This window comes from Musicola paradisiaca NCPPB 2511 (assembly GCF_000400505.1).
GTDB lineage: Bacteria > Pseudomonadota > Gammaproteobacteria > Enterobacterales > Enterobacteriaceae > Musicola > Musicola paradisiaca.
The window spans coordinates 267,809-325,479 of record NZ_CM001857.1 but is presented as its reverse complement, the minus strand read 5'-3'; the positions used below and the strand labels follow the sequence as shown (position 1 = coordinate 325,479).

The window sequence follows — 57,671 nt, the reverse complement described above, 5'->3', positions numbered from 1 at the left end:
AACACCCCGAATGGCTGCCTGCGGCGCTCTCTCCCTACTGGCTGTTGCAATTGCACGCGCTGCTGGCGGTGGTCAGCGTCTTTTTCATCGTGGGGCATCTCTATCTGTGCACCACCGGGCGCACCCCGACCCAGACATTTCGCAGCATGATCGACGGCTATCACCGCCACTGACGGCCCGGAGGCGCGCATGAATCCAATCACCCGACGCCACCTGCACCGGCTAAAGGTCAGCCCGCAGATTTACCGCTGGTTTCTGCGCCGTTTCCCTCAGGGCGCACATTACCCGCAGCTTCACGATGCGCTGCTGCATGACGGCTACCGCGAGTGGATGGAGAGTCTGGTGGACTACAGCTATGCCCAACATTTCAGCCAGCCGTTTTTTGTGCGTCAGGAACTGGCGGCCACCCGTTCTTTGCTGGCGCAGTTGCTGTCCACAACCGTAGCGGCGGCGCAAAACACGCCGGACATCACGGAGAACGGCCCGTACACGCTGGCCGTCAGCGCCTCAGACCAGCGCATCGGCAGCGCGTCGCCGCAGGGACGGCTCGCTTCCGCCGGAGACGGCAACCTCATCGGTTGTCAGGGGGAGCACCACCGTATCGCCAGCACCGGTTATGCCTGCCAACTGGTCAGCGCGGGATGTGCCGCCCATATCGGCAACACCGGCCCGAACAGCCGTATCGGCGCATTGGGCGAGCGCGCCCGTATCGCCAATAGCGGCAATGCCGTCAAAATCGTCAGCGACGGACATGGCAGCCACATCGCCAGTACCGGCTCGCGCACCTACATCAGCGGCACCGGCGACCGGGATCGGATCGTCAGCGCCGGAGATATGTGTTGCCTGCACAGTCTTGGCGATAGCGCCCATATCGCGGCAACCGGCGAGCAGCTTTCCGTCACCGCCTGCGGCGCCGATAGCGTTGTGGTGGTAGTCGGCAGCATGATGACCCTGCAGCTCGGTCAAGGCGGTTGCGCCGCCGTCACTTATCACGACGGCGTCCGCACCCGCTTTCGGGTCATTTACGAAGGGGAAGACGGCGTCAGGGCCGGTGTCCGCTACCGCCTGACGACGGCCGGCGAGCTGGAAGCGTGCGAATAAGCCCGGCAACAGCGACGACACACCAGAACGCCAAAAAAACAGGGGCCTTGCGGCCCCTTGTCGTTCACTTTGCCCGCTTACAGCCGGATCGGTTTAATATTCCAGATCTCGTCGGCGTATTCCTGAATGGTGCGATCCGCCGAAAAATACCCCATGTTGGCGATATTGTAGAGCGTGCGTCGCGTCCATTCGTCCTCGTCCCGATAGATGTCGTCTACCTTGTCATGGGTATCCACATAGCTACGGTAGTCTGCCAACAGCTGATAGTGATCGCCGAAGTTAACCAGTGAATCAAACAGGTCGGCATAACGATGCGGATCATCCGGGCTGAAGACGCCGGTGGCGATCTGCGTCAGCACCCGGTGCAGTTCATCATCCTGATTGTAGAAATCGCGCGGGTTGTAGCCATTGCGCCGCAGTTCCTCCACTTGCTCCGTCGTATTACCGAAAATGAAGATGTTGTCATCTCCCACCCGTTCGCGCATCTCGACATTGGCGCCATCCAGCGTGCCGATGGTCAGCGCGCCGTTGAGGGCGAATTTCATGTTGCTGGTGCCGGACGCCTCGGTGCCCGCCAGCGAGATCTGCTCGGACAAATCCGCCGCCGGAATGATGATCTGCGCCAGACTGACGCCGTAGTTGGGAATAAACACGATCTTCAGTTTGTCTTTTACCGCCGGATCGTTGTTCACCACTTTGGCCACATCGTTAATCAAGTGGATGATGTGCTTCGCCATGTAGTACGCCGATGCCGCTTTGCCGGCAAAGATCGCCACACGCGGCACGCGATCCAGGCTGGGGTCGTCCTTGATGCGGTTGTAGAGCGTGATCAAGTGCAACACGTTAAGCAGTTGACGCTTGTATTCGTGGATACGTTTGATCTGTACGTCGAACAGCGCATTGGGATCCACCACCACATCCAGATGCTGGGCAATATAGATAGCCAGGCGTTTTTTGTTCTCCCGTTTGGCGTTACGCACCTTTTGCAGGAATGCCGGAAAATCGATATTCGGTTTGAGATCCTCCAGTTGGCTCAGGTCGGTGCGCCAGTTATGGCCGATGGCGTCGTCCAGTACCTTCGACAACCAGGGATTGGCCAACGCCAGCCAACGCCGCGGCGTGACGCCGTTGGTTTTGTTGCAAAACCGTTCAGGATAAAGGCGGGCGAAATCCGCAAACAGCGACTGCACCATCAAGTCGGTATGCAGTTGCGAAACCCCGTTAACTTTGTGGCTGCAAATCACCGCCAGCCAGGCCATACGCACCTTGCGTCCATGGTCTTCATCAATGACCGACACCCGTTTCAACAGGTCGCGCTCATTAGGGAAACGCGCTTGTACCTCTTCGAGAAAACGTTCGTTGATCTCAAAAATCAGTTGCAGATGGCGGGGCAGAATATTACCCAACATCTCCACCGACCAGGTTTCCAGCGCTTCTCCCATCAGCGTGTGGTTGGTGTAGGAGAACACCTGAGTCACCACCTTCCAGGCCGCATCCCATTTGAACTTATGCTCGTCGATCAGCAACCGCATCAACTCCGGGATCGCCAGCACCGGATGGGTGTCGTTCAGATGGATAGCGAATTTCTCCGCCAGGTTGTCGTAAGTTTTGTGCATCATCCAATGGCGGCTCAGGATGTCCTGTACCGTAGCGGATACCAAAAAATACTCCTGGCGCAGACGCAACTCGCGGCCGGAATAGGTGGAATCATCCGGATAGAGCACACGGGATACGTTTTCCGAGTGGTTCTTATCCTGTACTGCGGCAAAGTAGTCGCCCTGATTGAACTTACCGAGGTTGATTTCGTTACTGGCCTGCGCCGCCCACAGCCGCAAGGTATTGGTAGCGTCGGTATCGAACCCGGGAATGATTTGATCGTAGGCGCAGGCCACGATCTCTTCGGTTTCCAGCCAGCGAGTCTTGCTGCCTTCCTGCTGAATACGCCCGCCAAACCGAATCTTGTAGCGGGTGCTGTGCCGCGCAAACTCCCAAGGGTTGCCGTATTCCAGCCAGTAATCCGGCGATTCCGCCTGCTTACCCTCAACGATGTTCTGCTTGAACATGCCGTATTCATAGCGGATACCGTAACCGCGTCCCGGCAACGCCATGGTCGCCAGCGAATCGAGAAAACAGGCCGCCAACCGCCCCAGGCCGCCATTGCCCAGACCGGGATCGTCCTCTTCCTCCAGTAGCTCGTTCAGATCCAGCCCCATGGCGTCCAGCGCCAGTTTCAGATCGTCGAACATGCCCATCGCCAGCAGCGCATTCGACAACGTTCGCCCCAGCAGAAACTCCATCGACAGGTAGTACACCTGCCGAACATCCTGGGACAACTGCGCGCGATTGGAACGCAACCAGCGTTCCACCATGCGATCCCGCACCGCCAGCACCGTCGCGTTCAGCCAGTCGTGCTTGCTGGCCACGCTGGGATCCTTGCCGACGGTGAACATCAGTTTGTAAGCGATGGAGTGCTTCAATGCATCCACGCTAAGCGTTGGTGAGTTGTAGATAAATGGAGAGTTCATAGTGTCATTCCCACTGATGCGTAACTACCACAGACGTTGATAAAGCGCACGATAAGCCTGAGCAGCAACCTGCCAGCTAAAATCCATTGCCATCGCCTGACGCTGTACATAGCGCCAGAGCGAAGGCCGGGACCACAACACAAACACCCGACGAATCGCCCGCGACAGCGACGCTACATTGCAATCGCTGAACACAAAACCGCTCGCCAGGCCATCGGCCAGATTTTCCAGCGAGCAGTCTGCTACCGTATCTGCCAGTCCGCCGGTGCGTCTGACCAGCGGTAGCGTGCCGTATTTCAGGCCGTACAACTGCGTCAAACCACAGGGTTCGAACCGACTAGGAACCATAATCACGTCCGCGCCGCCAATGATGCGGTGCGAAAAGGCCTCGTGATAACCAATCTGGACGCCGACGCGGCCATGATATTCGGCCGCCGCCGCCAAAAAACCTTCCTGCAGGACGGCGTCACCCGCCCCTAAAACCACCAGCTGACCGCCTTGTTCCAGCAGTTCCGGCACGGCCTGCAACGCGATATCCAACCCTTTCTGGTTGGTCAAGCGACTGACGATGGCGAATACCGGCACCCGGTCATCCACCTTCAACCCCATCGCCGTTTGCAGGTGCCGCTTGTTCTCCGCTTTCTTCGCCAGCTCGTCGCGGCTGTAGGTAGCGGTCAACAATGCGTCATGAGCCGGATTCCAGATGGACTCATCCACCCCGTTGAGGATACCGGACAAACGTCCCTCGTCCTCCCGCGCCTTCAGCAGCCCTTCCATGCCGTAACCGAACTCCGTCTGGGTTATCTCATGCGCATAGGTCGGGCTGACGGTGGTGACATGATCCGCGTAATACAACCCGGCCTTGAGATAGGAGATCTGTCCGTAGAACTCCAGCCCGTACATATGGAAAAACTCAGGCGGCAGACGCAGGTCTGCCATGTGACGCGCATCAAACAATCCCTGATAAGCCAGATTATGGACGGTAAATACCGATTTTGCCGGTCGACCTTTCGCCGCCAGGTAGGCACAGGCCAGCCCCGCGTGCCAGTCGTGGGCGTGCACGATATCGGGACGCCAGAACGGATCGATACCGCTGGCCATTTCCGCCCCGACCCATCCCAATAAACCGAAGCGCAAAAAGTTGTCGGTATAGGCGAACATCGAGGTGTCGTGATACGGACTGCCCGCCCGTTCAAACAGATGGGGGACATCGATCAGATACACCCCGACACCGTTGAAATGGCCGTAGCGAATGGTCACATGGCCGGCGAAAGTCTCCAGTTCGCGCACCACCTGCGTATCCGGTATCCCGCGCTTCACATCGGGAAACGCAGGCAACAGCACCCGCACATCCAGCCCCGTTTCTATCTGCGCGTTCGGCAACGCACCGACCACATCCGCCAGCCCGCCGGTTTTCAGCAGCGGAAAAAATTCAGAACAAACGTGTAGTACCCGCATGTTGTCTCCTGTCCGATCATCCGGCTGCAGGCCGGATGACCTTCACCCTCTGAATGGCGCCTCTACTTTATGCGGGCCAGCATGGCGCGCGTCACCAGCACGATCCCTTCCTCGGAACGATAGAAGCGACGGCTGTCATCCTCGGCGTTTTCGCCGATCACCATGCCTTCCGGCAATTCGCACGCCCGGTCGATGACACAGCGGTGCAGGCGGCAGGAACGCCCGACCTGTACATCCGGCAACAATACGGACGAGTCGATGCTGCAAAACGAATTCACCCGCACCCGCGGGAACAACACCGAATGCGTCACTACCGACCCGGAAACGATACAGCCGCCGGAGACCAGCGAGTTCATGGTCAACCCGTGGCTACCGGAGCGATCCTGCACGAACTTGGCGGGCGGCAACGCCTCCATCGCCGAGCGGATCGGCCAGTGGTGGTCGTACATATCCAGCTCCGGCATCACCGATGCCAGATCGAGATTGGCGCGCCAGTAAGCTTCCAACGTCCCCACATCACGCCAGTAAGGCGGCGCGTCTTCCGTGGAGGTCACGCAGGAGAGCGTAAAGGGATGGGCCCAGGCCTGGCCGCGTTCCACGATCTTCGGGATCAGATCCTTACCGAAGTCATGGCTGGAGTCTGATGTACAAACATCTTCTTCCAGTACGTGGTAGAGATACTCTGCGTTAAACACATAGATCCCCATACTCGCCAGCGCCATGTCCGGGTTGTCCGCCATCGCCGTTGGGTGGTCTGGTTTTTCGTCAAAGCTGAGGATACGGTTGTTGGCATCCACGCTCATGACGCCGAAGGCTTTTGCCTCGTCGATCGGCACTGGAATACAGGCCACCGAACACTCGGCGCCGTTCTCCACGTGATCCAGCAGCATGCGGGAATAGTCCATCTTATAGATATGATCGCCCGCCAGAATCACCACGTACTCGGCGCGATAACGGCGAATGATGTCCAGATTGTGGCACACGGCGTCGGCAGTGCCGCGATACCAGTGATCGTTCTCGTCATGGCGCTGTTGAGCCGGCAGCAGGTCGACGAATTCGTTCATTTCGGTGTTGAGGAACGACCAGCCGCGCTGAATGTGCTGTACCAGCGTATGCGACTGGTATTGGGTAATAACGCCGATGCGCCGAATACCTGAATTCAGACAATTAGAAAGCGCAAAGTCGATAATCCGGTATCTGCCGCCAAAATGAACGGCGGGTTTGGCCCGATGCGCAGTCAGGTCTTTCAATCGAGTGCCCCGACCGCCGGCCAGAATAAGCGCCACGGATTTGAGGGGTAGCTGTCTGGCAAGCATCAGAGGATCGTGTTTATCAGAACTAACCATGTCAGACTCCTTTTTTATTGTTTTACGAGTACACACACCGCATTCGCCTCTCCGCGCCAAACACGACCTTCAACCGGATTCGCTACTGCATCAAACGGAGGGGACACCCGCCACGCCCCGGCAGGCAACAGGAAATCGCATGCCTGCTCAGTCGCGTTGATCAACAGCAACCAGCATTCAGAAAGCGGGATCTGCAACCGGCGTTCCCCCTGTTCCCAGTCCTGCGGCGTCATCGGCGTTCCCTGCTCATTCAGCCACCGCACGTCACTTTCTCCATCACGCCACCATCCCCCGCCTTGCAACACGGGAATGGAGCGGCGCAAACGGATCAGCCCGGAAGTAAATGCGATTAACGTGTCATCTGCTTGGTCCCAGTGCAGCCATGCCAGCGCATTGTCCTGGCAATAGGCATTGTTATTGCCTTGCTGACTGTTCCCGAATTCATCACCTGCCAACAACATCGGCGTCCCCTGGGACAGCAACAGCGTGGTCAACAGAGCCCGCTGGCTAACATGCCGCCGGGCCTGGGTTTCTTGATCCGCCTGCTCGCCTTCGACGCCGTGGTTATTGCTGAAATTACTGTTGGTGCCATCGCGATTTTGTTCGCCATTCGCTTCGTTATGCTTATGGTTGAAACACACCAGATCGCGCAGGGTAAAGCCGTCGTGGGAAGTCAGCAGGTTGACCGAAGCCCAGGGGTGCCGGCCGTCGTGATCGAATACATCGCTGGAGGCAGCAAAACGACGGGCAAACACCCCGACGGGCACATCGCGGTGCAACCAGAAACGACGCATATCATCGCGGAAGCGATCGTTCCACTCGGCGAACGGGGCCGGGAAACGTCCTAATTGATACCCGCCGGGGCCGACATCCCAGGGTTCGGCGATCAGCTTGATATCACGCAGCGACGGGTGATTGCGTAACACCGCGAAGAATGGCGCACGGGAGGAAAAATCAGGAGAGCGCCCCAGAACAGTGGCCAGATCCAGCCGGAAACCGTCGACATGGCACACATCCCGCCAAAAGACCATACAACTCACCACCCAGTCTAATGTCGCCGGATAATCGAGCCGCAACACGTTGCCGCAACCGGTCCAGTTGTGATAATCGCCATCGTCCGTCAGCCAGTAGCTGGCATTATCCATACCGCGCAGCGTCAGTGTCGGCCCGTCCAGATCCAGCTCCGCGCTGTGATTGAACACCACGTCCAGAATCACTTCGATGCCCGCTTTATGCAGCACGCGCACCATATCGCGGAATTCATTGAGCGGATGTTCGCTCGCCGACAGCAGGTTGTCGGCGGCAAACGGCAGCAGCGTGTTGTACCCCCAGTAATTACGCAGCCCCATCGCCTGCAACCGGGGTTCGTCCGCATGCTGGTGAACCGGCATCAGCTCCAGCGCCGTCACCCCCAACCGGGCGAAATACGCCAGCATCACCGGATGCGCCAACGCGGCGTAGGTGCCGCGGATCGCCTGAGGGATATCCGGATGCCGTTTGGTCAGCCCGCGCACATGTGCTTCGTACAGCACGGTACGGGGCCAGGGCGTCATCGGAAAGCTGTCGTCCCGCCAGTCATAACGCTCGTCCACCACCACACAGCGCGGCATCACATCGGCGTCATCCCGCGGGTCAGGGCGATGATAGCCGCCATGCAGACGCTCATTATCCCGCACCGTCCCCATCATCATCCGCGCGCAGGGGTCAAGCAGCAGTTTATTGCGGTTAAAGCGCAAGCCGCGCGCCGGATCAAACGGCCCGTCGACGCGGAATCCGTACTGCAATCCGGGACGTGCGCCGGGCAGGTAGCCATGCCAGATAGCATCGGTACGGGCCGTCATCGGCACACGTTGTTCATAGGCGCCATCGAAAAGGCATAACTCAACGCCGACGGCGTCGGCGGAAGAGAGGGCGAAATTCACGCCTCTGCCATCGAAATGGGCACCCAGCGGATACGGATGACCGGCCTGCAGTACCGTCATTACGCCTCCCTGACCAGATACAGCGTCGCCAACGGCGGCAACGTCAATACCAGAGATTGCGGCCGGGAATGGCTGCCTACCGGTTCGCTGTTGACCGCCCCGGCGTTGCCGAGATTGCCGCCGTGATAATGCAGGGAGTCGGTATTAAGCACTTCCCGCCATCTACCCGGCTGATTAATACCGATGCGATACCCCTCGCGCGGCACCGGCGTGAAGTTGCTGACGACCAGCATTTCATTGCCATCGTTGTCGCGGCGGATAAAGGCAAATACCGAATTTTCCCGGTCGTCCACCACCACCCACTCAAACCCTTGGTGCAGGTAGTCGCATTGATACAGCGGCGGATGCTGGCAATAACAGTGATTGAGGTCGCGCACCAGGTTCTGAACCCCCGCGTGCCAGCCTTCCGGCTCATCCAGCAGGTGCCAGTCGAGGCTGATGTCGTGGTTCCACTCTTTTCCCTGCGCGAATTCGCCGCCCATGAACAGCAGCTTTTTACCGGGGTAAGCCCACATAAAGCCGTAGTAGGCGCGCAGGTTGGCGAATTTCTGCCACGGGTCGCCGGGCATCCGATCCAACAGAGAGCGTTTGCCGTGCACCACTTCGTCGTGGGACAGCGGCAACACGAAATTTTCGCTGTAGGCATACAGCATGCCGAAGGTCAGCAGGTCGTGATGGAATTTACGGTGCACCGGATCAAGCTGCATATACGCCAGCGTGTCGTGCATCCAGCCCATGTTCCACTTGTAGTGGAAGCCGAGCCCGTTATGCTCCGGCGGCAGCGTCACGCCCGCGTAGTCGGTAGACTCTTCGGCGATAGTGATCAGGCCGGGGCAATGCTGCCCCACCGTCTGGTTGGTATAACGCAGAAAAGAGATCGCCTCCAGGTTCTCCTTGCCGCCGTAATGATTGGGCACCCATTCGCCGTCGCGGCGGCTGTAATCGCGGTAAATCATCGATGCCACCGCATCAACGCGCAGCCCGTCGGCGCCGAAGCGCTCCGCCCAGTACACGGCGTTGCCGGTCAGGTAGTTGCGTACCTCATGACGGTCGAAGTTGTAAATCAGGGTGTTCCAGTCCTGATGGAACCCTTCCTTCGGATCAGCGTATTCATACAGAGCGGTGCCGTCGAAACGCGCCAGACCGTAGCTATCCGCCGGAAAGTGGCCCGGCACCCAATCCAGCAACACATTGATCCCGGCTTCATGAAAAGCGTCCACCAACTGGCGGAACTCTTCCGGTGAGCCGAAACGACGGGTCGGCGCGTACAACCCCAACGGCTGATAGCCCCAACTGCCGTCGAACGGGTGTTCATGCACCGGCATCAATTCGACATGGGTGAACCCCATCGATTTGACATACGGCACCAGTTGCTCCGCCAGTTCGCGGTAACTGAGCCAGAAATTGTCGTCGGTATGACGACGCCAGGAACCCAGATGCACTTCGTAAATAGAGATAGGCGATTGCAGATCGTTGGCCTGTTGCCGTTCCGGGCTTGCCGGCAGCGGCGCTGGAAGCCGAGTCACCAGCGAGGCATTGTCCGGCCGCATCTGGGATTCGAATGCATAAGGGTCGGACTTCAGCAACAGGTTGCCATAGCAGTCGATCAATTCGAATTTATAAAGGTCGCCGACACCGACGCCCGGCACAAACAGTTCCCAGATACCGCTTTCCCGCCGCAATCGCATCGGATGACGGCGGCCATCCCAGAAGTTGAAATCCCCAACGACGGAAACCCGCTGGGCATTCGGCGCCCAGACGGAAAAACAGGCTCCGTCCACCCCATCCAGCGTGCGGAGATGGGCGCCCATTTGCTCAAACGGCCGCAGATGCCGCCCTTCCGCCAACAGCCAGACGTCCAGCTCCTGCAGCAGAGTGCCGAAACGGTAAGGGTCGTCGATAATGCAGGTATCTCGCGGCCAGGTTACAGCCAGACGATAACTGAAGTGATGTTTGCGCCGGGGAATGACCGAGGCGAAAAAGCCGCGTTCATCCTGACGCTCCAGTTTGCCCACTTTGCGACCGTTGTGAGCATCCACAACATGGGCCTCCAACGCGCCCGGCAACAGCGCTCTTACCTCCAGGCCCGCGGGCGTATCGTGCATACCCAGCACGGCGAAAGGATCGGCATAATGACCGGAAAAAAGAAGATTAATGACACGCTGATCGGAAAAACCTGACATGGTATCCATCCTCTGATTAACCATCTAAATAAATGAAATATATTAAAGAAACAGGTCATTTCTTCTGCGTAAAATCGATGTGGAAATGTCCTGTATCAGTAACAGAAAAGGAAACCAGCCCTACCCCATAAAAAATATGGCCAACCTCATGATTCTGTGTTTAACGTTTTCTGCGGCATGATTTGAGCGAGCCCTCATATTTACCATTCCCCCGTAATAACCGGCTGTGCGAGCCGCTTCCTGCGCCGCAGACTGTGCTTTCGCTCTTGGCTAATGCGCTTCTCTATTCAGAAACATAGCCTCATTCCAGCTTAGTCAAGAAACCAGAAAATATTTGAGACAAGAACGATTTTTTTACGCAACTAATTGATAAGAAAAAATGATTACTTATTCCACCAACGACAACGCGGTAATATGAGCCCCGGTATCACGGGGCCAACGCATGCAGGAAGGTGTCAATAACCGGCCGAACCGGCTATGGTGGGAAACAAACGGCGTGGGATTGCCGCTCGTTCTGCCCCGGCGGAACAACAAGAAGAAGACAGGAGCATTAACATGGAGGTTCACCGCAGATGTTCGATCAATTGGATCTGATTTTATTATTATTGCAGCAGATGTGCGTCTATCTGGTCATTGCCTACCTGCTGAGTAAAACGCCGCTATTCATTCCCCTGATGCAGATTACCATCCAGCTGCCGCACAAGCTGGTGTGTTATCTGGTGTTCTCGCTGTTCTGCATTCTTGGTACTTATTTCGGCCTGCGCATCGACGACGCCATCGCCAATACCCGTGCTATCGGCGCGCTGCTGGGCGGCGTGCTGGGCGGCCCGGCGGTGGGGTTGCTGGTCGGGCTGACTGGCGGGCTGCACCGCTATTCGATGGGCGGTATGACGGCGTTCGCCTGCATGCTGTCGACCATGATGGAGGGCGCGATCGGCGGGTTGCTCAACCACTGTATGACCCGACGCAACCGGGTCGACCTGTTGTTCCAGCCGCAGGTAATCGCGGCGACCGCACTGTTGGCGGAAATTCTGCAGATGGGCATTCTGCTGGCGGTATCCCGCCCTTTCGACACCACATTCGCGTTGGTGAAAAACATTGCGCTGCCGATGATCATCGCCAATTCGATAGGCGCGGCGATGTTTATGCGCATCCTGCTCGACCGCCGGGCGATGTTCGAGAAGTACACCACCGCGTTTTCCACCAAGGCGCTGAAAATCGCAGCCAAGGCCGAGGGCATACTGCGGGAGGGGTTCACCCCACAAACCAGCATGCGCGTCGCCCGCATCCTGTATAAAGAACTGGGCGTCGGCGCCGTCGCGATTACCGACCGGGAAAAATTGCTGGCGTTTATCGGTATCGGCGAGGATCACCACATCGTCGGCTCGCTGATCTCTTCGCCCCACACCACCAAAGCCATCGAACTCAACCAGGTGGTCTACGCCGACGGCAGCGAGCAGCCGTTCCGCTGCCCGCACTCGCCCCGCTGCCGGTTAGGATCGACGCTGGTGATCCCGCTGCGGGGCGAAGCGCAACAGGTTTTAGGCACCATCAAATTGTATGAACCGAAAAACCGGCTGTTTTCCAGCATCAACCGCACACTGGGAGAAGGCATCGCGCATTTACTCTCCGCGCAGATCTTCGCCGGGCGTTTTGAGCAACAGAAGCTGTTGCTGATCCAGTCGGAAATCAAGCTGCTGCACGCGCAGGTCAACCCCCATTTTCTGTTCAACGCGCTCAACACGCTCTCGACGGTCATCCATCGGAATCCGGAGCACGCCCGCTCCCTGGTATTGTCGCTGGCGACCTTCTTTCGTAAAAACCTTAAACGCAGCGGCGATGAAGTATCGCTCGGCGACGAACTAGAGCACGTCAACGCCTATCTGGACATTGAACAGGCGCGCTTCGCCAACCATCTGACGGTGCAAATCAACATTCCCCGTGTCTTGATGATGGCGCGCCTGCCCGCCTTTTCACTCCAGCCGCTGGTGGAAAATGCCATCAGACACGGCATTTCCCACATGCTGGAGGACGGCGTATTGCGGATAGAAGCCCGGCCGCACGCGAACTGTCTGGAAGTCACCGTAGAAGACAACGCCGGCGCCTATCACCCGCGCAACGGCAGCGATGGGTTGGGCATGAATCTGGTGGATAGGCGCATCAAGGCGCATTACGGCTGCGGTTATGGCATTACGGTCAACAGCGAACCGGATCACTTCACCCAGGTGCGCATCCGGGTTCCGCTGCAATTGGGCTAAGACGATACCGAAGAACGACGTTCCGGCGGGCAAGCGCAAAGAAATCCCCGGCTTGCCGCTTTCCCCCCGACGCCCAGAACCGGCCATCGGGATCGTTCAGGCGTCGGCATTGCCGCCGGGAGCGCGAACGACATCCAACACGTCCCGGAAAAAATCCCCCAGATAGTTGAAGGCCGCCACCACCAGCATGACAGCGCATCCGGCGGGCAGCATCTGCCACGGGTAGGCCAGCATGACGTTGCGGGCATCCCCCAGCATCGCCCCCCACTCCGGCGTCGGCGGCTGCACGCCCAGCCCCAAAAACGACAGCGCCGACAACAGCAGGATGACCGCACCGCTGTCGGCCGTCGCCAGCAACACCAACTCCGCCGCCGCCACCGGCAGCAGATGCCGCAGGATCACGTAACGGGGCGTGGCGCCAATCAGCCGGGCATACTGCACATAGCCGCCGCCGCTGTACTGCATCACGATGCCGCGAACCATACGGGCGTACCAGGCCCACTTCGCCAGCAGCACCGCCAGCAGGATATTACCCAACCCCGGCCCCAGCATGCCCACCAGCGCGAAAATCATCACCTCTGCCGGAAACGCCAGCATCAGATCGCACAGCCGCATCAATAACGCATCCACCCGGCCGCGAAAAAAAGCCCGCCAGCACGCCGGCCATCGTTCCCACCAGCAACGTCAGCGACATCGCCAGCAGCGCCATCCCCACCGTGGTGCGAATACCGAACAGCAAACGGGAGAAAATACAGCGGCCGAGCGCATCGGCGCCGAGCGGGTAGCGCCATCCCGGAGGCTGAAATTTGTCGCGCCACGACACCAGCAGCGGGTCGTGCGGCGCCAGCCAGGGCGCCAGTATGCCGGCCGCCAGCACCAGGAGCAGAAACAGCAGACAGACGCAGGCCAACCGATCACCGCGCAGCGCCCGCCCGACACGCCGCATCATGAAATTACCCCCCGTCGCAAACGCGGGTCGAGCCACAGTTGCAGCGCGTCCACCAGAAAATTACCCAGTACGAACAGCAGCGCCATCAACAACACATAGGCTTGAATCACCGGGTAATCACGGTTGAAGATGGCGGTGACACATAACCGCCCCAGCCCCGGCCAGGCGAAAATATTCTCCACCACCAACGCCCCCGCCATCAGTTTGGGCAGGCTCATGCCCAGCGCGATCAGCGGCGAATACCCGGCGTTGGGCAGTACATGCCGCCACAGAATGCGGCGTTCAGACAGCCCACGGGCGCGGGCATAGGTCACATAAGGTTGGGCGAGGTGGTGCAGCATATTGTTGCGCAGCAGACGCACGTAGGTGCCGATGTAACCCAGCGCCAGCGTCAACGCGGGCAGCAACGTCGCGCCCGGCGCCGTGATACCGCCGGTCGGCAATTGCGGCCACGCGACCGCCGCCAACCACAGCAACAACAACCCCGCCCAGTAGCCGGGCATGGCGGTCAGCAGAAACAGCAGAACGCGCAGCAGCCTGTCCGGCCAGCGTCCGGCCTGCAACACGCACAGCGTCGCCAGCGACAGCGAGCTTGCCAGCACCATCAGCAGCGCCGCCCCCGCTAATTGCAAAGTTGCCGGCAACGCCTGCGCGAGCGCCTCCCGCACCGGCTGCCGGGTGACGAACGACATGCCGAAATCAAGCCGCAGCGCGCGCGACAGCCAGTCGAGATACTGCGCGCCGAACGGGCGATCCAGCCCCAGTTGCTGGCGCGTCAGGGCGATAGCGGCGTCGGTCGGCACCACCGCGTTGACCCGCAGCGCCACTTCCGCCGGATCGGACGGCGACAAACGAATCAAGGTAAAGGTCGCCAGCGATATCGCCAGCACCAGCGGCAACATCGTACCGAGCCGCCGCAGCAGATAACGCGCCATTCGCGTGCCGTTATCGCTGGAACGACATGTTTTCGAACGGAATTTCATACTGCGACGGATTAAAGGCAACGCCTTGCAGCGTCTGGTTGAACACCGCCCGGGTACGGGAATAGGTGAGCGGAATATATACCGCCTCCTGCGCCAGCCGGGTCAGGATCTGGCGATACAGTGCCCGCCGCGCGTTCTCATCGTGAGCAATCAATACGTCGCCGATCATACGGTCGATCTCCGCTTTATCCGGCAACCCTTTCTGCCCCTGATAATCGGCGTGCGCCGGAATGCGGAATGATGAAACGTAGGATTGCGGGTCATAGGGTTTGCCCCACGACAGCGAATACTGCAGGTCGAAATCGCCGGATTTTTGCCGATCCAGATACGCCTGTTTCTCCTCGCCCAGCAGCACCAGCTCGACGCCGACCTGCCGGAACTGGCTCTGGATCACTTCGGCGATCGCCCGTTCGTTGGCATTGTTGCTGTTGTAGGAAAACACCAGCCGCAGCGGCATCCCCTGTTTACTGCGAATGCCGTTGCCCTCGCGACGCCACCCCGCCTCATCGAGCAACGCCGCCGCTCGTGCCGGATCATAAGCGTAAACCGGCAAGTCAGGGATATCGGCGTAAGGCACCGAACGCGCCAGCAGCGTCTGCGCCACGCTTTCGCCGCCCGCCATCACGCCCTGGGCGATGGCTTCTTTATCTACCGCGTATTGCAATGCCTGGCGCAGGCGTTGATCCGCAACAATCGGACGACTGCTGTTCAGCACCAACGCCCGCGATGCTACCGGTTCACTGATGGCGGTGCGAAACTGGCCGGAAGCCTGCAATGCGGCAAAGTTATCGCCGTCCAACATGTCGCCGTCGGCGCCGAAAATCAGCTGGATATCGCCTTTACGCAGCGCCAGCAACAGGCTTTGTCCATCCGGGATCACCCGCCACTCCACGCCGGCCAGCGCCGGCTTCGCCCCCCAGTAATGCGGGTTGGCGTCAAAACGGGCGTATTGCTGTGTCACATGCTGCGCCAACAGCCAGGGGCCGGTGCCTGCATAACAGCGCACGCCGTCTTTGGTCTGACCGTGATTAAAGCAGCGCGGCGAGAGGAAACGGAACGGCCGCGTCAACCCCAACTCAATCAGCGTCGGGTAGTAGGGATTTTTCAGCGTGATATCCAGCGTCAATGCGTCCACCACGCTGACCTGGTCGATCTGTCGCGCCAGTTCCAGCCAGGCGTGGCGCGGCAAATTGGCCAGCACCGCGTCGATGTTGAGCTTAACCGCCTGCGCGTTGAACGGCTCGCCGTCGCTGAACGTCACCCCCGGACGCAGATAAAAACGGTAGTGCAGGCCGTCGGGCGAGATATCCCAACGCTGCGCCAGCCAGGGTTTCACCCCCTGATCGGTATTGATCACCAGCGGCTCGAACACCATGTTCTGCGCCGCCATTTCGCCGCCGTACAGGTGGGGATTGATATCGCGGATATCCTTGGTACTGGCGTAATTCAGTATATTGTCCGTCGGCGTCGCCAGCGCGCTGACGCCGTACAACGCCAACGCCGCCAACAGCAACACCAATAACCAGCGGGTCAATGTCATTGCCTGCTCCCTATTTTTCAGCACAAACCATAAACATCGGCGTCGAGGCGTAATTCACTTTCTCCGTTTCGTCCCACAGCGCGTCACCGACGTCAGTTTCCAGCCAAATCCGGCGAAAACCACATGCCAGCAGCGCGGCTGAATCCCATGCCGGGCGCTGTTCCCGGCTGAGCGGTAATTGCCGGGCGATCGCCTCCATCGCCTGGGTGTCGGTATTGACGTAGTGATCGTCCAGCCCCTGTTCGCGGGCATTGGCGCGATCCGCCAGATAACCGCGCCGGCTGGATGCATCGAACAGTTGCAGATACCAGTTAGCGTCAAAGTTGATCAGTCGCCCGCCCGGCGCCAATACTCGCCGCCACTCCTGATAAGCCCGTTGCGGGTCGGTCAGATTCCAGGTCACGTTGCGGGAAACCACCAGATCGAAACCGTTGTCCGCAAACGGCAATGCGTGCACGTCGCTGTGCACAAAATCGATCGTCGTCCGATAATGCGCGGCGTTAGCGCGAGCTTGATCGAGCATCGCTTGCGTGACGTCCACCGCCGTCACACGATGCCCCGCCAGCGCCAGCGTCACCGCGAAAAAACCCGGCCCGGTGCCGATATCCAACACCCGCAACACCGGTTTTTGCGGCGCCTGTTCAAGTATCTTCGCCAACCAGACGGCGCGTTTAGGCATAGCCAGCTCGCCAATATTGATCTGGCTGTAGTCGGCGGCGCGGCCGCGCCAGTAGCGTTGAACGTCATCCAGCAACGGCTGGTCATTCTCGATGGCAAGCTGACTCACACACATATCCTTTCTGTCGAATAGCGATACATTCAAGATCGCGGCAATCCGTCCGGGACAAGTGAAATCAGGGAACGGCAAACGGCGCGATCGCGCTGTGCCTGGTGCGGCACGAGCCTCTGCCCGCAGGAGAAAGATGCAACAAAATCTGAAGGAAGAGGGGAATTCCTGCCGACTTATAACAAATAGCCGGATACCGGTTAACCCTTTCGTATGAAGTTTTTGGAAAATTTCATACTTCCTTGATCTGAGGTAATAACAGGACGTGCATTCGTCACAAAACGTCTAACGATATTCTTCACGCTTCGGCTGGCCGGGCCCCGAGCCGACGCCTGGCGGCTTTGCCGTTCATCGTATGAAGTCGCCCCGCTGCGGCGCGGTTTATTCGAGGTATAGCGGGATCAGGTTCAACCTGCCGTGGCGCACGCCCGTCTCGGCGATCACCTGCTCGGCGAACTGTTCCACTTGCCAGGTTTGGCCGCGCAGAATCACCGTCTCCACGCATTCGTCATGGCTCAGATGGGTATGCATAGTGGAAACGGTCAGGCTGTGATGATCGTGCTGCATGCCCGCCAGCCGGCTGGACAATTGACGTTCGTGGTGGTCGTAGACATAGCTCAGTACCGCTACGCATTCGCCATTGCGATCCGACGCCACCGTCATTTCACCCAACTCGCGACGCAGCATATCGCGGAACGCTTCCGAACGGTTGGCGTACCCTTTGCGCGCCATCAGGTCATCAAAATCGGCGGCCAGTTGATCGTCCATGGAGATTGTCAGTCGTTGCATCACACCCCTCGCAAAAAAGAAACCCGCGCCCTTGTCTGGTTAGCACTCGCCCGACATTATGCCGCACCCCGTCCGGGCTGTCCTGAGAACAATTTCATCAACTTTCTGCCACTCGCTGCCGATAATCTGCGGAAGATGTTGGCCGATAGCGTCTCAAAACGACATATGATGCTGGTTTATTACCATGTTGCCCGCAGAAATACCGGATTCTGTCGGCTTTCTCACAGGTTAACATCGTTGCATCGCTGATTATCTTTCCTACACCGGGAGGCATCGCCGCACAGTGAACAAAACCGGACAACTGTCGACATCGGTACGCCCCTTGAGTGTTATTTTATTATTGACCGGCACACGCCAGGTGGAGTTATGCCATCGTGAAAGGAGACACATTATGCCAACCCTGATCGCCGTCAGCGGAGTAGGGGGAAAAAGTCCCGCCGCATTCATGGTAGAAGTCGACGGCTTCCGTTTAATGTTGGATCTGGGAGAGGGACCGCGGCCAGGGCAGCTTCCCGATATCGGTGAATTACCTCCGCCGGACGCCATCTGTCTGAGCCATGCGCATATCGATCACTGCGGCGGCCTGATACTGCGCGAAGCGTGGGGTTATCCGCCGGTGTACGCCACCGAGCGGGTCTGGCGGCAAATTCCAGCGACATGGGTAGCCGAGGAGGATCGCCGTATCCTGCCGGAACACGGCCGCTGTGAAATCGGGCCGGTGTTGATGATCACCGGGCGTAGCGGTCACTCCCCCGGCGGTATCTGGATGCATGTCGTCGCGGGCGGCGGCCTGACCTACACCGGCGACTGGAGCACCGAATCCTCGCTGTTTCCGTTCGACCTGCCGCCGGAAGCCGCATTGCTGATTACGGATGCCTCCTACGGCGACCGCGCCCAGTCACTGGCGGAACAAAAAGCCATCATGCTACAGGCATGCCGCGACGGCGCGCTGATCGGCGTTCCCGGCTGGGGACGCGCGCCGGATATGGCGCTCTACCTGATGGAATACGGCGTCGTGCCGCGTCTGTGTTCACAGGTTCAGCAGGAAATCAAACTGCTCATCGACAGCCAAATCCCCTACCTGCGACAGTACCTTCATCACCTGCTGTCGCACCAAAGCGCCCGGCCCTACCGCCCGGACGACGTGATCATCTGTAGCGACGGCACCGCCAGCAGCGGGCTATCCGCCGCGCTACGCTCCCAGGCTGATCGCTTCCATTTCATCTTCAGCGGGCAAATTCCCTATAGCTCGCCCGCCATGATGATGCTACAAGCCGGGCGAGCGCGCTGGCTACCGTGGAATGTGCATCCCCGTTTGTCGGATCAGTTGATGCTGGCGAATCTGACCCATGCGCAAACCGTCATCCCGGCATTTATCGAACCCCATAATGCATCGCAAATCGAAGAACAACTGGCAGGTAGGGTCAGCTGGCAAACCGAACATGTATTTTGATCCGCAACGGCGATGACGGCATTGCGATAAAAAAATGGCGCCGCCCTTAGGGGCGGCGCCATCAGCGACACACAATATCCGTTACAACACATCCGTTACAACAGGATGCGCAACATACGGCGCAGCGGTTCAGCCGCGCCCCACAGCAACTGGTCGCCCACGGTGAACGCCGACAGATACTGCGGCCCCATATTCAGTTTACGCAGACGGCCCACCGGGGTAGACAGCGTGCCAGTCACCGCAGCCGGAGTCAGTTCGCGCATGGTGATTTCACGGTCATTCGGCACCACTTTCACCCAGTCATTGTGGGTCGCCAGCATCTGCTCGATTTCCGGAATCGACACGTCTTTCTTCAATTTCAGCGTAAACGCCTGGCTGTGGCAGCGCAGCGCGCCGATACGAACACACAGACCGTCGACGGGAATGGTGCTGGCGGTGTTCAGAATCTTGTTGGTTTCCGCCTGGCCTTTCCACTCTTCGCGGCTCTGGCCGTTTTCCAGTTGTTTGTCGATCCAGGGGATCAGGCTGCCCGCCAGCGGAACGCCGAAGTTTTCCACCGCCAGACCGCCGCGTGATAGCGCCGTCACCTTACGTTCGATATCCAGAATCGCGGAAGCCGGATCGCTGAGCTCGCTCGCGACCTCGGCATTCAACTGCCCCATCTGTACCAGCAGTTCGCGCATGTTGCGCGCACCGGCACCGGAAGCCGCCTGATAGGTAGCGACGGACGCCCACTCCACCAGATCGTTGGCGAACAGACCGCCCAACGACATCAGCATCAGGCTGACGGTGCAGTTGCCGCCGACAAAGGTTTTGATGCCGTTATCCAGACCTGACTTGATCACGCCGAGGTTCACCGGGTCGAGGATGATAATCGCGTCATCCTTCATACGCAGAGACGATGCTGCGTCGATCCAGTACCCCTGCCAGCCACTTTCACGCAGCTTCGGGTAAATTTCGTTGGTATAATCGCCACCCTGACAGGTAATGATGATATCCAGCGCGCGTAACGCCTCAAGATTGTAGGCATCATGCAGCACGCCCTGGTGCCCGCCCAGCGTCGGCGCTGGCTGACCGTGCTGAGAGGTGGAGAAAAATACCGGGCGAATGAGATCGAAATCGCGCTCTTCCACCATACGCTGCATGAGCACTGAACCGACCATACCGCGCCAGCCGATAAAACCAACATTTTTCATGGTAACTGTCCTGCCTGGAGGTGACGAAAATGAAGCCTGACTGCCGTTGCCGACAGTAAACATACTTTAAAGTGATGACGTTCAACCTTACAAAATGTATCAGAAGTCGCAAGTGAATTTATTCGATGCCACGGGCCTTTTCAGCAGTAAGCCTAATAGGAGCGCACCCCCATCATGACGGAAATGATCTCGGCAACCGTACTGTTGCTACTGATTATGGATCCTCTCGGCAACCTGCCGATATTCATGTCCGTGCTGAAGCACCTGGATCCCAAACGGCGACGTAAGGTGCTGATTCGCGAGATGATTATCGCATTGGCCGTGATGCTGGTATTTCTGTTCGCGGGGGAAAAGATCCTGGCGTTCCTGAACCTGCGCACGGAGACCGTCTCCATCTCCGGCGGCATCGTACTGTTCCTGATCGCCATTCGCATGATTTTCCCTTCGCAGGAAGGCTTTACCAGCGGTTTGCCCGCCGGGGACGAACCCTTTCTGGTGCCGCTGGCGATCCCGATGGTGGCCGGGCCGTCGATTCTGGCGGCGTTGATGCTACTCTCCCACCAGTATCCCAATCAGTTGCCGCACCTGACGCTGGCGCTGTTCATCGCCTGGGCGATTACGATCACGGTATTGCTGTTGTCGAACCTGTTTCTGCGACTGCTGGGAGACAAAGGCGTCAACGCGCTGGAACGTCTGATGGGGCTGGTACTGGTGATGATTTCCACCCAAATGTTTCTGGACGGCATTCGGGCCTATCTGAAGTTATAGCGCTTCCCCGCCGAGTGCGGGGATGATGCTGACGGCCCGGAAGATGTGGACATCAACGCCGCCTTCATTGAGAAGGCGGCGTGTCACTTCAGGCCATGCCCGATTACACCACCATGCCTAACAGCAAACAGCCGACCAGGCCGCACACGGCGATGATGGTTTCCAGCGCCGACCAGGATTTCAGCGTTTCGCCGATGGTCAGGTTGAAATACTCCTTGAACAGCCAGAAACCGGGGTCGTTAACGTGAGAGAAGATCACGCTGCCGGAGCCGACCGCGATCACCATCAGTTCCGGGCTGACACCGCTGGTGGCGATGATCGGCGCGACGATGCCGCCGGCGGTCAGCGCCGCCACGGTGGCGGAACCCAGCGCCAGACGCAGCACGGCGGCAATCAGCCAGCCCAACAGCAGCGGTGAAACGCCGCTGTCGTGCATCATCCCGGCGATGTATTTATCCACGCCACTGTCCACCAGCACCTGTTTAAAGGCGCCGCCGCCGCCGAGGATCAGCAGCATCATGGCGATGATTTTGATGGAGTCGGTAATGGTGGACATCACTTCATCCATCGAGCGGCCGCGGTTCAACCCGAAGGTGAAAATGGCGATCAGTACCGCGATCAGGGTAGCCATCACCGGGTCGCCGAAGAATTCGGCGTAAGCCAGGAAGGCATGGCCTTTCGGCAACACCATTTCCGCCACGGCGCGCAACGCCATCAGCAGTACCGGTACCAGCGCGGTGAACACGCTGATGCTAAAACTCGGCATTTCCTCTTCGGTGAACTGTTTCGGGTTATACAAACCTTCCGGTACCGGCTTGTCGATCTTCTTCAGAAAACGGGCATAAACCGGGCCGGCCAGAATCACCGTCGGGATCCCCAGCAGCGTACCGTACAGCAGGGTTTTACCCATATCGGCATGGAACAGGGAAGCGATGGCGGTCGGCCCTGGGTGCGGCGGCAGGAAACCGTGGGTGACGGACAGCGCGGCGGCCATCGGTACCCCGGCGTACAGCAGTGGAATACGGGCGGAAGCCACGATGCTGAACACCAGCGGCAGCAGCAGTACGAACCCCACTTCGTAGAACAGGGCGAAACCGACGGTGAACCCGGTCAGTACAATCGCCCACTGAATATGTTTACGACCGAAACGGTCGATCAACGTGGTGGCGATACGCTGGGCGCCGCCGCAGTCGGCCAGCATTTTCCCCAGCATGGCGCCGAACCCCATGATCAGCGCCAGGCTACCCAGGGTGCCGCCGACACCGCTCTTGATGGAGGCAATAACCTTGTTGACCGGCATCCCCTGCATGACGCCGACCGCCAGCGCGACCAGAATCAGGGCGATAAACCCGTTCAGTTTGAAGCGAATCATCAGCACCAGCAGCAATGCGACGCCCACTGCGACAATAACCAATGGCATAACGTTCTCCGGTAATGCCTCACCGCCCGCTGTTGGGAAACAGAGGTCGGATGAGGAGCTTATTGCTGTTCTTTCACGAGCGATCCCGGTCTTATGGGAAACGTCCCGCTACAGATCGTTATAGACGTGGCGTTCAGGGAAAGTTCCTTGTGATAAGCGTCACGACTCATGATGTTACGGGTATCATGATACCGGTAACATGTTAAAATTCGATACCAGTAAGACGCACTTAATTTACACTTTGCGATAGAGATCAAATTATGTCAGGACAGAGCATTATTCTGATGGGCGTATCCGGCAGCGGAAAATCTAGCGTGGGCGCGGGGTTAGCCAAGAGAATCGGCGCGAAATTCATTGACGGGGACGACCTGCACCCACGCGCCAATATCCAGAAAATGGCCGGCGGCCAGCCATTGAACGACGACGATCGCGCCCCCTGGCTGCAACGCCTGAACGACGCCGCTTACAGCCTGTACCACAAGAACGAAACCGGCATTATCGTCTGTTCCGCATTGAAAAAACGCTATCGCGACCTGCTGCGCGCCGATAACGAAGGCATGGTATTCATCCACCTGAATGGCAGCTTCGAGCTGGTGCTGCAACGTCATCAGGCACGAGCCGGGCACTTCATGCCGACCGAACTGCTGAAAAGCCAGTTCGACGCGCTGGAAGAACCGGGAACCGATGAAGCCGACGTGCTCAGCGTCAGTATCGACGGCTCACTGGATCAGGTGGTGGAACACTGCGTGGCCGCACTGCAGGCGTATCAGGCGCGCCAGTCGGCATAACCCTGTGCTCCGCGCCGTCACGAAACGGGAGCGCCTGAACGCCATGACCGGCCCCAAAAACAGCGGGGCGCTTCCCTGAGGAACGCCCCGCTGTTTATTGATGTTCCACCGCCCGGCATCAAACTGGACGGGAACTGCCGCTTACAGGCTTTCGCCCTGCTGAATGGAGAACCCCACATCCACGATCGGGTGTTCCACCGTTTCACCGTTCAAGCGCGCCAGTAGCTGGGTCGCCCCGGTTTCGCCGATGCGCTCGCGCGGCGTCAGTATGCTGGTCAATCGCGGAACCGTCACCTGGCCGATATCGTGGCCATGGAAACCGGCGATACCGATCTCCTCCGGCACCCGGATCCCCTGACGTTGACACTCGAACATCGCGCCGATCGCCAAATCGTCATTGGTACAAAACACGCTGTCCATCGCTGGATATTCCACTCTGGCGCGACGGAACAGATCGCCCCCGATGGTATAAGACGACGGGTTTTCGATCATCACGCTATGGCAGCGCAGCCCCGCCGCCTGCATCGCCTGCTCGTAGCCTTGCTGCTTCATCAGCGTGCGCTCGTCCAATCGCGCGCCCAGATACACCACATGGCGGCGGCCGCTGGCGATCATGTGTTCCGTCATATGCCGGGCGGCGGCGACGTTGTCAAACCCCACCGCCATATCCAGGCAGGGCGATACCGAGTCCATCAGCTCCACCACCGGGATGCCCGCCACGGCGATCATCTGGCGGGTACGCGCCGTATGCCGACGCTCCGCCAAAATCAGACCGTCAATATGGAAGGATAGCAATGACATCAGACGCTTTTCTTCCATTTCCGGCAGATAACCGTAGTGCGCCAGCATGGTCTGATACCCGCGCGCTTCCGTCACCCGTTCGATGCCGCGCAACACTTCGGCGAACACCTGGTTGGTCAGCGACGGCAACAAAATACCGATGGCCCGGCTGGTATCATTGGCCAGAATATGCGGCGCTCGGTTGGGGATATAACCCAGCTCGTCCAGCGCAGCGGCAATTTTGCCTTGCAACGCCGCCGACACCAGCGCAGGGTCACGCAGATAACGGCTGACCGTCATCTTGGTGACGCCCACACGGTCGGCGACGTCTTGCAGTACGGGTCTCTTCTTTTTCATCTTCCGTTGATCTTCCTGTCTTTCCCAAAGGGGTCATGTTAACCAAAAAAACGACCGGCTCAGCCGGCCCTATCCCCATTCCGAGAAATGGATCAACAAATCCGAGGCCGAATGGCCGCCATGGGCACAACCGATTCAGCCTGAACAGCTACTCAGCCACATAATCTCCCGTCAGCCAACGGGGATCGCCGACGGTTTTGCCCACCTGCCTGGCGGCCTGGCTGACCAATTCAGCCAGGTTGGCGATCTCCTGCTCATCGGCAATGGAAGAGGGGAATGTCAGGCAAAACGCCAGGGTTTCACCGCTATGTGGGTCGCTGACCGCACAACTGACCGACGCCGCACCCGGCACCGATTCATCCACCGCCGACGCCCACTGACGCTGGGCGATCACTCTCACCTTCTCTTCCAGCGCGGCGAACGACATGGCCGCCGCTTTTTCCGGCGCCAGCACCGGGCGATACTGGCGCGCCAGCTCGCTCTCGGGCAGATACGCCAACAGCGCGCGTCCGGTAGAGGTTCCCCAGGCGGGCGATCGGGTGCCCGGATGGGTAATCACCCGCAGCGCATGTACGCCGGGCACCACCCGCAACACCAGCACATCGTGGCCGCTGAGCATAGAAATATAGCCGGTGTGCCCGGTCTGCTGACACAGACGCTGCAACACCTGCTCGATGTGATCACTCAGGTTGGAGTTGTGGCGCACCAGATAGGTCACTTCCAGCAGCAGCAGGCTGGGCTGATACGCCAGCGTGCGGCTATCACGATCCAGAAAACCGGTTTCCGACAACTGTTTGAGTAACCGGGATGCCGTACTTTTCGGATAGCCGAGGTGTTCCACCACATCGCTGACCGTCACGCTACGCTTCAGACGGCTCATCAACTGCAATACGGCCGCCGCGCTATTTAGTATGCTCATGCATGTCTCATCAATAAGAACCTGAAGCCAGGCGATGTCCCTTGAGCCGGTGACAAGGAAAACTGGCGGGGAAATACCAGGAACGCCAGGGGAAAATGCCCCTACCGGGGATCACGTTCGCTCCCCCACATCACACCTGACACCGGCGTTTTCAGTGATCGCAGGTTATATCACGTAATCGGTTCCGATAGGAAAACACGCCATCGTGATTTGCTCCCCGGCGCTCGATTTTCTGTTACCGCGATCACACCCTGCGCTGTCGTGACCCCTCGCGCACAGCAATGGTGCAAAAAACGCCACAATACAGTGCAACCACTTGAATAGTAATAAAATAGTTACTGAAGCCGGTAAAAATGTCTTGACGCATTTTTATTCGCGGCCTTATGTTTATCTACATAAAAAATAGAACAAGGTTCCATTAAATGGAACACGCGGGAATGGAGCCCAGTATCTGCAAACAGGTCATGATACACCGGCGCACTGCACCATTACCGGCTCGTGTCGCGCCCCTGTCGGCACATACCGCTGTTCATTTCCCGCTATCGCTACTGCCGCATCGTCGGCAACCGACACGACATTCACTACCTTAACCACACGGGAGGTTAAATGAACAAACGTCTTTTGATGTTGATCGCCGGGGTTGCTTCCACCACGTTGTTGACTCTGGGCAACACCAGCTATGCCGCCAGCCAGAACCTGAACATCGGTCTGGAAGCGGTGCCCAGAACGCTGGATCCGGTCAAATACACCGGTACCTATGAATCCGACGTGATGATGAACATTTTCAACACGCTGGTGTATTACGACAAAGACCTCAAGAGCATCATTCCCGGCCTGGCGACCCAGTGGCAGGTCAGTCCGGATTTGAAAGAGTACACCTTCACGCTGCGTGACGATGTTTACTTCCAGCCGGGCAAATTCCAGCCGGGCCGCAAAATGACGGCGGAAGACGTGCGTTACAGCCTGCTGCGCTCCGCCAAAGAGTCGGTGATGAAACGCGCCCGCATGGTTCAGGACGTACAGGTGCTCTCCCCTACACAGGTAAAAGTCACCCTCAGCCAGCCGAATGCAGCCTTCCTGGCGGTACTGACCGACATCGGCAACGCCATCGTGCCGCAGGAAGAAGTCACCGGTCAGGGTGACGGCTTCGGCCTGCATCCGGTCGGCACCGGGCCGTTCTTACTGAAAGAATGGAATAAGGACGAGAAAATCTCGCTGGCCCGCTTCGACAAGTATTTCGATCACGACGTCAAGCTCAACAAGGTGGTGTGGAAATTCATTCCCGACCTCAACATGATGACCAACGCGCTGCTGACCGGTGAAATCGACATCGCCAGCAACATCGACGGCCCGAACCGCAAAACCGTGCAGGACAATGACAAAACCCGCCTGTTGTCGGTGCCCGGCATGAACATCACCTTCAGCGCCATGAACCTGAAAGACGGCCCGACCAAGGATGTGCGCGTGCGCCAGGCGATCCTCAAAGCCGTCAACGTGAACGATATCGTCAGCGGCATCTTCCAATGGGGAGGCGGCACGCGCTCCTACTCGCCGTTGCCGAAAAGCTCCTGGGGTTACTGGGACGATGCAAACAGCACGGCGATGGCGCAGGATCTGGAAGGGGCGAAAAAACTGATGGCGGAAGCCGGTTACGCCAACGGCTTCCAGGCCACGCTGGTGACGCCGCAGGATCCGGATCGCATCAAGGCCGCCACCATCATGCAGCAGCAGCTCAAGAGCATCGGCATTGATTTGTCGATCAAAAGTATGGAATGGGGTTCATTCAGCGAGTCCGTCACCAAAGGCCAGCCGACCTTCTACAACCTGAGCTGGTCCTGGTACCCGGATCCGGATTTCTTCCTGTACCAGATGTTCAGCAGCAAGCAAATCGGTTCGCTCGGCAACGGCCAGGGCTACAGCAATCCTGATGTAGACACCCTGTTGACGGCGGCGGTGGGTAAAAGCAGCGATCAACAGGAACGCCGCGCCCTTTACCAGCAGGTTCAACAGAAAGTGCTGGCGGACTCTCCGCGCGTCGAACTGTGGACGAAAGACTTCGTGAACGGCGTCAGCCGCAAGGTGCAAGGGTATCAGGTTTCGCCCGACGGCCTGCTGCGCATCGCCACCCCTGACACCCATGTCACGGTAAACAAGTAAGGATGGAACAGACACTATGATCCGTTTTCTGGCCAATCGCATACTGCAGACGATCGTAGTGCTGTTTCTGGTGGCGACGGTCGTGTTCCTGATCACCCGGATTATTCCGGGCGATCCGGCGACCATCATGCTCGGGCCGCAGGCCAGCGTGGAGGCGGTGCACGAGCTGCGGGTCAAACTGGGGCTCGACCGTTCGCTGCTGACGCAATATCTGCTGTTCCTGCGCGACCTGCTGCGCGGCGACCTGGGGTATTCCATCTACTACGGCGACAGCGTGATCAACCTGATCCTGGAACGCCTGCCCAATACCTTGCTGCTCGGCGGTTTTGCATTAACGCTGGCGCTGCTGGTCGCTATCCCGGCGGGCATTATTTCCGCCGTGCGCCAGCACAGCCTGTTCGACTACGCTAGCGTACTGTTTGCGCTGATCGGCGTATCCATGCCGGTGTTCTGGCTGGGGCTGCTGTTGGTACTGTTGTTCTCCGTGCGGCTGGCCTGGTTGCCCGCCACCGGCATGGGCGACTGGGACGACGGTTTTATGGATGTGCTGGGTCACCTGATCCTGCCCGGCGTGGCGCTTTCCACCGTGCCGATGGCGACATTCGTGCGCATCACCCGCACCGCCATGCTGGAAGTGATCAACGCCCCTTACATCCGTACCGCGCGCGCCAAGGGGCTGTCCGAGTTTTCCGTCATCGGCAAGCACGCATTTCGCAACGCCTTCAACCCGATCCTCACCGTGTTGGGCATCCAGATTTCTACCCTGCTCAGCGGTGCGGTACTGACGGAAACCATCTTCGCCTGGCCGGGCATGGGGCGGCTTATCATCAGTTCGATTGAAAAACGCGACTTCATGGTGGTGCAGGGCACCATTATGTTCACCGCGCTGATCTTCGTGGTGGTCAATACCTGCGTCGATCTGCTGTACGTGGTGGTGAACCCCAAAATCGGCCTCAATAATCCGCGGGGGGACGCCTGATGGACGTATTGCAACGCTTCTGCCGCAACCGTATGGCGCTCGCCGGCCTGATCGTCATTATCGCCATCGTGCTGATGGCGTTGCTGGCGCCCTGGCTGGCGCCGCACGACCCGAACCAGATGAACCTGGGTTTTTCGCTCAAAAAACTCGGCACCCCCGGCTCGCCGCTCGGTACCGACAACTACGGCCGCGACATTCTCAGCCGGCTGATCTACGGCTCACGTATCTCCATTCTCATCGCCTTTGTCGCCATCGCCATCGGCGGGTTGCTCGGCACGGTACTCGGCCTGGTCGCCGGTCATTTCGGCGGGTGGGTGGATAGCGCCATCATGCGGCTGATGGATGCGCTGTTCGCGTTTCCGTCGGTGCTGCTGGCCATCGCGCTGATGACGGTGCTGGGCGACGGCATCATCAACCTGATCATCGCCATCTCCATCGTCAACGTCCCCAATTTCGCCCGCATCATTCGCGGTGAAGCGTTGGCGATCAAAAAAGAGAGCTACATCGACGTGGTGCGCACCCTCGGCGCCGGGCATGCGCGCATCATCTTCCGCCATATTCTGCCCAACACCATCGCGCCGCTGATCGTCTACGGCACCATGAGTATCGCCGGCGCCATTCTGTCGGAAGCGGCGCTCAGCTTCCTCGGCCTCGGCATCCAGCCCCCCACCGCCACCTGGGGCAACATGCTGCGCGACGGCCAGGAATTTTTACGCATTGACTCCACCATGACCCTCACCGCCGGGTTCGCCATTCTGATTACCGTACTGGCGTTCAACCTGGTGGGCGACGGGTTCCGTGAAGCCCTCGACCCCAAACTGAAAAAATAATGAGGCCCAGAGTGATCGACTCCATCAACACCATCGCAACAACCCTGAGCGACGACCTGATTAACGCCGCCCACTTTATCCACGCCAACCCGGAACTGGGGCTGGAAGAGACGAAAGCGCAGGCCACGCTGGTCGAGCTGCTGCGCAAATACGGGTTTTCCGTCACCACCGGGCTCGCCGGCATGGACACCTCGTTCGTGGCGGAATTCAGCACCGGCGCCGGCCCGACCATCGCCTATCTGTCCGAATATGACGCGCTGCCGGGTATCGGCCACGCCTGCGGCCACAACATCATCGGTACCGCCGGCGTCGGCGCGGGCCTCATCACCAAACAGATCATGGAACAGCGCAATCTGTCCGGCACGGTGAAAGTCTACGGCACGCCCGCCGAGGAGATAGGCATCGGCAAAATCCGCATGATCGACGCCGGCCTGTTCGCCGGGGTGGACGCCGCCATGCTGATGCACCCGTCCGATACCGCCATGGCCGACGACATCTCCTTTGCCAACTACACCTTCGAATATCACTTCACCGGCAGCCCGGCGCACGCCGCCGCCTACCCGTGGGAAGGCCGCAACGCCCTGTCCGGGGTGATTGAAATGTTCAATGCGGTCAACGCCCTGCGCCTGCATGTGCGCGATTTCTGCCGAATCAACGGCATCATCACCGAAGGCGGCGTGGCCTCCAACATCATCCCGGCCAGCGCCAAAGCGCTGTTCAACCTGCGGGCGCTGGACGGCGAAACCCTGAAAACGGTGATCGAAAAAGTGCACAACTGCGCCAAAGGCGCGGCGCTGGCGACGGATACCGAGGTCGCCATCACCCAGATCGGTCTCGGCACCAAAGAAATCCGTAACAACAAACGCATCGTGTCGCTGGTCGCCAGCCACTTCGACGCTTTCGGCGTACCACACATTCCGCGTGATCTGACGCAAGGCATCGGCTCCACCGATATGGCCAACGTCACCCACGAAATACCGGCGGTGCAGTCCTACATCGGCATCGGTAAAGAAGCGGGCGCGACCCACACGCTGTCGTTCGCCAAGGCGGCCGGTTCGGCAACCGGCGACCGCGCAGTGATCGACGCCGCCAAAGTGATGGCCGCCAGCGGACTGCAAATGATGACCGACCCTGCGCTGTTGGCCGACGTCAAAGCCGAATTCGATCAACGGCGGAAATAACCATGACGCCGCTGCTGGAGATACGTAACCTGACGGTCGATTTCACCACCGGCAAACGCGCCGCCCGGGTGATCGACGGCCTGAGCCTGTCGCTGCAACCGGGCGAGATTCTGGCGATTGTCGGCGAATCCGGCTCCGGCAAGAGCGTAACCGCACTCAGCGTGATGGGTTTGCTGCCGGCACAAGCCGCGCTGGGCGCGCAATCGCAAATTCTATTTAACGGCCTCGATCTGAGAACGCTGTCCGCCGCGCAAATGCGTGCCCTGCGCGGCAAAGACATCGCAATGATTTTTCAGGATCCGATGTCGTCGCTCGACCCTTGCTACACCATTGGCGAGCAGATTATCGAAACCCTGCGGGCGCATCGCTCCATCAGCCGTGCCGACGCATTTCAGGAAGCGCTCGCGCTGCTCAAGCAAGTGCGACTGACTGAACCGGAACGGCGCATGAAGCAGTACCCGCACGAGCTGTCCGGCGGCATGTGCCAGCGGGTGATGATCGCCATGGCGCTGTGCACCAAACCGCGTCTGTTGATCGCCGACGAGCCCACCACCGCGGTGGATGTCACTATTCAGGCGCAAATTCTGGCCCTGTTGCGGGAACTGAACGAAACGCTGGGTATCGGCATCATCATGATTACCCATGATCTGGGCGTGGTGGCGGAACTGTGCCACCGGGTATTGGTGATGTACGCCGGTGCCTGCGTCGAGTATTCCGACGTGGATACCCTGTTCACCGCGCCTGCACATCCCTACACGCTGGGGTTGATGAATTCACGCCCGACGCTGACCCGCCTCGGCCAGCCGTTGACGCCCATCGAAGGCAACCCGCCGGATCTGTTCCGTCGCCTGCCGGGCTGCCAGTTCGCCGCGCGCTGCACCTACGCCGTAGCGGAGTGCCGCCAGTCGGCGCCGACGCTGGTTTCGCCGACCCACGGGCATCAGGTCGCCTGTTTTCTGGTTGAAGAGAAACACCCATGAGCAAAGAGAAAATCCTGGACGTCATCGGGCTGAAAAAAACCTTCCGCACCCACACCGGCGGCTGGCTGGGTACCGCCACCCATACCGTCACGGCGGTGGATAACGTCTCCTTCAGCCTGTACCGGGGCGAAACGCTCGGCATCGTTGGGGAATCCGGCTGCGGGAAATCCACCACCGCCCGGATGATCATCGGCCTGCTCAACCCCAGCGCCGGGCAGGTACGCTTTCACGATCGCGATGTCCATCAGGGTGAGCGCGCCGACCGGCAGCAGATAACGCGCCAGTTGCAGATGGTATTTCAGGATCCGTTTTCGTCGCTCAATCCACGCCATAACGTCAACACTCTGCTGTCGGAACCGTTTGAAATTCACCGCCCTGAACTCTCGCGGGCGCAAGTCCGGCAGGCGGTGGTCGAATTACTGGCGCTGATCGGGCTGGACGACAGCGCGCTGAACAAGTACCCGCACGAATTCTCCGGCGGCCAGCGCCAGCGGCTGAATATCGCCCGCGCCATCGCATTGCGCCCGGAAATCATCATCTGCGATGAATCGGTATCCGCGCTGGACGTCTCCATTCAGGCGCAGATCCTCAATCTGCTGAAAAAACTGCAGAGCGAGTTGGGGCTCACTTACCTGTTCGTCTCGCATGACCTCAGCGTGGTGCGGTACATCAGCGACCGTATCGCGGTGATGTACCTGGGGCGCATTGTGGAAATCGGCGACTGTGAAACCGTCTATCAGGATCCGAAACATCCCTACACCCGGTTGCTGTTCTCCGCCATTCCCGCCGACAGCCCGCGCCATAAAAAACCCCGCCCGCCGCAACCGGACGGCGACCTCGTCATGCCGCCCGCCGGCCATCAGGGCTGCGCGTTTTACGCCCGCTGCGATCACGCCAGCCCCCGTTGCCTGTCGCCGGTACCGGATATCACGCTGGACGACGGCCGTCGCGTGGCCTGCCATCGGTATGACGTCGACGCACACACGCCTTCGGATTCCGCCGCCTGATCCTGTTTCATCCGTTCTCCCTCCCCTTTCTCGGGGAGGACACCCCGAGACATGTCCCCACGCACGCGGGTTGTACGCCGGAGCACACGGGCGGCGGTGGATGAAACACCGCCTCCGGCACCCGGTGTTTTCCCATGCCATCAGGCTGATGCGCGCGGCATAAGGACATTCGCGGTGGCGAAAAAATGCGGGAGAGTTTGCCGGGCTATGCGGTGGAATAGCGGTGGCGAAAAAAAAGCCCCGCCGGCATCGTACTCGCCGGCAGGGCGCGAAAGGAGCTCACACAGGAGAGGCTAACGCCTCACTCCCTCCGCGCCGCGCCGGCTCGACACGATCCTTGCCGCGGGGCAAAAGAGAACAACATGCAGTAACCCGGAGGCTACTCCCGCCAAGGGCGGCTTTCGGAGCAAAGGTAACGTCACACTACGATTCAAAAATAACTATTCAAAAACAATGCGTTAAAAAGACGATGATTCAAAAAACTGCGACTCGAAAACGACGATAAACGCACCCCGTCAGTGCCGTGATGCTCATGCTTCAGCCCAGCGTCAACAGCCCCGTCGGCAATGGCTGCGCCGCTTGTCCGGCACGGAACAGCCATGTCGGGTTCGGCCCCGCCAGATAGGCGTGCTCGCCGGATACCTGAATCCAGTTGCCCTCCGGCAGACCTATCACACTCAGCGCCGGCTCCACGCACAGTAATTCCCGGATGCGTTGTTCGCGCGTTTCGCCCTGATGACCGGCCGGCAGCGCATTGGTGAAATGCGGGTTGATCTGCCACGCCAATAGATCCAGCGCGTCAAACCCGCCGGGATCGGCGATCGGCATGTCGTTGGTGGTGCGAATCGATGGACACGCCAGGTTGGCCCCCGCGCTCCAGCCGATGTATGGCGCGCCCTGCTGCACCCGACGACGGATAGCCCCAAGCAGATGCCGCTCCCGGCACTGTTTCAGCAGCACAAAGGTGTTACCGCCGCCCACCATAATCGCCTCGGCGGATTGCACCGCCGCCAGCGGATCCTCGACGGTGTGGATCCCGACGATGTCCAGCTCAAGCGCGGACAACGCCTGCCGTACCTTGTCGGTATACGCATCCCAGGACTGCGTCACCCCGGCGAACGGCACAAACAGCACCTTACGCCGGCCGGCGAGCTGTTGGCCGATCGGCTCAACGGCATGTTGCAGGTACGGTTGGTCGGGCAATGACGAATTACTGAGCAATAACAGTTCCATACTTCTCTCCTGCGCCCGGCGGCGCGCTTACAACAAGGCGGCGAGCAACGCCGCCAGCAACCCGTTAGACAGCACCACCGGCAAGTTCGTCTGCCGGTGCGCCGCATTGCGATGCCATCCGGTAAATCCCATACAGTCCATGACGATCACGTCCGCGCCCTGCTGCTGCAATGAACGGGCAGCATCGGCAATCTCATGTTCCGTCGCGGTATAGGGCGAGGCGACGGCAAAGACCGGCGACTGCCGCAGCCCGCGCCATTTCTGCTGTTCGCTGCTCACCTGTTCCGCCAACGGCACCATCACGCCGACGCGACGCCCCGCCACCAGCGCACCCAGCGTCGGCGGCAGAAGGTGATCCGGCTCGATAAGCCAGGCGCCCTGAGTCGTTAGGCCATGAAATTCGCCGGTACACAGCAGGGCGATAATCTGGCAGCCCTCCTGTTCAAGCAGGTCGATCTTGTCCTGCACCGCGTGTTTCACCGCCGTCTTGCCCATGACTACCGCCTGCCCGTCCAGCAAGCGCGATGTCAATACCGCCTCACCGGCCACCGGTGCAAAACGGCGTTCAATGTCATCGATACCCAGACCGTCGAGTACGCCCGCATGCCGGCAGCTGACCCCTTCCGGCAACGCGGCTTCCAGTATCGGCGTGATATCGGCACGCGGCGCCTGACCGATGGTCAGCGTCGCCAGTCGGATACCGCTCATGTCATGCCCCCGCCGGCTGCCGTAATTGCAGATGGGACATGGCGCCGTAAAGCTGCACCAGACGCGCATACTCTTCACGAGAGTAGAACTGGCAGTTGCCGCGGGTGAAGGCCTTCGCGACTTCGACTGCAAACCGGCTGGCCGCAGCGATGTCCACCTCATGACTGGCGCCGGTGCCGCAACCCGGTACGGCGCTGACGCTGGTGATCGCCACACCCACAACCGGCGCGGTGGTCGCGATCGACGGTTGCAGGATGCTGTTCAGGTGATAGACGCCATTGCCGTAAGGCGTGATGTCCTGCGTAGTGATGGGAAACGTGACCGGCAACTGGCCGGTGGTCATTTCCATAATTTGCAGCAGGTCTTCGGAGATACGCAGGATGTAGCCCTGTTTGACGGTGGGCGACAGCGCGAAGCCTTTATGGTTGATGATGCGGTTGCCCTTGGTGGTATCGATAGACAGCACCGCATCCATCTCTTCCGACACTTCCTGCTCGTTCATGGTTTCGGTTTCCACCGGCGAATCCATAAAATCCACCGGCTCATGCGGGCGTGTGGGCGCATCCGGGCAGATGTGGGTCGTTACGATCACATCGCCGGTTAGCGTATCCCCTTGTTTCTGCATCTCCGCCAGCTTGAGCGCGGTCGCCACCGCCGCCACCGCGCCGTCGCCGTCGGATACGATGCCGAGGCGTCCCGGACGAGCGCCGATACCGCCCAAACGCCCGACGACGCCCAGCGTGGGAGCGGTTCCCCCCTGACGTTTGCCCTGCGCACCCGGAATCACGATTTTGACAAAATCGGTTTTTCCCTTGGGCCCGGCAATTTCCGTCACCGCGACATCCACCTTGTCGTAAGCGCTGAACAACTGCCGAACGGTTTCTCCGCTGGCGTAAGCGCTGTCCAGTAACTCAAAAACCTTTAACGTCTGATGTAAACTCATAATGATTCTCTCTGATGAACAACGTCTGATGTCTGTCCGTGGCAGACCTGAAAACTATTTTTTGCGGCCCGGCGACAACATCGAGTTGAAGAAACTGAACAGCGCATCGCCGGCGATCAACCCCGCGGCCAGTACCTCCATCAGGTTGCGTGCCGCGTCGCCTTTGACCCGCAGCACCACCACCCGAATCAGGATGCCGATCATCACCGCCCAACCGGCCAGCGGGTTGTTGATTAACAGCCCCGTCGCCAGCAGCACGCCCATCTGGCGGCCAGGGCCGCCAATCAGTTGAATCAATGCGCCCGGGATCGCCCACAGCAACAGTGATTTGGCGATATCCGGCGAGACGCCGGCCTGAATGGCGGCGACGTACACCTTGGCGACCGGCGGCACCAGCCCGGCCGAGAAATATTCACGATAAATAAAGAACACCACCGGAATGGCGACCACGAAAGCCAGCAGCGCCGCCAACAACTGCTGTTTGCGGCCTTCCAGTTCAAACCGGCTGACGCTGTCCCGGCCGCGCAGGATGAAACCGGCCTTTAGGTCATACCCCATATCGGCGAACGCCGGGCCGGTGGCGGCGGAAAATCCGCACAGCATCACCAGCGCTTCGGGCGGAAAGCCGATCAGAATCCCGATCAGCAGCGTGATCAGCGCGACCGCAAAGGCCGGGAACCAGCCGGAGTGCATCGCCGCCAGCCCGACAATCACCTCATGCAGAAACGCGGCAAGGGCGGCATACAGTACGAAAGCCAGGATCCAGGGCAGCGACATTTGGCTGAACAGACCACTGCCAAGCGCGATCAACGCGGAGATGACGATAAACCCCACCGCCCCCAACCGCATGGTTTTGCCGATGGCCTCGCCCTGAGAAGCAGACAGCGCCTGTGTCTGCGTCTGGTTAACGGCGCTGCCGCCGCCGTCGCGATTACGCATCAGTTTGATAATCTGGAATAACGCCACCACGCCTGCGCCGGCCATGATGCCGTGCGGAATGTAGTGCTGGTTGATGTCCACGCCCAGCAGCGGCAGGGAATAACCGCGCAGCAGGAAACCGATACCCAACATCGCCAGCGCCCAGATGTTGCCGATAAAGGCCGTCCCTAACGCAGCAATGGGGAACTTCAACCAGGCGCCGAACACGCCGATGGCGATGCCGATACCCAACAGCCCTGCCTGACGGCCCCCTTTGTCGCCGGCCTTGATGGATTCCGCCACCGCGATCCCCGGCGGCCAGGCGCCTTCGGCGGGGAAGATACGGGTGTTAAACAGGCGATACAGCATGTAGCCGTCCAGCAGCATCGCCAGCGCGACGCCGAAAAACATCGGCATCACCAAGTCCTGGCGCCCGAACAACCAGGGAATGGCGATCGGCAGCAACAGTGAATTGGCGGCGCCGAACGTCGCGGCGGAGGTGGCGCTCTGCGCCAAATTCTGGATATGTACGGAGCGGAAGCGCGCCATGCTCTGCAACGGAATACGGGCCACAATCATCGCCATCATGGCGCCGATAATCGACGTATTGGGCGTGACGCCTAGCGTAGTCAGCAACTGTACGCCGACAATCGCCCCAAAGATGCTAAGCGCCAACAACAGCAATAAGGTGCCGGGTGCAAAAGCGCGAGGATGCGCACCGGTGTGCGATCCGGCGTTCACGTCTGATGATGACAACTGATTCACATTCATTCTCCTGGTGTTGGCGAGCAAAAGCGTTCAGGTACCGGCTGCGTCGATCATTATCCGTTGTGTGGCAGCTCTCTCTTTAATACACGCACCATATTTTGAGATCAAGTTCCGTTTAATGGAACTAGCAAAATGTATGCCATGGAGAAGAATCGCGCAGCGGCCGCCATTCCGATGAAACGCGATAGCTGATTACGCACCATTTTGTGACGGAGATGCACCATCGGTGCGCAAACCTGGATATATGCCCACCCTCAAGACGTTGCCACGCATGACGGCCCGGTACGGATATCAGCACTCAGGGCCCATTCAATCGCAGGGTTACGAGCGTTCGAATACTCTTTGCCCTGCAACTTCCGCTATCTGAAGATCTCTCCAACGAGAGGAATAAAAGGCCGGAATAGGAAGAAATATGAAATAACGCGCGCTTATACTTATGAATCGATGGGTATGGCAATAAAATAAAAATATACTGATAAAAAATTCACGGTAAATATGTATGCATCTGAAGTTATTTCCGCTTGTTATGACATTAATCATAACCATCAGCGCTAAGGCATCGGCGCAATGCCCGACAGAAATCAAACTCGTTCCGGGAGTAAATTACCTCGATCTCATCAGTCACCAGAAAAAAGATTTGGCTATTATCGCGACATTTGATAACAACACATCTCACCCTCATCAAGGCTTGAGTTTTTATATTCATGATGCAGATAGCTACAGTATTATCCCCGTACCCGACAGCCAGGTATTTATTTGGTTTGACTACAGCATTGCCGCATCACGCACCAAAGTATTCGACTATCGCCTTTATCGTTTTCCTCAAGGTATTCGCCTGGTGACAGCCTTAAAAATCGGCGATGACCCCAGTGATCGCCAACGTATTGAATTGAAGCGTTATGCCATTATGGAAAACCATGAAGATCCGGGTGTTCCGCCTTATAGCTGGTATATCGACAAAACGGTAAAAACCGAACAATCCTATGATTCTGCTGATGAAATTTTCAAAAATACGGCCTTTTTCTGTACTGTATTTTAATGTGTGGATGCTGATATCTCCCCCGGTATGGGGTGGTGATCAACACGAAGTCAAAGCAACCATTCAGGATTTTATCGATGCCAGGTATATACCCCAAATAATTCGAGTTGCAGGAAGGCGGCAAGTGAGCGAATTCCGACGAGCTTACTCAGGTAAGTGATTCGGATGAGCGAGCGCAGCCAACATACCTGCAACTTGAAGTATGACGGGTATACACTCTACCTGGGCAAAGAATAAATATATGCATTACGCTTTTTCTGAGCTTGACCACCTTATTTCAGCAATCCGAAGCATGCAATATCAGGCAACGATAAAAGCCGTTGCTGGCGGGGCGTCAAAAATACAGGACTATCCTATACCTTGGAATATTGACTATTAAAAAATCCATGAAAATAACTTCATTGCCATTGCTGGCATTATTCATAAATACGGGTTGGTGCAACATGCCGGCCGAAATAAAAATCAATGGTGGTTCCTATTATGTGGGGGGGATATTCGGTAATAAAGATTTCGCTAGTCATGCGAATACCTCCCTATCCCCTTTTTATATGACGACAACGGAAATCGACTATAACCGGTATATGCAGGTGTACTCTCAGGCCAAACCGTTGGGCTATAGCGTTAATCCCGGTTGTAACGGCGGGGACGTTGATGACTGCCTGCCGCCGGAAACCGACCATGGCCGTCATCCGGTGACGACCGTGTCCTGGTGGGATGCCATCATTTTTGCCAACGCACTCAGTGTGATGAACCATTTAACGCCGAACTACCTGTGGGCAGATGGGCGCCCTATCAATGCCGCTCCGGCAGATAATAATCGCGACATTCGCCGTGATGCTGATGCTACCGGTTTTCGCTTGCCCACATTGAATGAATGGCAAGTTGCAGCCCGTGGTGGAGAAATTGGACTCAAACACGGTTCATATGGCCAGAGATTTTCAGGTAGCAATGCGGCAGAAACCGTCGCCAATATGCCAACGGAAAAAACCACCGAGTTTCATACTCAACCCGTCGGTAGCCGACGCGCCAACCCACTGGGGCTGTATGATTTGACCGGTAATGTCTCGGAATGGCTGGATGATGACGTTCATATGCCGGGGCTCAATAACATGCACTATTTCTGCGGTGGCAGCTATCTGATGAAAGTCAACAACGTGTCGGAATGCGATGTGCACACCCCCAACTTTCCCACATCGGATATCGGCTTCAGGCTGGTCAGGCCACTGCGATAACACATCGTTCTAGATAACACGTCGCTCTAGATAACATATCGTTCTAGATAACACATTGTTCTAAAAGACAAACCGGGCAGCAATAGCCGTTGCCGCCCGGTCAATGATGTTTCGAAGTGAATACACGTATGGCTTGGATTTACACCGGCGGCAAGTCAAACAGCAGGATTTCACTCTGCTCGCTGGCGCGCAAAGTGATGGCCTCCTCCGCCCATACCGCCAGCGCATCGCTGGTTACAGCATGCTGACCGCCGACCTCGATACTACCGCGCACTACCTGGATCCAGACGTGGCGCCCGCTCTCGATCCGGTACTCGGCCTGCTCCTGCGGCTTCAGCGCCCAACGCCACAGCGTCATGTCCTGGAACACTTTTAGCGAGCCGTCGCGAGCATCCGGCGACAGCACCAACTGGCGGCCTTCCAGCGCATCGAAGCGACGTTGTTCATAACGCGGCGTCAACCCGGTTTGTTCCGGAATGATCCAGATCTGGTAAAGATGCAGCACACTGTCCTGACGGGCGTTGTATTCGGAATGACGAATACCGGTGCCGGCGCTCATGATCTGGAATTCACCCGCAGGAACCTGTTCCTTATTGCCCATACTGTCCTGATGTTCCACCGCGCCTTCCAGCACATAGGTCAAAATTTCCATGTCGCGATGGGGATGAGTGCCAAACCCCTGACCGGCTTCAATCCAGTCTTCGTTGATGACCCTCAGCGCGGAAAAACCCATAAAATCAGGATCGTAATAGTCGGCAAACGAGAACGTGTGCCAGCTATCCAGCCAACCATGATTGGCATGCCCGCGATCATTGGCCTGACGTAAATAGATCATAACTTGCTCCTCTAAATGTTTTTTTAGTCTAGCGGCAGCGGACAAATAAGAAAGGCGAAAAAACTCACCGCTCTGTTCAAAAAACACGAAGAAGATGCAGCACCATGGCAGGCCGCCACCCTGTATTACTCTGCCGGTCCCTACGCCATTAAGGAAACAAAATGGCATTATAGGGAAACCAGTTTCCACAAAATAAAAGATAAAAAAAAGCCAGCACCCGAGCTGGCTAAGTAATACTGGAAGCAATGTGAGCAATGTCGTGCCTTCACAGCAAAACCGCGACGAGTCGAATAATACGAGGTCATTGGGCTTTCCCGGAACGCATGACAATAATAATCATTATCATTCGCACCTGTAAAGCGTTTTCTTTTGCGCAATCGAAAGAAACATGCGGCGATAAAACGGCTGGGCCATTGTTGCAAAATGATTTATTGAGAATCAATCAGTTAGCACTTAACCCCATGATAAACAGGGAGATAATTTTATCACCGCCCGGTTATTCGCGGAGTTAGGGAAAACGTCGGGCAACATTGCCGCAGAGAATCGGGGGTACCGCCGCGCCATCCCGAGGGAAAAGCGCCGGATAGCGCGGCGCAGGTGTCGCTTACTCCGGCGGCAATGCTTTAGCCAGCAGGCTGAAAGGATGCTCGCACACTTTGCTGGTCGACATTTCAATCTGCCACTTGCAGGTTTCGCAGTCGGTAATCACCAGATCCGCGCCGCTCTCTTCAATCTGTCGAAACAACGGCGCGCCGATATTCTGCGCAGCGTCATAATTCTCTTTCTTGAAGCCGTAGGTGCCCGCAATGCCGCAGCACTGGGAATCCAGCACCTGCAATTCCAACCCTGGAATACGCCGCAGCAAATCCAGCGTATAGGCCGTCCACCCCATGCGCTCCAGATGGCAGGGCGTGTGGTAAACCACCTTCATGGGCAGCGGTCGTAATGGCAGCGTTTTCCCCTGCTCCAGTAACCGGTAGAGATGACGGGTCGCCAATTCAATGCCGTCGCGTACCTGCTGATTATCAATGCCCAGCAGATGCGGGTATTCATCCCGCAAGGTAAAGGTGCAACTGGATGAGGTTGCGATCACCGGCAATCCGCGGGTGTTGATGGCTTCGTCCAGCGAGGCCAGATTGAAGTGTGCCTGCTTGCGCGCTTTATCCAGAAAACGGTTGGCGATCAACGCCACGCCGCAGCATTTCTCTTTGGTCAGCAACTGCACCCCGACCCCGGCGGCATTGAACACCCGGATCAAATCCCGCCCCAGCTGGGGATGGTTGTAGTTGACGTAACACCCGTGGAAATAGGCCACCTGTTCGGCGAACTGGCGCTGACGCGCCGCCTGCTTGCGATACCACTGACGAAACGTCCCCGAGGAGTATTTAGGCAGTTCACGGCGATGGTCGATTTTCAGCACTTTATCCAATAGCATCCGCATCGGCTTCATGCCGGTGGCGGCATTCACCAACGGCGCGAACGGCGTCGAAAGCGACCCCATCAGATTGGTATGACTGAGAATGGCATCGCGCAGCCCCGGTTTATGCCGGCTATGGTTCGCCTTGGCGCGCTGGATGATATCGCCGATCTTCACATCCGACGGGCAGGCCACCTCGCAGCGTTTGCAATTGGTGCAGAACTTCAACGCCTCATCGAACAATGACGGATCCTTGCGGCGCAGACGCTCGCCGTCCGGCCCGGCCTGCTTCGGCCCCGGATAATCCGGGTTGACCCGCGCCACCGGGCAGGCGGTGGTGCAAACGGTGCACTTGATGCATTGTTCGAAACTGTTGTCGGTCTGGCTCATCACGGATTCTCCCTCAGCACATCATTGGCGACGCTCAACGCCGTCAGCATGGATACACCGCCGCCACATCCCTGTCGAAGCGGGTCATAACCGCGCAAAACGGAACCGATGGCATACAAATGAGGCTGCGTTTCTCCCTGAATCATGGGATGCAGGTGCTCATCCACTTTCACACCGAATTGCAAATAAGGCTGAGCGGCGAACACGTCCGCCATGCTCCAGTTTTCGTGTTCCGGCGCAAAATCCACGTCCAGGCCGAATACCGGTTCGACGACGCGCTGTTGTTCGGCAACCAGTCCATTACTGAAGAAACTGCCGCTGGCCAACACCACCTTCGTCGCCCGCAGCGGGATATCGCCGTGAGCCCGGGTGGCCACCTCAATGCCTTGCGCCTGGAACGACGCCCCCGTCACACGGTCGCCCGCCATGACTGTGCCGCCGACGGCGCGAAAACGGCTGAGCAACGCCTGATGCAAACGCATGCCCGGCAACGAGGGCGGCAACGTCGCCAGCAATCCTACCGGTTTGCCCAGCGCAGAATTCAACCGCGCTACCGATGACGGTTGCATCCCCAGACAAGCAGGCAGAATAACGCTATCGCGATCGCTGATCAGACGGCTCAACTCCTCCGCCAGCAACTCGATGCCGGCATGGGTCTCCAGCACCCGGGCAATAGACAGCGAACGGAACTCACTGGGGTTCTGGCGCAGTTTGTCGAGCATCGGCAAGCGGAGATCTTCACATTGCGCATCAATCCCTTGCGCGCACAGAGCACCGGACAGTAATGGCGCCTGAAAATCCAGAAAACCCTCGATACCGGCCACCAACGGGCGTTGCCATGCCGATGTTCCCGGCAGCCCGCGCATCACGCCATCCATCGGGCTAAGCCAGCAGGGTTGCCATTTGCCCAACAACGTCAGCCGCTGGTGATTGCGTTCGCTGTCGCCACGCAGCGCCAGCCCGCAACGTTCCAGCAAAACCTGTGCTTGTGGCGCCAATAGCGCGATCTGCTCAGCGCCCAGCAACGAATAAGGATGGTTCGGCGCCTGAACCGTTAATGGCGCCAGTGCCGCCAGCGGTTCCCCAACCGGTGTGCCGTCGGGCAATGCCGCCAGCAAATCCAGCGCGCCGGACGCGAAATGCAGCGCGCTCTGGCCTACGCTAACCAGCGCGCATCGTTTCCCCTGCTCCTGCAAACGAATGCCGCAGGTCAATCCCGCCAGACCACCGCCGATGATGATCACGTCATAACGCATGGTCGTTTTCCTCTTTCTGCACGGCCGGGATGTCGCTGCCGGTTAAACCGCACAGCCCTTGATAGATCCAACTGGTGAATTCGCTTTCCCGCAGGGTATGCCCCCAGGCAACCGGCCGCATGCCTTTCCAGCGTTCATTAAGAAAACGGCTTAGCTGCCCCACGGATTGCTGCGGCGTGGATTGCCCCAGACGGTACAGCAGACCGGCGGCGCGGCAAGCGCACAGCTCACCCTGACAGGTGCCCATCCCAACGCGGGTGCGGCGACGCAAGTCAGTCAGGTTGTTGACCTGCAACGAATCGACCGCATAACGCACTTCGCCGGCCGTGACCGCTTCGCACTCGCACACCAGGCTGCTATCCGCCAGCGGCCCGGCAATCAATGGAATCGCACGTTGCCCATGTCGGTAAAGAATGGAACCGCGTAGCGGCGCGGGCAGATCGGATGCGATCGCCGGCGCATCTGCCGCACGAGTTTCCGATCCCGGCAATGGCCGCGATGCGGTAGTGCCGGCCACCGCATGTCCCAGTTTTTCGCACACCTTGTCCGTGACCCACTCCGCCATCAATCGATAGGTCATCAGCTTGCCGCCGGTGATGGTGACAAAGCCCTCCAGCCCGTCGCGCTCGGCGTGATCCAGCAAGACGATACCGCGGCTGACGCTACGACCGGAGGGATCGCTGTCGCTCGCCACCAACGGACGCACGCCGGCGTAAGCACGCAGAATACGGGTATGGGCCAGCTGCGGCGCCAACATGCTGCCTTCTCGGATCAGGGTCGCCACTTCCTGCGGCGTCACCGTCATGTTGTCGATTTGGTCGTAATCAATGCGGGTCGATGTCGTACCAATCAGCGAGATGGTATCGCCCGGCACCAGAATATCGGCGTCCGCCGGCTTGCGACAGCGGTTAATCACCCGGTTATTGATACGATGGCCAAGAATCAGCAACGCACCTTTGGCCGGAAACATCCGCACACGCAGGTCGGCATATTCGGCAATGCGCTGCCCCCAGATACCGGCGGCGTTGACGACGACCTGCGCATAAATCTCGCCGGCAAGACCACGCTTATGGTCGAAAACGCGCACGCCAATTACCCGATCGCCCTGACGAATCAGCCCGGTAACTTCATGGTAGGTCAACACTTCCGCGCCATGTTCGCAGGCATCGATCATGTTGGCGGCGGTCAGGCGGAACGGATCCACCGTGCCGTCCGGTACCCGAACCGCGCCGATCATGGTCGGGTTGGCGGCGGGCTCCAGCAACAGCGCTTCTTGCGGATCGATAGCCTGAGCATTGATCCCCGCCTGACGGCAGGCATCGATAAAGGTGGACTGGTAGTGAAGATCGTCTTCCGGCAGCGTCAGGAACAGGCCGTCGGTAGGTTCAATACAGTGGCGGGCGATACGCCGTAGAATCTGGTTTTCTTCGATGCATTCCCGTGCGGATTCCGCATCCGTCACCGCATAACGGGCGCCGCTGTGCAATAACCCGTGGTTGCGCCCGGTGGCGCCGGTCGCAATGTCATGTCGCTCCAGCAACAGACAGCGCAGGCCACGCAGCGCACAGTCACGTGCCGTGCCTGCACCGGTGGCGCCGCCACCGATGATGATCACATCCGTTTCTCGCCGCAAATCAGTATTTGCCATGTCTGCCGTACCTCAGTCTGGATCTATCCAGTACCTATTTGGACATAAACACTCATAAAAATGATTGATAAAGAGCAAATACGAGCAAAAAACGAAAGAAAAAAGCCAGCAAGCGCACCAATTTGAGACATTAATCACAATAAAGCGACATATACATATTTCATTTGTGTTAAATAACACACAAAATACGGCCACGAGTCATAAAAGTGTAACAATTGCGCGATGACTCACACCGATCCGCGTACCAACTCGATACTCTTGTGCGCGTTATAGAAAAAATCAATCCAATACCTACATCGGGAGCTGTTTATGTTGAGTATTTTCAAGCCAGCGACGCACCGTCCGCGTGTCGCCGAGCACCAGGTCGATCCGCTCTATCGTCGCCTGCGCTGGCAAATTTTCCTGGGGATCTTCTTTGGTTACGCGGCGTATTACCTGGTCAGAAAGAACTTCGCGCTGGCCATGCCCTACCTGATTGAACAGGGTTTTTCCCGTGGCGATCTGGGCTTCGCACTGTCCGGAATATCTATCGCCTACGGATTCTCCAAATTCATAATGGGCGCGGTGTCCGACCGTTCGAATCCGCGCATCTTTCTGCCAGCTGGCCTGATCCTGGCTGCGGTCGTTATGTTGCTGATGGGCTTTGTGCCGTGGGCAACCTCCAGCATCATGATCATGTTCGCGCTACTGTTTGTCTGTGGTTGGTTCCAGGGGATGGGGTGGCCGCCGTGCGGACGCACCATGGTGCACTGGTGGTCGCAGAAAGAACGCGGCGGTATCGTCTCCATCTGGAACTGCGCCCATAACGTCGGCGGCGGTATTCCTCCGCTGCTGTTCCTGTTGGGGATGGCCTGGTTCAACGATTGGAAAGCCGCGCTCTATATGCCTGCATTCGGCGCGATTCTGGTTGCGCTGTTCGCCTTCGCCTTGATGCGCGATACCCCGCAGTCCTGTGGCTTGCCGCCGATCGAAGAGTACAAAAACGATTACCCGGCGGATTACACCGAGAAAGACGAGCAGGAGCTGACCGCTAAAGAAATCTTCATGCAGTACATCTTCCCGAACAAATTGCTGTGGTATATCGCCGTCGCCAACGTGTTCGTGTACCTGCTGCGCTACGGCATTCTGGATTGGTCGCCGACTTACCTGAGAGAAGTGAAGCATTTCGCACTGGATAAATCGTCCTGGGCTTACTTCCTGTACGAATACGCCGGTATTCCAGGCACATTACTGTGCGGCTGGATGTCCGACAAAGTGTTCAAGGGCAACCGCGGCGCCACCGGCGTATTCTTCATGACGCTGGTGACTATCGCCACCGTCATTTATTGGCTGAACCCGGCGGGCAACCCCACAGTAGATATGGCCTGTATGATTGTCATCGGCTTCCTGATCTACGGCCCGGTTATGCTGATTGGTCTGCACGCGCTGGAGCTCGCCCCCAAGAAAGCAGCCGGTACGGCAGCGGGTTTCACCGGGTTGTTTGGCTATCTGGGCGGCTCGGTGGCGGCCAGCGCCATCGTGGGCTACACCGTCGACTTCTTCGGCTGGAACGGCGGCTTTATGGTCATGATCGCCGGCAGCGCGATGGCGGTGGTCCTGCTGTTCCTGACCATGATCAACGAGAAGAAACACAAGGAAGCGTTGGCGGAACGCACCGCGTGATGACGGCGATGTAACGCCATGTCCCCAACAAGGGATAACAACCAGGGGAGGCCCTTTTCAGGCGCCTCCCCTTTTTTCATGCATCGGCAACGCGACGACACGCCCCGAAGGGATAACGTTACGCCAGATAGAGTTTACGCAGATAGCGCGGCACGGCATCGTCGATATTGGTGCCAATCACATCATTTCCCGGCAGAACGTCCTTCAACCGCTGGTGGGCATTGCCCATGACGCAACCCTTGCCCGCCATAGATAGCATTTCGTAGTCGTTCATGCCGTCGCCGAAAGCGATGCAATCTTTGATGGTGTGGCCCAGTATCTTCGCCACCTGTTCCAGCGCGTGCCCTTTGGACACACCGCCGGCCATCACTTCCAGACAGCTCAGGGTTGAAAAACTGACATTCACCCGGTCGCCCCAACGCGCATTCAGCGCTTCTTCCAGCAGCAGCAGCTTGTCGTGATCTTCGCAGGTAAAGAACACCTTGCCGACGCCATCCGTCCCCAGCGTATCCGGATCGAACAGCGTGTAGCGAAACACCGATTCGGTAAAAAATCGCTCCTCTTCCGGCCGAGAACGGCACAGGAACCATTCGTCGTCGCGATAGACGTGGGTCAGGATATCCGGGTGGTGATACACCATGGCGTACAGATCCTGCGCGATATCGCGATCAAGATTATGGCTGAACACCAGCTCGCCTTCGGTGTTATGCACCCGGGCGCCGTTGGAGGTGATCATGAAGGCGGTGATCGCCAAATTATCGCGGATTTGTGCAACATCCATGTGATGGCGGCCGGTGGCGAACACAAAATGGATCCCGCGTTCCGTCATCAACCGCAGGGTTTCTTTGGCAAAGGGCGACAGAGTGTGATCGGGAGAGAGCAGCGTGCCATCCAGATCGGATGCAACTATCGGGTACATATGTGAGATTCAACCTCCGCTGGTGCTGAACGGTCGGGCCCGTCCAGTGATGTATTAATGAAATTGGCTAAAATGCGTCAAAATCAGACCTAATGCTTCGGCCCGCATCGCATCCGTTTCAAACAGGATGTCGTGACGGGCGCCTTGAATCACGCGCGGTACGCCGCCCACGCTGGGATGGCCGGCCTCGGACAGCGCGCGGCAGAACGCATCCTGGCTACGGTTATCCACCACCTTGTCTTCTTCGGCCTGCAGCAACAGCAACGGCGTGGTGATATCTGCGGCCTGCGCCAACAGACGCTTGCCCGCCAGCAACGCTTCCCGTACCCAATGGTAGGTCGGCCCACCGATACGCAAATCCGGATCGTCAGCGTAAAACCGGACATTACGTCGGTAACGCTCATAGCTGTGGGTCAGCGCATTCAGCACGTAGGGCAACGGCCGCCACTGACGGGTGCCGACGGCGTAATAATCACGCATCACCGGATGACGTTCGGCCCAATTGAGAATGCGCCATGCCAGCCAGTGGGGCATCGGCAGCAGAATGCCGCACATCGGCGAACACAGCGCCGCCGCGGCGAAAACCTGCGGCTGACGCGCCAGAAACAAAGACAGGATGGCGCCGCCCATCGAATGCGCCAGCGCAAAACAACGCTGATACGCCTTCGTCTCCACCTGCTGGCACATAAAAGTCGCCACATCATCCACGTAATCGTCAAACCGCCGGACATGGCCGCGATGGGAGTCTTTCAGCAACCGGCCGGAGCGGCCTTGCCCGCGGTGATCCATCATCATCACGTCATAGCCGCACTGGAATAGGTCATACGCCACTTCCGCGTATTTCACATAGCTGTCGGTTCGGCCAGAAAAAATCACCACCAGACGCTGATGCCATGGGGCGCAGAACCGCACAAACCGAATAGGAACGCCGTCAACTCCGGCAAATTCGCCCTCTTCACGCCGCCGCCAAAAATCCAGCAAAGGCCCGGTCACGAAGGCAGCGAACTGCGCCTCTCTGGTCAGCAGACACTCCAGATACGAACTCATTACGTTCTCCCTGTCTCAGGCGGTATCCGCAGACGTCCATGCATAGCCCGGCATGACGGTTTCGGTGTGTTTTTGTGAGCTATGGCACAAAGATCGGCATTGGCGTATTGTGGCATAAAAAACCTTAATCAGGGAGCATCCGCATGACCCAAGACTGGTGGCTAACCTACCTTATCACCACGCTGATCCTCAGCCTTTCACCCGGCTCAGGGGCCATCAATACCATGAGCACCAGCATCAGCCACGGCTATCGCGGCGCGATGGCGTCCATTGCCGGATTGCAGGTCGGCCTCGGTATACATATCGTGCTGGTGGGCGTTGGACTCGGCGCATTGCTGTCGCAGTCGTTGCTGGCATTCGACATTCTGAAATGGGTCGGCGCGGCCTACCTGATCTGGCTCGGCATCCAGCAATGGCGCAGCGCCGGTTCGCTGGACTTGCAGGCCCTCGCCAGCAGCATGCCCCGCCGGCGGCTGTTCCGGCGTGCCATTCTGGTGAATCTCACCAACCCGAAAAGCATCGTGTTTCTGGCGGCGCTGTTTCCGCAGTTCATCATCCCGCACCAGCCGCAGGCGGCGCAGTATCTGATACTGGGCGTCACCACCATCGCGGTGGACGTCATCGTGATGGTGGGTTATGCCACGCTGGCCCGGCGCATTTCGTCGTGGCTGAAGGGCCCGCGGCAAATGAAACAACTCAACCGCACCTTCGGTTCGCTGTTTATGCTGGTCGGCGCGCTGCTGGCCACTGCTCGCAAAGCCTAGGCCGCCGCCTGATTTGGTCGGCCGCCGGTCAACGGGACATCGGTTCGGGTGAAGCCTGCGCTTAACCGCCGACACACGGAACAACGCCGAGGATGCATACCCCGGCGTTGTTCTGTTTAATCCAGATAAAGCGCCACGCTGGCGGTTGCAAACCGTTAGCGTGAAATAATCAGGTGTATGCCAAATCCGGCGAACAGTACGCCAGCCACGCCGTCCACCCACTTCGCCAACCGGCGATAGCCCCGCCGCATCACCGGCAGTGCAAAAACAACCGCCACCAGCGAAAACCACAGCAAGGTTTCCAACGAAATCAGCGCGAACAGCCCCCAGCGAGCGCCGGCGCCCACCTCATCCCCGACGAACAAAGAGAACACGCTACCGAAATAAATCAGCGCTTTAGGATTGGAAAGGTTGGTTATCAGCCCGCGTATAAAGGCTTTCCCCTGCTGCGGCAAGGCAACCTCCGGTTCGTCATCCTGATGCGGGTTATGACGACGAGCGGAGCTCAGCATCTGCCATCCCATCCAGCACAGGTACAGGCCGCCGCCAACAGTCACGATACGGTGCAGCCAGGTCATCTGTTCCAGCAACAAATGCAGGCCCATCAACGCAATCGCCGCCCACACCACCACGCCCAGCGTGATGCCCAGCACCCCCATCAAGGCTTCGCCGCGGGAGCGGCTAATCGCAGTTTGGGAAACAAAAAAGAAATCCGGCCCTGGACTCATCAACGCAATCAGGTGTACCAGCGCAACGGTCAAAAACAGCATCAACATGGTTTCATTCCTTTTCAACAGCAGCAAATCGAACGATTCGCAACCAAACACCCACCCGCCGCAAGCCAGTCAAGCGTGCCACCTGGCATTATTCGTCGTTATCGAGATGTTCGCGAATCAGTGTCATAAAGGGTACGCCAAAACGCTCCAGCTTACGCTGCCCCACCCCGTTGATATTCAACAATTCACCCGGTGTCACCGGCATCACCTCCGCCATCTCCAGCAGCGTGGCGTCGCTGAACACGACATAAGGCGGAATATTGTCTTCGTCGGCGATCGACTTGCGCAGCTTACGCAGCTTGGCGAACAGCTTACGGTCGTAGTTCCCGCCGTAGGATTTCTGGCTGGCGCGCGGCTTGAGGTTGATGGTACGCGGCACCGCCAATTGCAGCGGCACTTCACCACGCAGCACCGGCCGGGCCGACTCCGTCAACTGCAGGGCGGAGTGCTGGATGATATTCTGAGTCAGCAACCCCAGGTGGATCAGCTGGCGCAAAATGCTGATCCACTGCTCCTGCGTTTTGTCTTTACCGATACCGTAAACCGGCAATTTATCGTGACCAAACTCCCGGATACGCTGATTATTGGCGCCACGCAGCACTTCGGCGATATATCCCATGCCGAACCGTTGCCCCGCGCGGTACACGCATGACAGCGCTTTTTGCGCATCCACCAGGCCATCGTAACGCTTGGGCGGATCCAGACAGATATCGCAGTTGCCGCAAGGTTGCTGGCGGTTTTCACCGAAATAATTCAGTAATACCAGACGGCGGCAGGTCTGCGCTTCGGCAAACGCGCCCATGGCGTTCAGTTTGTGACGCTCAATGTCCAGCTGCGCGCTTGCCGGTTTCTCTTCCAGACAGCGGCGCAGCCACGCCATATCCGCCGGGTCGTAAAACAGCGCCGCTTCGGCAGCGAGCCCGTCCCTTCCGGCGCGACCGGTTTCCTGATAGTAAGACTCGATAGTGCGCGGAATATCGAAATGCACCACAAAGCGGACATTGGGTTTGTTGATGCCCATGCCGAACGCCACGGTCGCCACCACCACCTGCAGGTCATCACGCAGAAATGCTTCCTGTACTTGCGCGCGCCGTTCGTTATCCAGCCCGGCGTGATAAGCCCCTACGCTCAGGCCACGGTTCTGCAGACGGGCGCTGATATCTTCCACTTTTGCCCGGCTGTTGCAGTAAATGATGCCGCTTTTGCCGCGCTGCCCTTGAACGAACAGCCACAGCTGGTCGAGCGGTTTGAATTTCTCCACCAGCGTATAGCGGATATTGGGACGGTCGAAGCTGCTGATCTGAACCAGCGGATCACGCAAACCCAGCAAACGGATGATGTCGTTGCGGGTGGTTTCGTCGGCAGTGGCGGTCAGCGCTACCACCGGTAACTGTGGGAAACGCTGCTTGATATAACCGAGCTCCCGGTATTCCGGACGAAAATCATGCCCCCACTGGGAGATACAGTGCGCTTCATCAATGGCGATCAACGACGGATTCCAGCCGGTGAATTGCTCAAGAAAACCCTCGTTGGTCAGGCGCTCCGGTGCGATATACAGCAGGCGAATCTGCCCGCTGCGGCAACCGGCGATCACCGCCATCTGCTGTTCTCTGGTCTGAGTGGAATTAAGACAAGCGGCCGAAACGCCGTAGGCTTGTAGCTGATCCACCTGGTCTTTCATCAGGGAAATCAGCGGCGACACCACCAACGTAAGCCCATCCAATACCAGGGCGGGGATCTGATAACACAGCGATTTACCGCCGCCGGTAGGCATAATCACCAGGCAGTCCCGTCCGCTGACGGCGGCATGGATAATCGCCTGTTGCCCCGGCCTAAATTGCTGATAACCGAAGGTTTCACGCAATATTTGCGCCGCTAACGCTTCCCGATTCAACACGTCTGCCGTAGACACGCACTCACCGCTTTCACAAAAGATAAACAGGCGCTATTTTCAGCGCCGATGGATAAAACTTCAATGTTCGGGCCCGGATTTCGCTCCCGCCCGCCAGCATCAATCAAAACAAATCGTTCAGCGTGATACCAATGCCGTAGCGTGTCTGACGATGGTTATAGTCGATCAGCGACTCGCCATACCCGCTGAACACTTTGGTATAAAAGCGAACATGGTCGGTCATGGGGTAGCTCCAGCCCAGCTCGCCGCTGCCATAACCGGTATTCCAGTTATAGCGGCCCTCGGCACTGAAGATGCTGTCGCCCCACTGGTAGCCGATACGCATCCGGTAGTGCCCCATATAGCGGGTAATGTCCGGATTATCGTCTTCGCTGTCGTGCAGGCGAACCCAGGGTTTGACCTCCACCAGCCATGGCCCGTTGCGCGCCATCAGCCTGGCATAGATACGGTTCCAGCTACGGGAGGTCGGATCAGCGCGGCCGTTGGACTGATGATTGAAGCCCAGCTCCACATCCTGCAACGTCCAGCCGGCGAAACGGTATTCCGTCGCCCAGCCAAGAAATAGCTGTGGTTCATAGTTGGTTTCGCGAAACGGCGTCGATTCGCTCTTGTTGGACATTTGCCACCAGGAACGTTGTGTATATGACGCGCCCAACAGGGAATTGTCACCGGCAATCCCGCGCCACAGCGGGAACCCCAGGCTGATCTGGAAATTCACTTCGTCCTTACGGGCATGATCCGACCAGGAGTAACTCTGGATCGCCTGTTTATTGATATTGCTGGTATAGGTGTAGAGCAAATAGTTGCTCTCATAAGGGTACAGAATGAACGGCGTATCATACTTCTGCAGTAACCCCCTGATGATGCTGCCTTGCGCCGCTTCGCCGGTATCCGTTTTTCGCGTTGTGGCGTCCTGAGCCTGTACCTGCGCCGTCATCAGCAACGCCACGGCCATCACCCCTGTTTTACGCATGAATCCTGTTCTCCTGACTAATCATGGCAATGCATCACCGGATAAAATAATAACCGCTATTGTACACGGTTCGTCGACCGTTCCTCCGTTTTCCTGTCATGGAGTGGGCCACAATGGCAGGAAAGCCGAACCACCTCTAAAATAACAATTAATTAACCAAGTGAATCACAAAAATTAACCTTTGCAACCTACCGCGACTGATGGAAAAACCTATGGAAAACATGATATTGACACCGGATAGCGTACATCAATACGTCAGCGAGCTGTTCGTCCACCAAATGCCGTTCAATCAGGAATTGGGGCTGGAACTGATCACATTCACACCGGATTCCGCCACCTTGAGGTTTCGTCATCAGCCCCGGCTGGAAGGCAATGTGTTGCAACATATTCTGCACGGCGGCGTCATTGCTGCCGGGTTGGACGTCGCCGCCGGGCTGGTGTGCGTCGGCCATGCATTGCTGCGTCATCCCCAACTGACCGAACAGGAATTGCGCCGACGGCTGTCCCGCATGGGCACTATCGACCTGCGGGTCGACTATCTGCGCCCTGGTTACGGCGACCTGTTTACGCTGACCAGCCATCTGATGCGCGGCGGCAACAAAATCGCCGTCGCTCGAGCCGAGCTCCATAACGAGCGTCACCAACATATCGCCAGCGCAGTCGCCACTTACATCGTGGGCTAAGGGCATGCCGGCAGGACAGAACGCCTCGCTTTAGAGTAGACTCCTTCCCTGTCCGTGTTTTCCCGAGCTAATCCATGAATGTGCAACAACATCGCCAGGGGGTCGGCTACGCCCTCGGCGCCTACATCATCTGGGGCATCGCTCCGGTGTACTTCAAGCTGCTATCCGCCATTCCACCGAATGAAATTCTCAGCCATCGTATCATTTGGTCGTTCTTCTTCATGCTGCTGCTACTCAGCCTGAGTCGTAAATGGGGAGTGGTGCGTCAGGCGCTGCGTCACCCGCGTCAGCTGTTACTGCTGGCGGTAACGGCCCTGCTGGTAGCATGCAACTGGCTGATTTATATCTGGGCGGTAAACAACAACCATATTCTGGAGGCCAGCCTGGGTTATTTCATCAACCCGCTGATTAACGTTCTATTGGGCATGCTGTTTCTCGGCGAACGTTTTCGCCCGATGCAATGGCTGGCGATGCTGCTGGCGGCCTTCGGCGTGTTGGTACAGCTGTGGACCTTCGGTTCGCTACCGGTGATAGCCCTGTCTTTGGCGTTCAGTTTCGGATTTTACGGCCTGCTGCGTAAAAAAATCGGCATCGACGGCCAGACCGGCATGCTGGTCGAGACCCTGTGGTTGCTGCCCGCCGCCATGATTTATCTGCTGCTGTTCGCTGATTCACCCACTAGCCACGTCATGCAGAATCCCCCCTCGCTCACGCTGCTGCTGATGATGGCCGGCGTCGTCACGACTGTTCCGCTGCTGTTGTTTACCGCAGCGGCCATGCGCCTTCGCCTCTCCACGCTGGGGTTCTTTCAGTATCTGGGCCCGACACTGACGTTCCTGCTGGCCGTCGTGGTCTATGGCGAAACCATTAGTGTCGACCGGTTGATTACCTTTGGCTTCACCTGGCTGGCGCTGATCATTTTCATCGCCGATGCCCTGTATACCCAGCGCCGGTTACGCCGCGCCGACAACCGCGTGACGCGAAATATAGCGTGACAGAATCGGGCTGAAGATCAGGGTGGAGAACAGACGCAGCGTCTGCATGGCGATAACAAAAGCCATATCCACCCGGCTGCTGGCGGCAATGATAGCGATGGAATCCAGCCCGCCCGGGCTGGTCGCCAGATAAGCCGTCAGCATATCGACTTGCAACAGGTGAGCCAGCATCAGCGCCATCCCGCCGCACAACAGCATCAGGGTCACGATAGAAACCATCATTTTCGGCAACGTGCGTAACGCCAGCAGGAACACCGAACGAGTAAACGCCAGCCCGATGCTCCAGCCAATAAAGGCATAAGCCAACGCCAGCAGCCATTCCGGCGTTTGCAGCGTCAACGTTCCGGTAGAGTGCAGCATGGCGCCGACAAGCATCGGCCCCAACAATTGCCCGGAAGGAATGCGTAACCGGCGCGCCAGCCAGGCGGAACTGAATGCGACCAACAGCGTGGCGGGGAAATGCCAGCTCAACGACGGAAACCACTCCAGCATGCCGTTGTGCGCCGCCGCATTGCTCCCGATGCCGGCGCTGGCGACGAATGCCGCCGCCGCAGTCACCATCAGCACCCGCAGATACTGCATAAATGCGACCAGCCGCACATCGGCACCGAAATCCGCCGCCATCGCCACCATGGCGGATGCGCCGCCGGGTGATGCGCCCCAGGTGCCGGTGGTACCCGGCAACTCGCTATAGCGCATCAGCAGCCAACCGGACAAGCCGCTTGCCACCAGCGTCGCCAGCAAAACGAAAACCACCAGCGGCCATGCGCTGACCAATGGACTCAGAATCGACAAGGAAAGACTTTGCGCGACCAGAGCGCCCAGCACGGAGTTGCTGGCATAGAACAGACGTTTGGGAATGCGGATCGTGGCGCCGTTAAGCCCCATGGTGGTGCCGACCAACATCGGCCCCAGCAATAAGGCCGCCGGGACATGGTAGATCTGCAATCCAAACCCCAGAACCAGCGAAACCGACAGCAGAATCGCCCATTGAATGGAAGCAGAAAGTCTTTCCATGAACCGTACCTGTCACAACCCGAAAGAGAGGGCAATTATTGTAAACCTAACTATTTGTGATAGCAGCTAGAAGTGTGCGGAATTCCCGGCTGATGAAAAAACAACCAACACAGAGCACGCACTAACAGGAAGGAAGATGCAACGCGGAAAAACAACCGGAGCAACGGTATCCGATGTCCACCGGATACCGTCATCGAATAATCACAGCCAGTTTCGGCGTTTAAAATAGAGATACGGTGCCAGCCCGGCCAGCAACATCAGCACCAACGCCCCCGGATAACCGTAGCTCCATTTTAGTTCCGGCATAAATTCAAAATTCATTCCGTAACTGGACGCCACCAGCGTCGGCGGCAGGAACACCACGGATACCACCGAGAAGATTTTGATGATGCGGTTCTGCTCAATGTTGATAAAGCCCATCGCCGCCTGCATCAGGAAGTTCACCTTCTGAAACAGCGATTCGTTGTGCGGCAGCAGGGATTCGATATCTCGCAGGATTTCCCGCGCCTGTTCCAGTTGACCACTGGGCAAACGCGCACGACGTACCAGAAAGTTGAGCGCGCGCTGGGTATCCATCAGACACAGGCGCACTTTCCAGCCGATATCCTCCAGCTCCGCCAGCGTCGAGAGCGCATCGTCATATTCATCGCCCTGACGGCCGTCCATGATGACGCGGCTCAGCGACTCCAAATCGCTGTAAATGTTCTCGATCTCGTCGGCAAGCTGCTCGATTTTGGTTTCAAACAGATCCAGCAACAACTCATACGCATTGCCATCCACCAGCATTTGGTTTCGGGTACGCATGCGATACAGGCGGAACGCCGGCAGCTCGCGCTCACGCAGTGTATACAGACGACCATCGCGAATCGTGAACGCCACGGTAGAGTTGCCGGCATGGTCGTCGGCGTCTTCATAGAAGAAAAACGAGTGGATGTGCATGCCATCCTCATCTTCAAAAAAACGCGCCGACGCCTCGATGTCTTCCAGTTCAGGCCGTGTAGCCAGGCTCTGCCCCAACTGGTTCTGCACCTGTTCTCGCTCTTCCGCTTCCGGTTCGACCAAATCCACCCATAACGACGAGGTGAGATCGTCATTTTCATCCAGTTCAAGGCGAGTTAAACGGCAGTTTTCCAGTTTAAATGCGCTCAGCATAGACCAGCTCCCAAAACGTAACAGAGATGGACAAAACGCGATTGAAACACAGAAACAGGGGTGAAAAGTCACCATCAGGTTTCAGACCGTCCGGCGGTGCTGACTCGATGCGACAAAGAAGTATCGCTGACAACCGCTAAGGTTATCAGCCAGGAGTGATAGCCTTAGAAGTGGTCCCTAATCATCAGGTTATTGAGCCAGTATCGACTGGGTGTGTCCAAGGCGTGGGTCCTCCGGGAATTATGATGCGCGCATGTTACGCCGAGATGAAAAAGGCTGTCAACACGAAGAAAGAGGTTTCAGCGACCACGGCCACACCGATGATGACGACACACTCCGCCACATATGCGAAAGCGCCTGCAGACGCCATTCCAGGCGCGATCAGACCGTCTCCAGCCGGGCATAGGCGGCCACCAACCACTTGATTCCCTGCCCGACAAACGCCACCTGAATCCGACAATGTTCACCGCTGCCTTCCACATTCACGATGGTACCTTCGCCGAACTTATCGTGCCGAACGCGCTGCCCCAACCGATAGCCGCTTTCGTTCTGGCTCACCGGGGTTCCCAGCCGCTGATGGTTGATCGGCCGGGACACGCTGGCGCGCAACCGCACTTCTTCCACGCACTCCGGCGGCAGCTCACCGATAAAACGCGAAGGGCGATGGT

General features: G+C 58.1%; 46 protein-coding genes and 2 pseudogenes (1 of these 48 cut by a window edge). 18 read left to right on the top strand and 30 right to left on the bottom strand.

The features are described 5' to 3' along the window. On the top strand, positions 1 to 173 hold the final stretch of the coding sequence (gene phsC / locus DPA2511_RS01475) for a thiosulfate reductase cytochrome B subunit (protein ID WP_012763923.1). The gene continues 607 nt to the left of window position 1, outside the view; only the last 173 of its 780 coding nucleotides appear in the window; its start codon lies beyond the left edge, outside the window; the stop codon is at positions 171 to 173. Between the two features lie 16 nt (positions 174 to 189). Next, positions 190 to 1,101, top strand: a complete 912-nt coding sequence (gene ydhT / locus DPA2511_RS01470) for a protein YdhT (protein WP_012763922.1) — start codon at positions 190 to 192, stop codon at positions 1,099 to 1,101. A 77-nt stretch (positions 1,102 to 1,178) separates the two neighbouring features. Here the strand turns inward: ydhT and glgP are convergent, their stop codons facing one another. The 5 genes from glgP to glgB form a co-directional block, all read right to left on the bottom strand. Further along, positions 1,179 to 3,626, bottom strand: coding sequence for a glycogen phosphorylase (glgP, locus tag DPA2511_RS01465; protein WP_012763921.1), 2,448 nt, complete (start codon positions 3,624 to 3,626; stop codon positions 1,179 to 1,181). A 24-nt stretch (positions 3,627 to 3,650) separates the two neighbouring features. Continuing rightward, positions 3,651 to 5,084 carry a glycogen synthase GlgA gene (gene glgA, locus DPA2511_RS01460; protein ID WP_012763920.1) on the bottom strand — a complete coding sequence of 478 codons (1,434 nt, stop codon included), beginning with the start codon at positions 5,082 to 5,084 and terminating at the stop codon, positions 3,651 to 3,653. A gap of 62 nt (positions 5,085 to 5,146) precedes the next feature. Then, positions 5,147 to 6,430, bottom strand: a complete 1,284-nt coding sequence (gene glgC, locus DPA2511_RS01455; RefSeq protein ID WP_012763919.1) for a glucose-1-phosphate adenylyltransferase — start codon at positions 6,428 to 6,430, stop codon at positions 5,147 to 5,149. Between the two features lie 14 nt (positions 6,431 to 6,444). Then, positions 6,445 to 8,412, bottom strand: a complete 1,968-nt coding sequence (gene glgX / locus DPA2511_RS01450) for a glycogen debranching protein GlgX (protein WP_012763918.1) — start codon at positions 8,410 to 8,412, stop codon at positions 6,445 to 6,447. Next, the gene (glgB, locus tag DPA2511_RS01445; RefSeq protein WP_012763917.1) at positions 8,412 to 10,595 is read right to left on the bottom strand and encodes a 1,4-alpha-glucan branching protein GlgB; all 2,184 of its coding nucleotides are present in this window, start codon (positions 10,593 to 10,595) and stop codon (positions 8,412 to 8,414) included. Before glgB ends, glgX begins: the two co-directional genes overlap by 1 nt. Before the next feature lie 572 nt (positions 10,596 to 11,167). On the opposite strand from glgB, the gene DPA2511_RS01440 reads away from it, so the two are divergent. Further along, positions 11,168 to 12,853 (top strand): sensor histidine kinase, encoded by a 1,686-nt coding sequence (locus DPA2511_RS01440; RefSeq protein ID WP_012763916.1) that lies wholly within the window; start codon positions 11,168 to 11,170, stop codon positions 12,851 to 12,853. Between the two features lie 96 nt (positions 12,854 to 12,949). Here DPA2511_RS01440 and opp1C read toward each other — a convergent pair. From opp1C to nikR, 5 genes and pseudogenes are all read right to left on the bottom strand, one after another. Further along, positions 12,950 to 13,802: pseudogene (gene opp1C / locus DPA2511_RS20835) on the bottom strand (nickel/cobalt ABC transporter permease). After that, positions 13,799 to 14,737, bottom strand: coding sequence for a nickel/cobalt ABC transporter permease (gene opp1B, locus DPA2511_RS01430; RefSeq protein WP_012763914.1), 939 nt, complete (start codon positions 14,735 to 14,737; stop codon positions 13,799 to 13,801). The pseudogene opp1C and the gene opp1B overlap by 4 nt, the downstream one beginning before the upstream one ends. 10 nt (positions 14,738 to 14,747) lie before the next feature. Continuing rightward, entirely contained in the window at positions 14,748 to 16,325 is a 1,578-nt protein-coding gene (gene nikA / locus DPA2511_RS01425; protein WP_012763913.1) for a nickel ABC transporter substrate-binding protein, read from the bottom strand. A gap of 10 nt (positions 16,326 to 16,335) precedes the next feature. Then, positions 16,336 to 17,118, bottom strand: a complete 783-nt coding sequence (locus DPA2511_RS01420) for a class I SAM-dependent methyltransferase (RefSeq protein ID WP_035049292.1) — start codon at positions 17,116 to 17,118, stop codon at positions 16,336 to 16,338. Positions 17,119 to 17,493: 375 nt separating this feature from the next. After that, entirely contained in the window at positions 17,494 to 17,901 is a 408-nt protein-coding gene (gene nikR / locus DPA2511_RS01415; protein WP_012763911.1) for a nickel-responsive transcriptional regulator NikR, read from the bottom strand. Between the two features lie 391 nt (positions 17,902 to 18,292). Between nikR and DPA2511_RS01410 the strand changes: the two genes are divergently transcribed. Next, positions 18,293 to 19,354: an MBL fold metallo-hydrolase gene (locus tag DPA2511_RS01410; RefSeq protein ID WP_012763910.1), complete on the top strand. Its 1,062-nt coding sequence runs from the start codon at positions 18,293 to 18,295 to the stop codon at positions 19,352 to 19,354. 95 nt (positions 19,355 to 19,449) lie between these two features. On the opposite strand, the gene asd is transcribed toward DPA2511_RS01410, so the two are convergent. Continuing rightward, positions 19,450 to 20,550: an aspartate-semialdehyde dehydrogenase gene (asd, locus tag DPA2511_RS01405; RefSeq protein WP_012763909.1), complete on the bottom strand. Its 1,101-nt coding sequence runs from the start codon at positions 20,548 to 20,550 to the stop codon at positions 19,450 to 19,452. 174 nt (positions 20,551 to 20,724) lie between these two features. Between asd and DPA2511_RS01400 the strand changes: the two genes are divergently transcribed. After that, positions 20,725 to 21,318, top strand: coding sequence for a YhgN family NAAT transporter (locus tag DPA2511_RS01400; RefSeq protein ID WP_012763908.1), 594 nt, complete (start codon positions 20,725 to 20,727; stop codon positions 21,316 to 21,318). Between the two features lie 103 nt (positions 21,319 to 21,421). Here DPA2511_RS01400 and gntT read toward each other — a convergent pair whose 3' ends face one another. Continuing rightward, on the bottom strand, positions 21,422 to 22,738 hold the full coding sequence (gene gntT / locus DPA2511_RS01395) for a gluconate transporter (RefSeq protein WP_012763907.1): 1,317 nt from the start codon (positions 22,736 to 22,738) through the stop codon (positions 21,422 to 21,424). Between the two features lie 260 nt (positions 22,739 to 22,998). On the opposite strand from gntT, the gene DPA2511_RS01390 reads away from it, so the two are divergent. Further along, entirely contained in the window at positions 22,999 to 23,526 is a 528-nt protein-coding gene (locus DPA2511_RS01390) for a gluconokinase (RefSeq protein WP_012763906.1), read from the top strand. Positions 23,527 to 23,667: 141 nt separating this feature from the next. On the opposite strand, the gene gntR is transcribed toward DPA2511_RS01390, so the two are convergent. Beyond that, on the bottom strand, positions 23,668 to 24,663 hold the full coding sequence (gene gntR / locus DPA2511_RS01385) for a gluconate operon transcriptional repressor GntR (protein ID WP_012763905.1): 996 nt from the start codon (positions 24,661 to 24,663) through the stop codon (positions 23,668 to 23,670). A gap of 148 nt (positions 24,664 to 24,811) precedes the next feature. Then, entirely contained in the window at positions 24,812 to 25,582 is a 771-nt protein-coding gene (locus DPA2511_RS01380; RefSeq protein WP_012763904.1) for an IclR family transcriptional regulator, read from the bottom strand. 606 nt (positions 25,583 to 26,188) lie between these two features. Between DPA2511_RS01380 and DPA2511_RS01375 the strand changes: the two genes are divergently transcribed. The 6 genes from DPA2511_RS01375 to DPA2511_RS01350 are packed head-to-tail and all read left to right on the top strand — an operon-like array spanning position 26,189 to position 32,716. Further along, the gene (locus DPA2511_RS01375; RefSeq protein WP_012763903.1) at positions 26,189 to 27,739 is read left to right on the top strand and encodes an ABC transporter substrate-binding protein; all 1,551 of its coding nucleotides are present in this window, start codon (positions 26,189 to 26,191) and stop codon (positions 27,737 to 27,739) included. 16 nt (positions 27,740 to 27,755) lie between these two features. Further along, positions 27,756 to 28,718: an ABC transporter permease gene (locus tag DPA2511_RS01370; RefSeq protein ID WP_012763902.1), complete on the top strand. Its 963-nt coding sequence runs from the start codon at positions 27,756 to 27,758 to the stop codon at positions 28,716 to 28,718. Continuing rightward, the gene (locus DPA2511_RS01365) at positions 28,718 to 29,548 is read left to right on the top strand and encodes an ABC transporter permease (RefSeq protein WP_012763901.1); all 831 of its coding nucleotides are present in this window, start codon (positions 28,718 to 28,720) and stop codon (positions 29,546 to 29,548) included. The genes DPA2511_RS01370 and DPA2511_RS01365 overlap by 1 nt, the downstream gene beginning before the upstream one ends. Then, positions 29,548 to 30,729 (top strand): M20 family metallopeptidase, encoded by a 1,182-nt coding sequence (locus tag DPA2511_RS01360; RefSeq protein ID WP_051122229.1) that lies wholly within the window; start codon positions 29,548 to 29,550, stop codon positions 30,727 to 30,729. The genes DPA2511_RS01365 and DPA2511_RS01360 overlap by 1 nt, the downstream gene beginning before the upstream one ends. A gap of 2 nt (positions 30,730 to 30,731) precedes the next feature. Continuing rightward, positions 30,732 to 31,709 carry an ABC transporter ATP-binding protein gene (locus tag DPA2511_RS01355; protein WP_012763899.1) on the top strand — a complete coding sequence of 326 codons (978 nt, stop codon included), beginning with the start codon at positions 30,732 to 30,734 and terminating at the stop codon, positions 31,707 to 31,709. Next, a complete protein-coding gene (locus DPA2511_RS01350) occupies positions 31,706 to 32,716 on the top strand; it encodes an ABC transporter ATP-binding protein (RefSeq protein ID WP_012763898.1) in 1,011 nt (336 codons plus the stop codon). The genes DPA2511_RS01355 and DPA2511_RS01350 overlap by 4 nt, the downstream gene beginning before the upstream one ends. 537 nt (positions 32,717 to 33,253) lie before the next feature. Here DPA2511_RS01350 and pepE read toward each other — a convergent pair. Genes pepE through DPA2511_RS01330 form a run of 4 tightly spaced genes read right to left on the bottom strand, consistent with a single transcriptional unit; the run spans position 33,254 to position 37,289 of the window. Beyond that, on the bottom strand, positions 33,254 to 33,949 hold the full coding sequence (pepE, locus tag DPA2511_RS01345; protein WP_012763897.1) for a dipeptidase PepE: 696 nt from the start codon (positions 33,947 to 33,949) through the stop codon (positions 33,254 to 33,256). 27 nt (positions 33,950 to 33,976) lie between these two features. After that, positions 33,977 to 34,657 carry an AroM family protein gene (locus DPA2511_RS01340; protein ID WP_012763896.1) on the bottom strand — a complete coding sequence of 227 codons (681 nt, stop codon included), beginning with the start codon at positions 34,655 to 34,657 and terminating at the stop codon, positions 33,977 to 33,979. A 1-nt stretch (position 34,658) separates the two neighbouring features. Next, entirely contained in the window at positions 34,659 to 35,600 is a 942-nt protein-coding gene (locus DPA2511_RS01335; RefSeq protein ID WP_012763895.1) for a DUF1177 domain-containing protein, read from the bottom strand. A gap of 54 nt (positions 35,601 to 35,654) precedes the next feature. Then, a complete protein-coding gene (locus DPA2511_RS01330) occupies positions 35,655 to 37,289 on the bottom strand; it encodes an OPT/YSL family transporter (protein WP_051122228.1) in 1,635 nt (544 codons plus the stop codon). Between the two features lie 496 nt (positions 37,290 to 37,785). Between DPA2511_RS01330 and DPA2511_RS01325 the strand changes: the two genes are divergently transcribed. Both DPA2511_RS01325 and DPA2511_RS01320 read left to right on the top strand, forming a co-directional pair. Next, the gene (locus DPA2511_RS01325) at positions 37,786 to 38,325 is read left to right on the top strand and encodes a carbapenem self-resistance protein CarG family protein (RefSeq protein ID WP_012763893.1); all 540 of its coding nucleotides are present in this window, start codon (positions 37,786 to 37,788) and stop codon (positions 38,323 to 38,325) included. A 320-nt stretch (positions 38,326 to 38,645) separates the two neighbouring features. Continuing rightward, positions 38,646 to 39,557 carry an SUMF1/EgtB/PvdO family nonheme iron enzyme gene (locus DPA2511_RS01320; RefSeq protein ID WP_226376620.1) on the top strand — a complete coding sequence of 304 codons (912 nt, stop codon included), beginning with the start codon at positions 38,646 to 38,648 and terminating at the stop codon, positions 39,555 to 39,557. A gap of 139 nt (positions 39,558 to 39,696) precedes the next feature. Here DPA2511_RS01320 and DPA2511_RS01315 read toward each other — a convergent pair whose 3' ends face one another. The 4 genes from DPA2511_RS01315 to glpA form a co-directional block, all read right to left on the bottom strand. Continuing rightward, the gene (locus DPA2511_RS01315) at positions 39,697 to 40,392 is read right to left on the bottom strand and encodes a pirin family protein (protein WP_012763891.1); all 696 of its coding nucleotides are present in this window, start codon (positions 40,390 to 40,392) and stop codon (positions 39,697 to 39,699) included. Between the two features lie 604 nt (positions 40,393 to 40,996). After that, entirely contained in the window at positions 40,997 to 42,199 is a 1,203-nt protein-coding gene (gene glpC, locus DPA2511_RS01310) for an anaerobic glycerol-3-phosphate dehydrogenase subunit GlpC (protein ID WP_012763890.1), read from the bottom strand. Further along, positions 42,199 to 43,455, bottom strand: coding sequence for a glycerol-3-phosphate dehydrogenase subunit GlpB (gene glpB, locus DPA2511_RS01305; RefSeq protein WP_012763889.1), 1,257 nt, complete (start codon positions 43,453 to 43,455; stop codon positions 42,199 to 42,201). The genes glpC and glpB overlap by 1 nt, the downstream gene beginning before the upstream one ends. After that, the gene (gene glpA / locus DPA2511_RS01300) at positions 43,445 to 45,103 is read right to left on the bottom strand and encodes an anaerobic glycerol-3-phosphate dehydrogenase subunit A (RefSeq protein WP_012763888.1); all 1,659 of its coding nucleotides are present in this window, start codon (positions 45,101 to 45,103) and stop codon (positions 43,445 to 43,447) included. Before glpA ends, glpB begins: the two co-directional genes overlap by 11 nt. A gap of 309 nt (positions 45,104 to 45,412) precedes the next feature. Here glpA and glpT point away from each other — a divergent pair, with 309 nt between their 5' ends. Continuing rightward, complete coding sequence (glpT, locus tag DPA2511_RS01295; protein ID WP_012763887.1) at positions 45,413 to 46,765, top strand: glycerol-3-phosphate transporter; 1,353 nt, start codon at positions 45,413 to 45,415, stop codon at positions 46,763 to 46,765. 118 nt (positions 46,766 to 46,883) lie between these two features. Here the strand turns inward: glpT and yigL are convergent, their stop codons facing one another. Beyond that, positions 46,884 to 47,684 (bottom strand): sugar/pyridoxal phosphate phosphatase YigL, encoded by an 801-nt coding sequence (yigL, locus tag DPA2511_RS01290; RefSeq protein WP_012763886.1) that lies wholly within the window; start codon positions 47,682 to 47,684, stop codon positions 46,884 to 46,886. 54 nt (positions 47,685 to 47,738) lie between these two features. Next, entirely contained in the window at positions 47,739 to 48,731 is a 993-nt protein-coding gene (gene pldB, locus DPA2511_RS01285) for a lysophospholipase L2 (RefSeq protein ID WP_012763885.1), read from the bottom strand. 143 nt (positions 48,732 to 48,874) lie between these two features. Here pldB and rhtB point away from each other — a divergent pair, with 143 nt between their 5' ends. Next, positions 48,875 to 49,495 (top strand): homoserine/homoserine lactone efflux protein, encoded by a 621-nt coding sequence (rhtB, locus tag DPA2511_RS01280; protein ID WP_012763884.1) that lies wholly within the window; start codon positions 48,875 to 48,877, stop codon positions 49,493 to 49,495. Between the two features lie 155 nt (positions 49,496 to 49,650). Here rhtB and rhtC read toward each other — a convergent pair whose 3' ends face one another. From rhtC to pldA, 3 genes are all read right to left on the bottom strand, one after another. Further along, positions 49,651 to 50,271 carry a threonine export protein RhtC gene (gene rhtC / locus DPA2511_RS01275; protein ID WP_012763883.1) on the bottom strand — a complete coding sequence of 207 codons (621 nt, stop codon included), beginning with the start codon at positions 50,269 to 50,271 and terminating at the stop codon, positions 49,651 to 49,653. Between the two features lie 88 nt (positions 50,272 to 50,359). After that, a complete protein-coding gene (gene recQ, locus DPA2511_RS01270; protein ID WP_012763882.1) occupies positions 50,360 to 52,183 on the bottom strand; it encodes an ATP-dependent DNA helicase RecQ in 1,824 nt (607 codons plus the stop codon). Positions 52,184 to 52,286: 103 nt separating this feature from the next. Beyond that, entirely contained in the window at positions 52,287 to 53,156 is an 870-nt protein-coding gene (gene pldA, locus DPA2511_RS01265; RefSeq protein WP_012763881.1) for a phospholipase A, read from the bottom strand. A 212-nt stretch (positions 53,157 to 53,368) separates the two neighbouring features. On the opposite strand from pldA, the gene DPA2511_RS01260 reads away from it, so the two are divergent. Together DPA2511_RS01260 and rarD are read left to right on the top strand one after the other, a co-directional pair. Further along, positions 53,369 to 53,839 carry a thioesterase family protein gene (locus tag DPA2511_RS01260; RefSeq protein WP_012763880.1) on the top strand — a complete coding sequence of 157 codons (471 nt, stop codon included), beginning with the start codon at positions 53,369 to 53,371 and terminating at the stop codon, positions 53,837 to 53,839. Between the two features lie 74 nt (positions 53,840 to 53,913). Then, a complete protein-coding gene (gene rarD, locus DPA2511_RS01255; protein WP_012763879.1) occupies positions 53,914 to 54,834 on the top strand; it encodes an EamA family transporter RarD in 921 nt (306 codons plus the stop codon). Here the strand turns inward: rarD and DPA2511_RS01250 are convergent. The 3 genes and pseudogenes from DPA2511_RS01250 to uvrD form a co-directional block, all read right to left on the bottom strand. After that, positions 54,793 to 55,851, bottom strand: coding sequence for an AbrB family transcriptional regulator (locus tag DPA2511_RS01250; protein WP_012763878.1), 1,059 nt, complete (start codon positions 55,849 to 55,851; stop codon positions 54,793 to 54,795). The two genes, rarD and DPA2511_RS01250, sit on opposite strands and share 42 nt — an antisense overlap. A 201-nt stretch (positions 55,852 to 56,052) precedes the next feature. Next, a complete protein-coding gene (corA, locus tag DPA2511_RS01245; RefSeq protein WP_012763877.1) occupies positions 56,053 to 57,003 on the bottom strand; it encodes a magnesium/cobalt transporter CorA in 951 nt (316 codons plus the stop codon). Positions 57,004 to 57,384: 381 nt separating this feature from the next. Beyond that, positions 57,385 to 57,671: pseudogene (gene uvrD, locus DPA2511_RS23790) on the bottom strand (DNA helicase II); the annotation flags it as partial.

Excerpts from the sequence above, each read along its gene's own strand:
- ydhT (WP_012763922.1), top strand. The coding sequence starts at position 190 with ATGAATCCAATCACCCGACGCCACCTGCACCGGCTAAAGGTCAGCCCG.
- glgP (WP_012763921.1), bottom strand. The coding sequence starts at position 3,626 with ATGAACTCTCCATTTATCTACAACTCACCAACGCTTAGCGTGGATGCA.
- glgA (WP_012763920.1), bottom strand. The coding sequence starts at position 5,084 with ATGCGGGTACTACACGTTTGTTCTGAATTTTTTCCGCTGCTGAAAACC.
- glgC (WP_012763919.1), bottom strand. The coding sequence starts at position 6,430 with ATGGTTAGTTCTGATAAACACGATCCTCTGATGCTTGCCAGACAGCTA.
- glgX (WP_012763918.1), bottom strand. The coding sequence starts at position 8,412 with ATGACGGTACTGCAGGCCGGTCATCCGTATCCGCTGGGTGCCCATTTC.
- glgB (WP_012763917.1), bottom strand. The coding sequence starts at position 10,595 with ATGTCAGGTTTTTCCGATCAGCGTGTCATTAATCTTCTTTTTTCCGGT.
- DPA2511_RS01440 (WP_012763916.1), top strand. The coding sequence starts at position 11,168 with ATGTTCGATCAATTGGATCTGATTTTATTATTATTGCAGCAGATGTGC.
- opp1B (WP_012763914.1), bottom strand. The coding sequence starts at position 14,737 with ATGGCGCGTTATCTGCTGCGGCGGCTCGGTACGATGTTGCCGCTGGTG.
- nikA (WP_012763913.1), bottom strand. The coding sequence starts at position 16,325 with ATGACATTGACCCGCTGGTTATTGGTGTTGCTGTTGGCGGCGTTGGCG.
- DPA2511_RS01420 (WP_035049292.1), bottom strand. The coding sequence starts at position 17,118 with ATGTGTGTGAGTCAGCTTGCCATCGAGAATGACCAGCCGTTGCTGGAT.
- nikR (WP_012763911.1), bottom strand. The coding sequence starts at position 17,901 with ATGCAACGACTGACAATCTCCATGGACGATCAACTGGCCGCCGATTTT.
- DPA2511_RS01410 (WP_012763910.1), top strand. The coding sequence starts at position 18,293 with ATGCCAACCCTGATCGCCGTCAGCGGAGTAGGGGGAAAAAGTCCCGCC.
- asd (WP_012763909.1), bottom strand. The coding sequence starts at position 20,550 with ATGAAAAATGTTGGTTTTATCGGCTGGCGCGGTATGGTCGGTTCAGTG.
- DPA2511_RS01400 (WP_012763908.1), top strand. The coding sequence starts at position 20,725 with ATGACGGAAATGATCTCGGCAACCGTACTGTTGCTACTGATTATGGAT.
- gntT (WP_012763907.1), bottom strand. The coding sequence starts at position 22,738 with ATGCCATTGGTTATTGTCGCAGTGGGCGTCGCATTGCTGCTGGTGCTG.
- DPA2511_RS01390 (WP_012763906.1), top strand. The coding sequence starts at position 22,999 with ATGTCAGGACAGAGCATTATTCTGATGGGCGTATCCGGCAGCGGAAAA.
- gntR (WP_012763905.1), bottom strand. The coding sequence starts at position 24,663 with ATGAAAAAGAAGAGACCCGTACTGCAAGACGTCGCCGACCGTGTGGGC.
- DPA2511_RS01380 (WP_012763904.1), bottom strand. The coding sequence starts at position 25,582 with ATGAGCATACTAAATAGCGCGGCGGCCGTATTGCAGTTGATGAGCCGT.
- DPA2511_RS01375 (WP_012763903.1), top strand. The coding sequence starts at position 26,189 with ATGAACAAACGTCTTTTGATGTTGATCGCCGGGGTTGCTTCCACCACG.
- DPA2511_RS01370 (WP_012763902.1), top strand. The coding sequence starts at position 27,756 with ATGATCCGTTTTCTGGCCAATCGCATACTGCAGACGATCGTAGTGCTG.
- DPA2511_RS01365 (WP_012763901.1), top strand. The coding sequence starts at position 28,718 with ATGGACGTATTGCAACGCTTCTGCCGCAACCGTATGGCGCTCGCCGGC.
- DPA2511_RS01360 (WP_051122229.1), top strand. The coding sequence starts at position 29,548 with ATGAGGCCCAGAGTGATCGACTCCATCAACACCATCGCAACAACCCTG.
- DPA2511_RS01355 (WP_012763899.1), top strand. The coding sequence starts at position 30,732 with ATGACGCCGCTGCTGGAGATACGTAACCTGACGGTCGATTTCACCACC.
- DPA2511_RS01350 (WP_012763898.1), top strand. The coding sequence starts at position 31,706 with ATGAGCAAAGAGAAAATCCTGGACGTCATCGGGCTGAAAAAAACCTTC.
- pepE (WP_012763897.1), bottom strand. The coding sequence starts at position 33,949 with ATGGAACTGTTATTGCTCAGTAATTCGTCATTGCCCGACCAACCGTAC.
- DPA2511_RS01340 (WP_012763896.1), bottom strand. The coding sequence starts at position 34,657 with ATGAGCGGTATCCGACTGGCGACGCTGACCATCGGTCAGGCGCCGCGT.
- DPA2511_RS01335 (WP_012763895.1), bottom strand. The coding sequence starts at position 35,600 with ATGAGTTTACATCAGACGTTAAAGGTTTTTGAGTTACTGGACAGCGCT.
- DPA2511_RS01330 (WP_051122228.1), bottom strand. The coding sequence starts at position 37,289 with ATGAATGTGAATCAGTTGTCATCATCAGACGTGAACGCCGGATCGCAC.
- DPA2511_RS01325 (WP_012763893.1), top strand. The coding sequence starts at position 37,786 with ATGCATCTGAAGTTATTTCCGCTTGTTATGACATTAATCATAACCATC.
- DPA2511_RS01315 (WP_012763891.1), bottom strand. The coding sequence starts at position 40,392 with ATGATCTATTTACGTCAGGCCAATGATCGCGGGCATGCCAATCATGGT.
- glpC (WP_012763890.1), bottom strand. The coding sequence starts at position 42,199 with ATGAGCCAGACCGACAACAGTTTCGAACAATGCATCAAGTGCACCGTT.
- glpB (WP_012763889.1), bottom strand. The coding sequence starts at position 43,455 with ATGCGTTATGACGTGATCATCATCGGCGGTGGTCTGGCGGGATTGACC.
- glpA (WP_012763888.1), bottom strand. The coding sequence starts at position 45,103 with ATGGCAAATACTGATTTGCGGCGAGAAACGGATGTGATCATCATCGGT.
- glpT (WP_012763887.1), top strand. The coding sequence starts at position 45,413 with ATGTTGAGTATTTTCAAGCCAGCGACGCACCGTCCGCGTGTCGCCGAG.
- yigL (WP_012763886.1), bottom strand. The coding sequence starts at position 47,684 with ATGTACCCGATAGTTGCATCCGATCTGGATGGCACGCTGCTCTCTCCC.
- pldB (WP_012763885.1), bottom strand. The coding sequence starts at position 48,731 with ATGAGTTCGTATCTGGAGTGTCTGCTGACCAGAGAGGCGCAGTTCGCT.
- rhtB (WP_012763884.1), top strand. The coding sequence starts at position 48,875 with ATGACCCAAGACTGGTGGCTAACCTACCTTATCACCACGCTGATCCTC.
- rhtC (WP_012763883.1), bottom strand. The coding sequence starts at position 50,271 with ATGTTGATGCTGTTTTTGACCGTTGCGCTGGTACACCTGATTGCGTTG.
- pldA (WP_012763881.1), bottom strand. The coding sequence starts at position 53,156 with ATGCGTAAAACAGGGGTGATGGCCGTGGCGTTGCTGATGACGGCGCAG.
- DPA2511_RS01260 (WP_012763880.1), top strand. The coding sequence starts at position 53,369 with ATGGAAAACATGATATTGACACCGGATAGCGTACATCAATACGTCAGC.
- rarD (WP_012763879.1), top strand. The coding sequence starts at position 53,914 with ATGAATGTGCAACAACATCGCCAGGGGGTCGGCTACGCCCTCGGCGCC.
- DPA2511_RS01250 (WP_012763878.1), bottom strand. The coding sequence starts at position 55,851 with ATGGAAAGACTTTCTGCTTCCATTCAATGGGCGATTCTGCTGTCGGTT.
- corA (WP_012763877.1), bottom strand. The coding sequence starts at position 57,003 with ATGCTGAGCGCATTTAAACTGGAAAACTGCCGTTTAACTCGCCTTGAA.